This window comes from Paenarthrobacter sp. TE3676 (assembly GCF_056279165.1).
In genome coordinates this window covers 1-57,671 of sequence record NZ_JBWBQU010000005.1, presented here as the reverse complement: position 1 = coordinate 57,671, position 57,671 = coordinate 1, and the positions used below count along the sequence as shown (strand labels likewise).

Annotated in this window: 44 protein-coding genes, 1 tRNA gene and 1 pseudogene (1 of these 46 running past the window's edge); 23 read left to right on the top strand and 23 right to left on the bottom strand. The window is 63.3% G+C overall.

Going from position 1 to position 57,671, the window contains the following annotated elements:
* The 3 genes in view from ACZ881_RS13080 to ACZ881_RS13070 are tightly spaced (at most 13 nt apart) and all read right to left on the bottom strand, a layout consistent with a single transcriptional unit that may run on beyond the window.
* On the bottom strand, window positions 1-983 hold the 5' end (the start) of the coding sequence (locus ACZ881_RS13080) for a transglutaminase TgpA family protein (RefSeq protein WP_476116061.1). 1,513 nt of this gene lie to the left of the window's left edge; 983 of the gene's 2,496 nt are visible here — the first part of the coding sequence; the start codon lies at window positions 981-983; its stop codon lies off the left edge, out of view.
* Window positions 980-2,428, bottom strand: coding sequence for a DUF58 domain-containing protein (locus tag ACZ881_RS13075; RefSeq protein ID WP_476116059.1), 1,449 nt, complete (start codon window positions 2,426-2,428; stop codon window positions 980-982). The genes ACZ881_RS13080 and ACZ881_RS13075 overlap by 4 nt, the downstream gene beginning before the upstream one ends.
* A 13-nt stretch (window positions 2,429-2,441) precedes the next feature.
* On the bottom strand, window positions 2,442-3,530 hold the full coding sequence (locus ACZ881_RS13070; protein WP_178997928.1) for an AAA family ATPase: 1,089 nt from the start codon (window positions 3,528-3,530) through the stop codon (window positions 2,442-2,444).
* Between the two features lie 196 nt (window positions 3,531-3,726).
* Here ACZ881_RS13070 and ACZ881_RS13065 point away from each other — a divergent pair, with 196 nt between their 5' ends.
* The 5 genes from ACZ881_RS13065 (at window position 3,727) to ACZ881_RS13045 (ending at window position 9,848) form a co-directional block, all read left to right on the top strand.
* Window positions 3,727-4,623, top strand: a complete 897-nt coding sequence (locus tag ACZ881_RS13065) for a TatD family hydrolase (RefSeq protein ID WP_364308312.1) — start codon at window positions 3,727-3,729, stop codon at window positions 4,621-4,623.
* A 290-nt stretch (window positions 4,624-4,913) separates the two neighbouring features.
* Window positions 4,914-6,083, top strand: a complete 1,170-nt coding sequence (locus ACZ881_RS13060) for a transglycosylase family protein (protein WP_476116057.1) — start codon at window positions 4,914-4,916, stop codon at window positions 6,081-6,083.
* Between the two features lie 26 nt (window positions 6,084-6,109).
* Window positions 6,110-6,991 (top strand): 16S rRNA (adenine(1518)-N(6)/adenine(1519)-N(6))-dimethyltransferase RsmA, encoded by an 882-nt coding sequence (gene rsmA, locus ACZ881_RS13055; RefSeq protein WP_091466175.1) that lies wholly within the window; start codon window positions 6,110-6,112, stop codon window positions 6,989-6,991.
* Window positions 6,988-7,980 carry a 4-(cytidine 5'-diphospho)-2-C-methyl-D-erythritol kinase gene (locus tag ACZ881_RS13050; protein ID WP_476116055.1) on the top strand — a complete coding sequence of 331 codons (993 nt, stop codon included), beginning with the start codon at window positions 6,988-6,990 and terminating at the stop codon, window positions 7,978-7,980. Before rsmA ends, ACZ881_RS13050 begins: the two co-directional genes overlap by 4 nt.
* A 35-nt stretch (window positions 7,981-8,015) precedes the next feature.
* Window positions 8,016-9,848: an ABC-F family ATP-binding cassette domain-containing protein gene (locus tag ACZ881_RS13045; protein WP_476116053.1), complete on the top strand. Its 1,833-nt coding sequence runs from the start codon at window positions 8,016-8,018 to the stop codon at window positions 9,846-9,848.
* A 362-nt stretch (window positions 9,849-10,210) separates the two neighbouring features.
* Here the strand turns inward: ACZ881_RS13045 and ACZ881_RS13040 are convergent.
* Both ACZ881_RS13040 and ACZ881_RS13035 read right to left on the bottom strand, forming a co-directional pair.
* Window positions 10,211-10,619: pseudogene (locus tag ACZ881_RS13040) on the bottom strand (VOC family protein).
* Between the two features lie 244 nt (window positions 10,620-10,863).
* Window positions 10,864-11,463 carry a TetR/AcrR family transcriptional regulator gene (locus ACZ881_RS13035; RefSeq protein WP_091467603.1) on the bottom strand — a complete coding sequence of 200 codons (600 nt, stop codon included), beginning with the start codon at window positions 11,461-11,463 and terminating at the stop codon, window positions 10,864-10,866.
* 288 nt (window positions 11,464-11,751) lie between these two features.
* Between ACZ881_RS13035 and ACZ881_RS13030 the strand changes: the two genes are divergently transcribed.
* From ACZ881_RS13030 to sufU, 10 genes are all read left to right on the top strand, one after another.
* Window positions 11,752-11,823, top strand: a tRNA-Gln gene (locus ACZ881_RS13030).
* A 123-nt stretch (window positions 11,824-11,946) separates the two neighbouring features.
* Entirely contained in the window at window positions 11,947-13,446 is a 1,500-nt protein-coding gene (gene glmU, locus ACZ881_RS13025) for a bifunctional UDP-N-acetylglucosamine diphosphorylase/glucosamine-1-phosphate N-acetyltransferase GlmU (protein ID WP_476116051.1), read from the top strand.
* Window positions 13,443-14,423, top strand: a complete 981-nt coding sequence (locus ACZ881_RS13020; protein WP_011774071.1) for a ribose-phosphate diphosphokinase — start codon at window positions 13,443-13,445, stop codon at window positions 14,421-14,423. Before glmU ends, ACZ881_RS13020 begins: the two co-directional genes overlap by 4 nt.
* Window positions 14,424-14,742: 319 nt before the next feature.
* Window positions 14,743-15,318 (top strand): 50S ribosomal protein L25/general stress protein Ctc, encoded by a 576-nt coding sequence (locus ACZ881_RS13015; protein ID WP_091466180.1) that lies wholly within the window; start codon window positions 14,743-14,745, stop codon window positions 15,316-15,318.
* A 119-nt stretch (window positions 15,319-15,437) separates the two neighbouring features.
* Complete coding sequence (gene pth / locus ACZ881_RS13010; protein WP_476116047.1) at window positions 15,438-16,022, top strand: aminoacyl-tRNA hydrolase; 585 nt, start codon at window positions 15,438-15,440, stop codon at window positions 16,020-16,022.
* Window positions 16,023-16,163: 141 nt separating this feature from the next.
* The gene (locus ACZ881_RS13005; protein ID WP_476116045.1) at window positions 16,164-18,896 is read left to right on the top strand and encodes a helix-turn-helix transcriptional regulator; all 2,733 of its coding nucleotides are present in this window, start codon (window positions 16,164-16,166) and stop codon (window positions 18,894-18,896) included.
* 41 nt (window positions 18,897-18,937) lie between these two features.
* Window positions 18,938-21,595, top strand: a complete 2,658-nt coding sequence (locus tag ACZ881_RS13000) for an AAA family ATPase (protein WP_476116043.1) — start codon at window positions 18,938-18,940, stop codon at window positions 21,593-21,595.
* Window positions 21,596-22,066: 471 nt separating this feature from the next.
* Window positions 22,067-24,550: an ATP-binding protein gene (locus ACZ881_RS12995; RefSeq protein ID WP_476116041.1), complete on the top strand. Its 2,484-nt coding sequence runs from the start codon at window positions 22,067-22,069 to the stop codon at window positions 24,548-24,550.
* A gap of 79 nt (window positions 24,551-24,629) precedes the next feature.
* Window positions 24,630-25,955 (top strand): cysteine desulfurase, encoded by a 1,326-nt coding sequence (locus ACZ881_RS12990; RefSeq protein WP_476116038.1) that lies wholly within the window; start codon window positions 24,630-24,632, stop codon window positions 25,953-25,955.
* A 69-nt stretch (window positions 25,956-26,024) separates the two neighbouring features.
* Complete coding sequence (gene sufU, locus ACZ881_RS12985; RefSeq protein ID WP_091466188.1) at window positions 26,025-26,477, top strand: Fe-S cluster assembly sulfur transfer protein SufU; 453 nt, start codon at window positions 26,025-26,027, stop codon at window positions 26,475-26,477.
* A gap of 16 nt (window positions 26,478-26,493) precedes the next feature.
* On the opposite strand, the gene nhaA is transcribed toward sufU, so the two are convergent.
* The 4 genes from nhaA to ACZ881_RS12965 all read right to left on the bottom strand — a co-directional run bounded on the left by nhaA (window position 26,494) and on the right by ACZ881_RS12965 (window position 30,281).
* On the bottom strand, window positions 26,494-27,828 hold the full coding sequence (nhaA, locus tag ACZ881_RS12980; RefSeq protein WP_476116036.1) for a Na+/H+ antiporter NhaA: 1,335 nt from the start codon (window positions 27,826-27,828) through the stop codon (window positions 26,494-26,496).
* Window positions 27,829-27,986: 158 nt separating this feature from the next.
* Complete coding sequence (locus ACZ881_RS12975; RefSeq protein WP_089594213.1) at window positions 27,987-28,208, bottom strand: SCO4848 family membrane protein; 222 nt, start codon at window positions 28,206-28,208, stop codon at window positions 27,987-27,989.
* A gap of 1 nt (window position 28,209) precedes the next feature.
* Window positions 28,210-28,707 carry a DUF2505 domain-containing protein gene (locus ACZ881_RS12970; protein ID WP_054808943.1) on the bottom strand — a complete coding sequence of 166 codons (498 nt, stop codon included), beginning with the start codon at window positions 28,705-28,707 and terminating at the stop codon, window positions 28,210-28,212.
* Between the two features lie 47 nt (window positions 28,708-28,754).
* Window positions 28,755-30,281, bottom strand: a complete 1,527-nt coding sequence (locus ACZ881_RS12965) for an SDR family oxidoreductase (protein WP_476116034.1) — start codon at window positions 30,279-30,281, stop codon at window positions 28,755-28,757.
* Window positions 30,282-30,390: 109 nt separating this feature from the next.
* Here ACZ881_RS12965 and mfd point away from each other — a divergent pair, with 109 nt between their 5' ends.
* Together mfd and ACZ881_RS12955 are read left to right on the top strand one after the other, a co-directional pair.
* The gene (gene mfd, locus ACZ881_RS12960; RefSeq protein WP_420180544.1) at window positions 30,391-34,023 is read left to right on the top strand and encodes a transcription-repair coupling factor; all 3,633 of its coding nucleotides are present in this window, start codon (window positions 30,391-30,393) and stop codon (window positions 34,021-34,023) included.
* Window positions 34,024-34,027: 4 nt separating this feature from the next.
* On the top strand, window positions 34,028-34,837 hold the full coding sequence (locus ACZ881_RS12955; RefSeq protein ID WP_014921147.1) for a metal-dependent hydrolase: 810 nt from the start codon (window positions 34,028-34,030) through the stop codon (window positions 34,835-34,837).
* 12 nt (window positions 34,838-34,849) lie between these two features.
* Here the strand turns inward: ACZ881_RS12955 and ACZ881_RS12950 are convergent, their stop codons facing one another.
* The 5 genes from ACZ881_RS12950 to ACZ881_RS12930 form a co-directional block, all read right to left on the bottom strand.
* Entirely contained in the window at window positions 34,850-35,260 is a 411-nt protein-coding gene (locus ACZ881_RS12950; RefSeq protein WP_476116031.1) for a hypothetical protein, read from the bottom strand.
* Window positions 35,238-35,456, bottom strand: coding sequence for a hypothetical protein (locus tag ACZ881_RS12945; protein WP_476116029.1), 219 nt, complete (start codon window positions 35,454-35,456; stop codon window positions 35,238-35,240). The genes ACZ881_RS12950 and ACZ881_RS12945 overlap by 23 nt, the downstream gene beginning before the upstream one ends.
* Before the next feature lie 175 nt (window positions 35,457-35,631).
* A complete protein-coding gene (locus ACZ881_RS12940; RefSeq protein ID WP_091466197.1) occupies window positions 35,632-35,859 on the bottom strand; it encodes a hypothetical protein in 228 nt (75 codons plus the stop codon).
* Window positions 35,860-35,911: 52 nt separating this feature from the next.
* Entirely contained in the window at window positions 35,912-36,604 is a 693-nt protein-coding gene (gene deoC / locus ACZ881_RS12935) for a deoxyribose-phosphate aldolase (RefSeq protein ID WP_091466199.1), read from the bottom strand.
* A gap of 115 nt (window positions 36,605-36,719) precedes the next feature.
* Window positions 36,720-37,607, bottom strand: a complete 888-nt coding sequence (locus tag ACZ881_RS12930; protein ID WP_476116025.1) for an FAD-dependent oxidoreductase — start codon at window positions 37,605-37,607, stop codon at window positions 36,720-36,722.
* A 189-nt stretch (window positions 37,608-37,796) separates the two neighbouring features.
* On the opposite strand from ACZ881_RS12930, the gene ACZ881_RS12925 reads away from it, so the two are divergent.
* Both ACZ881_RS12925 and ACZ881_RS12920 read left to right on the top strand, forming a co-directional pair.
* Window positions 37,797-38,393, top strand: coding sequence for a dihydrofolate reductase family protein (locus ACZ881_RS12925; RefSeq protein WP_476116023.1), 597 nt, complete (start codon window positions 37,797-37,799; stop codon window positions 38,391-38,393).
* A gap of 64 nt (window positions 38,394-38,457) precedes the next feature.
* Entirely contained in the window at window positions 38,458-38,889 is a 432-nt protein-coding gene (locus ACZ881_RS12920) for a LexA family protein (protein ID WP_476116021.1), read from the top strand.
* Here ACZ881_RS12920 and ACZ881_RS12915 read toward each other — a convergent pair.
* Window positions 38,880-39,902, bottom strand: a complete 1,023-nt coding sequence (locus ACZ881_RS12915; protein WP_476116019.1) for a LacI family DNA-binding transcriptional regulator — start codon at window positions 39,900-39,902, stop codon at window positions 38,880-38,882. The genes ACZ881_RS12920 and ACZ881_RS12915 overlap by 10 nt on opposite strands.
* A 135-nt stretch (window positions 39,903-40,037) precedes the next feature.
* Here ACZ881_RS12915 and ACZ881_RS12910 point away from each other — a divergent pair, with 135 nt between their 5' ends.
* Together ACZ881_RS12910 and ACZ881_RS12905 are read left to right on the top strand one after the other, a co-directional pair.
* Window positions 40,038-41,504 carry a sugar porter family MFS transporter gene (locus ACZ881_RS12910; RefSeq protein WP_091466208.1) on the top strand — a complete coding sequence of 489 codons (1,467 nt, stop codon included), beginning with the start codon at window positions 40,038-40,040 and terminating at the stop codon, window positions 41,502-41,504.
* Window positions 41,505-41,675: 171 nt separating this feature from the next.
* Window positions 41,676-42,974 (top strand): Y-family DNA polymerase, encoded by a 1,299-nt coding sequence (locus ACZ881_RS12905; protein ID WP_420180562.1) that lies wholly within the window; start codon window positions 41,676-41,678, stop codon window positions 42,972-42,974.
* A gap of 37 nt (window positions 42,975-43,011) precedes the next feature.
* Here ACZ881_RS12905 and ACZ881_RS12900 read toward each other — a convergent pair whose 3' ends face one another.
* The 4 genes from ACZ881_RS12900 to nirB form a co-directional block, all read right to left on the bottom strand.
* On the bottom strand, window positions 43,012-43,800 hold the full coding sequence (locus tag ACZ881_RS12900; protein WP_476116016.1) for a hypothetical protein: 789 nt from the start codon (window positions 43,798-43,800) through the stop codon (window positions 43,012-43,014).
* Window positions 43,801-44,060: 260 nt separating this feature from the next.
* Window positions 44,061-45,218, bottom strand: a complete 1,158-nt coding sequence (locus ACZ881_RS12895; protein ID WP_476116014.1) for a uroporphyrinogen-III synthase — start codon at window positions 45,216-45,218, stop codon at window positions 44,061-44,063.
* A gap of 12 nt (window positions 45,219-45,230) precedes the next feature.
* Entirely contained in the window at window positions 45,231-46,265 is a 1,035-nt protein-coding gene (cobA, locus tag ACZ881_RS12890; RefSeq protein WP_091466215.1) for a uroporphyrinogen-III C-methyltransferase, read from the bottom strand.
* Window positions 46,266-46,274: 9 nt separating this feature from the next.
* Window positions 46,275-48,905 carry a nitrite reductase large subunit NirB gene (nirB, locus tag ACZ881_RS12885; RefSeq protein ID WP_476116011.1) on the bottom strand — a complete coding sequence of 877 codons (2,631 nt, stop codon included), beginning with the start codon at window positions 48,903-48,905 and terminating at the stop codon, window positions 46,275-46,277.
* A gap of 281 nt (window positions 48,906-49,186) precedes the next feature.
* On the opposite strand from nirB, the gene nirD reads away from it, so the two are divergent.
* Window positions 49,187-49,549: a nitrite reductase small subunit NirD gene (gene nirD, locus ACZ881_RS12880; protein ID WP_476116009.1), complete on the top strand. Its 363-nt coding sequence runs from the start codon at window positions 49,187-49,189 to the stop codon at window positions 49,547-49,549.
* 5 nt (window positions 49,550-49,554) lie between these two features.
* On the opposite strand, the gene ACZ881_RS12875 is transcribed toward nirD, so the two are convergent.
* The 4 genes from ACZ881_RS12875 to ACZ881_RS12860 all read right to left on the bottom strand — a co-directional run bounded on the left by ACZ881_RS12875 (window position 49,555) and on the right by ACZ881_RS12860 (window position 55,978).
* Window positions 49,555-51,300 carry a phospho-sugar mutase gene (locus tag ACZ881_RS12875; protein ID WP_476116007.1) on the bottom strand — a complete coding sequence of 582 codons (1,746 nt, stop codon included), beginning with the start codon at window positions 51,298-51,300 and terminating at the stop codon, window positions 49,555-49,557.
* Between the two features lie 103 nt (window positions 51,301-51,403).
* The gene (locus tag ACZ881_RS12870) at window positions 51,404-53,026 is read right to left on the bottom strand and encodes a glycoside hydrolase family 32 protein (RefSeq protein ID WP_476116005.1); all 1,623 of its coding nucleotides are present in this window, start codon (window positions 53,024-53,026) and stop codon (window positions 51,404-51,406) included.
* Between the two features lie 90 nt (window positions 53,027-53,116).
* Window positions 53,117-54,715: a glycoside hydrolase family 68 protein gene (locus ACZ881_RS12865; RefSeq protein WP_476116003.1), complete on the bottom strand. Its 1,599-nt coding sequence runs from the start codon at window positions 54,713-54,715 to the stop codon at window positions 53,117-53,119.
* A 462-nt stretch (window positions 54,716-55,177) separates the two neighbouring features.
* Complete coding sequence (locus ACZ881_RS12860; protein WP_476116482.1) at window positions 55,178-55,978, bottom strand: purine-nucleoside phosphorylase; 801 nt, start codon at window positions 55,976-55,978, stop codon at window positions 55,178-55,180.
* Between the two features lie 121 nt (window positions 55,979-56,099).
* Here ACZ881_RS12860 and ACZ881_RS12855 point away from each other — a divergent pair, with 121 nt between their 5' ends.
* Window positions 56,100-57,509, top strand: coding sequence for an NAD(P)H-quinone dehydrogenase (locus ACZ881_RS12855; RefSeq protein WP_091466225.1), 1,410 nt, complete (start codon window positions 56,100-56,102; stop codon window positions 57,507-57,509).
* The last annotated feature ends 162 nt before the right edge of the window (window positions 57,510-57,671 follow it).

The window sequence follows — 57,671 nt, the reverse complement described above, 5'->3', positions numbered from 1 at the left end:
CAGGTTTCGCCGTCGAAGTGGTCAACGGTGACCGACCTCAAATACAGGGGCGCGTCGGCGCTAGTGGCATACGTGATGCGGCCCGAACCGGTAGGACTCCTGAGGCTGTTGCCCAAGGTGATCATGGGATTGAGCCCATTGGAGGTGCCCCACGGGCTGAGACGCGAGCCCTGCGGAAAAGTGCCGGTCTCGAAACCGGGGATGGCCAAGGGGACGGTCATGGTCAATGCCAGCGCCAGGCCACCGGTGACAACTGAGCGCTTGAACTGGCCGGCACCGCGCCCCGAGCCCGACTGGAGCCTGGCATCAGGGGCGAACCAGTGGCTGCACCCCAGGATGAGCAGGTAACCCACGGCCGCGCCGATGAATCCGGCTACTCCCACGCTCTGCGGTTTGATAGTGGCAGGCACCACCATGACCGCCAGCAGGCCAATGCCGCTGGCCGCAGGCATGGAAAGTGGAACGGCCAGGGCATCGATGAGGATCACCAGGAGCCCAAGGCAGGCACACATGACGAAAACGATCCCGGCGTTGGGTGCCACCGGCGCGCTTTCGGACACCACTGTATCGGCGGCCCGCTTAATGTGTCGTCCGACGGCGGTAAAGGTCTCGGTGGTGGGGATGAACCCCGCCAGGCTCTCCTGGCGGCAGAAGATGAAGCTGAGCACAGCCGCCAAGGCGGCAAAGGAGCCCAGGGTCGCGATCAGCGGCTGGGCCCGGAGTGCCCGGAGGGCAGCAAGCGTCAGCGCGACCACTACCACCGTGGTGATCAGCGGCATGAACCAGGCCCAGCCCCTGAGGACACCGTTCAAGGACAACGCCGCCCCTAGGACAGCCACCGCCACTGATCCTGCCATGGCCCATGGATAGGGCCCTGGACCCGGGACCTGCGGCCGGGGCCGCTTGCCGGACGAAGCCGTGCTGGCTGTTCCACCCGGTTGCGTCGGAGCGCTGGGGGAGCCCTGGTGGGATGTGGCGGTCATCGTGGCACCGCCGCTCCACGCCGGACATCCATGGCCGCATCTGCGGCAGCTACGATGCCACCGGCATCGAAGGCTGACCAGGCAGCCGTCAACTGGGTTTTCGATGTCACAGCTGCTGCCCTCCAACCGGCAACACGCAAGATCTCAAGTATTTCCTCGTTGTTCCGTGAGGCATCGGTGATCAGTAAGGCAAAGGCGTTGGCACCATAGCCGGCCGCTGGGGCAAGTGTCCTTGCCTCGGCGGGCGTCAGGTTGCCCACCAAGGCAAGCAGCGGACCGCGCAACCGGTGCGCTGAGAGTTTGTCCATCAGGCGATCGTTGAAAGGAGAATCGGCATTCTCCGTGCCCGCCGAGCCGGGGGAGCCCTCCTTGTGTTCGGAGATTTGCTCGGTCCTGTGGTGCTCCGGCCTGGTGTGCCTCGGGCCGCTTAGCTCCACTGCCGCAAGACTCTCTGCGATGGCCTGAAGGCCGCCCACGCCCGCGAACTCCTCCGCCTCCGCGTCCGGCGCTGACCGCGAACGATGGAACGCCGGGCTGCCAAATGCATCAAGGAGCCGTAACGAATAGTTCCGTTCTGCCAGATGCGCGGTAATGGACATCGCCGCCGTGACCATCCACTCGAAGTTTGTACTGGTTACAAGGTCAGAGTTCTCGTCATGGCTCCCGAAGACAGAACCGGTTCCGGCGGCAAAGGCGGTGAATCTCTGGTCCAGGATGAGGGTGGCCTCGGGGGTGGTCACCGACTCCTCTTGGCGCACCATGAGTTGGCCATGGCGGGCAGTAGCCGCCCAGTGAACGCGGCGCATGGGATCGCCGTGCCTGTACTCACGGGTCATGATGTCATCATCGCTGGGATTGGCCCGGATACGGGTCGCCGTCACGCCATCATTGCCACGCGCACCGGCGAGGCCCGTGACGGGAAGTTCGACGGCGGCAGGAGTCACGGTGAGGATGTCGCCGTCGTCAATTGCATGCCGCCGCAGCGATAAGCCGAAAGGGTCACTGAACTCTGCGGTGACCGGACCAATCCGGAACTGTCCCCGCTTGCCCGAGCGCAAGTGATATTCGTAACGGCTGGTGCCTCCGGATGCTGATCGGGCAGGAAAGCGGAAAGCGGGTGGCTCACCGAAGCGGGGAGGCAGTTGCTCCTCCATGATCACGTGCCCTGTGGAATATGACGACCGGGCAACAGCGAGGCGAACGGTTGTGGTGCCGGACGTCTCCACCGTGGACGGATTGAACTCCCGGTACACCTGGAACTTGGGTTTGAGCACGCGGACGCCGGCGAGCGCCACCAAGGGAAGGAGAATCAACAGGACAGCCAGAGTCAGGAGATCACGCCTGCCCATGACATACGCGCACCCCAGGGAAAGGGCCCCGGCGGCCAGAAGCCCCCAGCCGCGGTTGGTGAATAAGTGCTTGGGAAGCCGATCCATGAGCGCCATACCGGCATCTCTCCTAAACGCTGTGCCTGTCCCTGCGCCACGCGCCAGGCGGTTCCTGGGCCACGGGCAAGGAAGCGAAGATGCCCCGGAGAATGCTCTGCGGCGTGTCGCCCGAACTCGCAGCCTTGCGGTCCAGGATGATCCGGTGGGCGAGCACTGATTCGGCCACGTCCACCACGTCATCCGGAAGGACGAAATCGCGGCCATCCAGGGCCGCCGTGGCCTTGGCCGCACGGAGCAGTTGCAGCAAAGATCGCGGGCTGGCACCAAGGCGGAGCCGGGCACTGTCACGGGTTGCCCGTCCAATGGCCACCGTGTACTCCTTGATGGCAGTGGAGACATAAACCTGCTGGACGGTGGCGATCATGGCAGCCACATCGGCCGCCGTGACCACGGGAGTCACCTTAATCAGGGGTGAGGACGCCTGATGTGTCTCCAACATCTCGATCTCGGCCTCCCTGTCCGGGTAGCCCATGGAAATCCTGGCCATAAAGCGGTCACGCTGTGCTTCCGGCAGCGGGTACGTGCCTTCCATCTCGATGGGGTTCTGCGTGGCCACCACCATGAAGGGCAATCCCAGCTGATACGAATGGCCGTCCACAGTCACCTGGTGCTCTTCCATGCATTCAAGCAAGGCGGATTGGGTTTTGGCCGAAGCGCGGTTTATTTCGTCGCCGATCACGATGTTCGCGAACACGGCACCGGGCCGGAACTCGAACTGCCGGGACGACTGGTTGTAGATGGACACTCCTGTGACGTCGGAAGGGAGCAGGTCCGGGGTGAATTGAATGCGGGACACCGTACAGTCCACAGTGCGGGCCAGCGTCTTTGCGAGCAAGGTCTTGCCGACCCCCGGCACATCCTCCAGCAGAAGATGACCTTGGGCCAGCAGCACAGTAAGGGCGAGCTTGGCGGCGTCGGCTTTTCCATCGATGACCTTATTGATGGAACCAAGGATGCGCTCGCTGGCATCGTGGAACCGTTCCGCGTCCATGACATGCGGCCTGTGCCCATTGAGCCCTGCGCCGTCACGGGGCAGGGGACTGTAAGCCTCGCCCTGAACAGGAGAAGGTTCAACGGTGACTTGTCGCTTGGACTCCATGAATTGCCCTTCAGCCGTGGCCTCCGCAGCAGCTGTCTTCGCTGAGCGCTGCTGGTGTTGGCCGCTTGTCCGTTCCAGACTACCCAGACATTGGCCTGCGCTAACATAGTGCCCCGGAATTTATGTGGCAAACGGAATTTATGGCTCGCTCCTCCCGGGCGCCCGGGGAGGACCGCGGTCCGAATAAGGTGGAAGCATGTGCAATTCCCTCGCTCCCGCACCTTACCGGGCGCCTTCCGACGCAGCAGACGAAAAAGACTCACGCCGGGAGTACCCGCCAGCGCCCGAACCCCTGCCTGTACCTGTGATGGACAATCACACGCATCTGGACTTCAGGCACGGCTTGATTGAGGTCTCGGTCCGGGACGCGATGGACTCCGCGGAAGCCGTTGGTGTGCAGGGCGCCATCCAAGTGGGCTGCGACCTCGAGTCCTCCAGGTTCACAGTGCAGGCGGTGGAAGCTGACCCCCGGCTACTCGGTGCCGTAGCAATCCACCCCAACGACGCCCCCGAATACGCGGCCCGCGGTGAACTGGAATCGGCGCTCGCCGAGATCGAGGCGCTGGCCGGTCATCCGCGGATCCGGGCCATCGGGGAGACCGGGCTGGACTTCTTCCGAACCCACGGTGAGGGGCTGGCCCATCAGCGGTACTCCTTCCGGCGACATATTGACATCGCCAAGAGGCTCGGGCTGACACTGCAGATTCACGACCGCGACGCCCACGACGACGTAGTGCAGGTCCTGCGGGAGGAAGGCGCTCCGGATCGCGTGGTGTTTCACTGCTTCTCCGGAGATGAGGAACTAGCCAGGATCTGTAACGGGAACGGCTGGTACATGTCCTTCGCCGGCACCATGACGTTCAAGAACGCCGGGAATCTCCGCGCTGCCCTGGCCATTGCCGAACCTGGCAGGATTCTGGTGGAAACCGACTCTCCGTTCCTCACACCGCATCCCCACCGCGGGCGGCCGAATGCGAGCTACATGGTTCCCTACACAGTCCGGTCCATGGCTGACGTGACAGGAGATGACTTGGCCGAACTTTGTTCGCGCTTGGCCGAAAACACCCTGAATGCCTACGGTTCGTGGGCCTAAGCCGCCTTTTTTGTCGACAAGGCGACTCCGGGCCTGGATACCCGGTATGCACGATTCTTGGTTCGTTTATAACGGATCGGTTACTGTGTTAAACAAGTAGCCGGGGTCGGGGAAGGCCTTCGGACAACTGCACCGGTTGATTCCGGAGCAATCAGTTGAATGTTTTTTGGCGGCGCAGATGCCGGCAGCAAGTGTAGGACCAGGTTTATTGCCTGGCCCTCCGTTTTTGCGGTCGGCATTACTTTTGCGCTTTTCCCCGTGCCCGGATGGTCTGAGAGTAATGGGCGATCGTGATCAAGTTCTTCACAACGGATGGCAAGTTCAGTTTCCTCAAGGTAGGTACCCAGCTGCTGGTGGTTGCAGCGCTGGTGGTTGGCGTCGTCGCCTTCGTCGGCAACAACAAGACCGTCACCCTCAACGTGGACGGCAAAGTGAGCTCCATCCAGACCTTCGGCGGCACTGTTGACCAAGTGGTCAAAGCAGCCAAGGTCGAGTTGAAGGACGCAGACCGCGTATCCCCGGCTCTTGACGCGCGGGTCGAAAACGGATCCGTAGTGAACGTCAACCTGGCCAAAGCCGTGTCCATTGAACTGGACGGCGCTCGGAAGACCGTGAACACCACTGCCCCTGACGTTGCAGGCCTGGTGAGCGAACTCGGTGTAGCAAGCTCCTCCGAAATCTCCCAGCCCAAAGAAGCGTCCTTGGAAGTCACCGGATCCTTCGTTTCCATCTCCACTCCCAAGACCATCAGCGTCGTAGCTGACGGCAAGGACACCAGCACCACCACGACGGCGGACGACGTCGCCACCGTGCTCAAGGACGCCGGCATCACCCTCGGTGCCAACGACCGCATCTCCCAGCCCGGCAATGCCCCCATCGTCCAGGACATGGTGATTAAGGTCTCCCGGGTGGACACGAGCAAGACCGCCGAAGCCACCGAAGAAGTACCGTTCGAAAGCGTGAAGAGTGATAGTGCTGAACTCTTCAAAGGCGAAGAGAAAGTGACTCAGGAAGGCGTGGCAGGGTCCCTGGTCAAGACGTTCAAGCTGGTCCTCGTGGACGGCCGTGAAGCGTCCCGCACCCTGGTCTCCAGCAACGTAGCCACCAAGCCGGTGACCGAAAAGATCAGCGTCGGCACCAAGGCCCGCCCCGTTCCCACCCCTGCCCCGCAGGCAGCAGCCGCAACTGCAGCACCCGCAGCCAGCGGCCCCACGGGCGCACCGAACGAAGCCATGTGGGACAGGATCGCCCAGTGTGAATCGGGCGGAAACTGGTCAATCAACACCGGCAACGGCTACTACGGTGGCCTGCAGTTCTCCAGCCCCACCTGGCTTGCCAACGGTGGTGGAGCCTACGCTCCCAACGCCAGCCTTGCCACCAAGGCTCAGCAGATTGACATCGCCAACCGCCTCTACGCCAAGAACGGCCTCAGCGACTGGGGCTGCGCCCACGCAGCCTGACCCCGCACAGGCGATACGATACCTAGGTGACTGAACCGAATTCCGAACCCGCCGCCGTCGCGCCCTTGATGGGAGCCACAGATATCCGACGGCTCGCCGAGGAGATCGGTGTACGCCCCACGAAAACCCTGGGGCAGAACTTTGTGATCGACGGCAACACCATCCGCAGGATTGTGGCCGCAGCCAACATTGGCGACGACGAAACCGTGCTGGAGGTAGGCCCTGGCCTTGGCTCCCTGACACTCGGTTTGCTGGACGCGGCCAAGGCCGTGGTCGCCGTCGAAATCGACCCCGTGTTGGCGGAAAAGCTCCCAGCGACTGTGCGCGCTTGGCGGCCCGGTGCGGAGGACAACTTCCACTTGGTGTTGTCGGACGCCATGAAGGTCACCGAACTGCCTTTGCCACCCACCGCATTGGTGGCCAACCTGCCCTACAACGTGGCCGTTCCGGTGGTGCTTCACCTGCTGCAGCATTTCCCCAGCCTCCAGCATGGCCTGGTCATGGTTCAGGATGAGGTTGCGGATCGCCTGGCCGCCACGCCGGGTTCCAAGATCTACGGTGTCCCGTCGGTCAAGGCGGCCTGGTATGGGCATATGCGCAAGGCCGGCGTCATCGGGATGAACGTCTTCTGGCCTGCGCCGAAGATCCATTCAGGTCTGGTCGCCTTCACCCGGCATAACCCACCGGAAACGCATGCCACGCGTGAACAGGTATTCGCCGTCATTGATGCTGCCTTCGCGCAGCGGCGGAAAACGCTGCGCGCGGCACTCGCCGGTTGGGCCGGGAGCGCCTCCGAAGCGGAGCGGTGCCTCGTGGCCGCCGGAGTTGACCCCACAGCGCGCGGCGAGGTCCTGGACATCCATGCCTACGTCAAGATCGCCGAAGCCCGCCACCCCGTGGACGCATGAACCCGGGTAACCGCAAGCCAAGCAGCCTCCCGTTCGTGGGGGATCGCTTTCATGCCCGTACGGTTCGCGTCAAAGCCCCGGGCAAGATCAACGTCTCCCTGAGCGTAGGACCGTTGCGGCCCGACGGATACCATTCGGTGGCCAGCGTGTACCTTGCCGTCTCCCTCTACGAGGAAGTGGCGGCCACAAGTACCGAGACCGAAGGAATCACTGTCAGCATCAGCCCGGACAGCACACTGGACCTGGACGGCGTGGACATCCCCTTGGACGAGCGCAATCTCGCCTACAAGGCTGCGGCCATCATGGCTGAAATGTCCGAGAAACCAACCGGCGTGCACTTGGAAATCACCAAGCGTGTCCCCGTGGCTGGTGGAATGGGCGGTGGCTCTGCAGACGCCGCCGCCACGCTGCTGGCCTGCGATGCGCTCTGGAACAGCGGCCTTTCGCGCGAGGAACTTGCGCACCTTGCAGCCGAGTTGGGCGCAGACGTGCCGTTCTCGCTCCTGGGAGGCACCGCCGTCGGGCTTGGCGTGGGAGATAAACTCTCGCCCGCGCTGGCCAAGGCGCAAATGGATTGGGTGCTGGTTTTTGCCGATTACGGGTTGTCCACTCCTGACGTGTTCCGAACCCTCGACGGGCTTCGGGACTCAGAAGGCGTGGAGATTCCCGAGCCCGTTGACGTGGACCCCACCATCCTCCAAGCCCTGCGGAACGGTGACCCCGAAACCCTCAGCCGCGTGCTGATCAACGACCTCCAGCGGGCCTCCATTACGCTCGCACCCCAGCTTCGCGACACCATCGGGCTCGGTGAAGCGCGCGGTGCCCTTGCCGGCATGGTGTCCGGCTCGGGACCCACCATCGCCCTGCTTGCCAGGGATTCTGTCTCAGCTAAGGTCCTTGCCGAAGAGTTGACCCACCGCGGACACACTGCCTTGGCGGTCCACGGCCCGGTGCCCGGCGCCCGGATTATCTCCGATACCCTCCTTTAGTACCTCCGCATTCCAGCAGTAGAAAGTAGTACCCATTGGCCCACCTGCTTGGCGGCGAAAACCTCACCGTTTCGTTCGCGACCCGCACTGTCCTCGACGGCGTCACCCTCGGTTTGGACGATGGCGACCGCATCGGCATGGTGGGCCGCAACGGTGACGGTAAATCGACACTCATGCGCCTGCTCGCCTTGCGTTCGACGCCCGACTCGGGCCGCGTCACCAAGCGCGGAGACGTCAACGTCGGCTACCTGGACCAAGGCGACGTGCTCGACGGCGACCTGACAGTAGGCGCTGCGATCGTCGGTGACCGCGCGGATCACGAATGGGCGGCCAACGCCAAGATCCGCGAAGTCATGGGCGGACTGGTGGGCGACGTCGACTGGCACGCCAACGTCCATGCTCTATCCGGCGGCCAGAAGCGCCGTGTTGCGCTGGCCAAACTCCTCATCGAAGACCACGACGTCATCATGCTTGACGAACCCACCAACCACCTCGACGTCGAAGGCGTGGCGTGGCTGGCCCGGCACCTCAAGACACGTTGGCGCGCCAACCAGGGCGCCTTCCTGGTGGTCACCCACGACCGCTGGTTCCTCGACGAAGTCTGCAACTACACCTGGGAAGTCCACGACGCCATGGTGGATATGTTCGACGGCGGGTACGCAGCCTACGTTTTGGCGCGCGCCGAGCGCGACCGTATGGCCGCCGTCGTCGAAGGTAAACGCCAGCAGCTCGTCAAAAAGGAACTGGCGTGGCTTCGGCGTGGTGCACCTGCACGAACCGCGAAGCCCAAGTTCCGCATCGAAGCTGCCAACGACCTCATCGCCGACGTACCCGATCCCCGCGACTCCGTGGCCCTCAGCAAAATGGCCACCGCACGCTTGGGCAAGGACGTGCTGGACCTCGAGAACGTCACCCTTGACCTCCTCGACGGCGAGGACGGACAGAAGCTCTTCGACAACATCACTCTCCGGCTTGCGCCGGGCGAACGTCTTGGGCTGGTGGGAGTCAACGGGGCAGGCAAGTCCACGCTCCTGAGGCTGCTGAACGGTGAAATCCAGCCGAGCTCGGGCAAGGTCAAGCGTGGCAAGACTGTGGTCACTGCCGTGCTGACCCAGGACGTCAAAGAGCTCGATGAAGTCTCGGACCTGCGCGTCATTGAGGTCATCGAACGCGAGAAGCGGTCGTTCAGTGTGGGCGGCAAGGAATTTACCGCCGGACAGCTCGTGGAACAGCTCGGGTTCACCAAGGAAAAGCAGTGGACACCCGTGAGCGACCTCTCCGGCGGTGAGCGTCGTCGACTTCAGCTCCTGCGCCTGCTGGTAGGGGAGCCCAACGTCCTTATGCTCGACGAACCCACCAACGACCTCGACACCGACACCCTTGCCGCCGTCGAAGACGTCCTGGACGGCTGGCCCGGCACCCTGGTTGTGGTGAGCCACGACCGCTACCTCCTGGAACGCGTCACCGACAACCAGATGGCGTTGCTGGGCGATGGCAAACTTCGTGGCCTGCCCGGCGGTGTGGACCAGTACCTCGAATTGCGCGAAGCTGCACTGGCCTCGGGCGCAGTTGGCGGCGGCTCAGGTGCTCCCACTTCCGCAAGTGGCGGCTCTTCGGGTGCGGCCGCTCCATCCGGTGCCAGCGAAGCCGAAAAACGCGAAGCCCGCAAGGACCTCAACAGGATCGACCGCCAACTCGGCAAGATCTCCCAGCAGGAAGAAAAGCTCCACACCCAGATGGCAGCCAAGTCCGAATCCGGTGACTTCGACGCCTTGGGGGAGCTCAACGCAAAGCTCCAGGAATTGCTCGAGGAGAAAGAGGGCCTGGAACTGGAGTGGCTCGAGGCCGCCGAAATCCTGGGCGAGTAGATTGAGCGGTGAGCGCCGTCTCGCCGTTGCTTAGCTACGTCCCAGGGGCACGCATCCTCCGCTTAGCAGCGGCACGCATCCTCCGCTTAGCAGCAGCACAGCGGCACGCATCCTCCGCTTAGCAGCAGCACAGCGGCGCACATCCTCCGCGTGCTGCTCCTTCGTCGCTTTGACGCACGCTTCCGGATGCCTGCCGCTGCGCCGACGGCCGATTACCAACCCTCTATCACGTTCCTCGGGTTTGCGGCGGACCCTCTCTCACATCCCAAGGGTTTCGGGTCGATCGTCTCTCACGTCCCTAGGGTTTGGGGTGGATGGTCTCTCACGTCCCTAGGGTTTGGGGTGGATGGTCTCTCACGTCCCTAGGGTTTTTGCGCTTGTTCGTAGCCTATGAGCCAGTGCAGGCCGTGGCGGTCCACTACCTGGCCGTCTGATGCGCCCCATGGTTTCGGCGCAAGTGGGTCCACGATTCGGCCCCCCGTCGGCGAGCTTGTTGAACCATTCGTGAAGGACTGCTGGTTCGGCTGCTCCCAGCAGTGAGAGCATGACTCCTTCGGTGCGGATGCTCTTTTCGCCGTTTGAAGTGTCAGATCCGCCCAATGAAACCACCCCGCTGAGGACTCCGTGGGCGATCGCATCAGAAGGACCGTCGGTGCGATTGAAATCCTCGAAGGTGTACAGGGAAAGCTCCCCGCCGAAGATCTCCGCGTAGAAACCAAGCGTGTCACGAGCCGTTCCCGGGAAACTCACATAGATCTGCGGTGCGGTCATGAGCACATCCTACAAAGTACCAAGCACCTGGGAGGTGAGAGAGGGTTGCCCGGGAGGCGCCGGGAGGTGAGAGATGGATGCCCGGGAGGCGCCGGGAGGTGAGAGAGGGTTGCCCGGGAGGCGCCGGGAGGTGAGAGAGCGTCGTGGCAGGCATCCGGCAGCGTGCGTCAAAGCGACGAACGAAGGAGCAGCACGCAGAGGATGGCTGCCCTAACGCGGGTGGCAGCCCCAACGCAGAATAAACCTAGTCCCCGCTGCGGAGCTCAGGCTCTTTTTGGAGCCCCGTGAGGCCGTTCCACGCCAGGTTCACCAAGTGAGCGGCGACAGCCCGTTTGTCGGGAGTGCGGCTGTCCAGCCACCACTGGCCTGTCATGGCCACCATTCCCACGAGCATCTGCGCATACATGGCTCCGTCCGCGGCGCTGAATCCGCGCCGCGCGAATTCGTCGGAGAGAAGGTGTTCCACCCTGGCCGTCACGTGGGTGAGCAGCGTGGAGAAGGCGCCCTCGGGCTGTGAGGGCGGGGCGTCGCGCACGAGGATCCGGAAGCCGTCGGTGCGGTCTTCGATGTAACCAAGGAGTGCCAACGCAGCACGTTCAACCAGTACGCGGGGCTTCGCTTCGGTGCTGAGGGCCTCGGTGATGGAGTCCAGGAGGATCCGGAATTCGGTCTCCACCACCTGCCGGTACAGGCCTTCCTTGGAGCCGAAATGCTCGTAGATCACGGGCTTGGAGACTCCGGCGGCGGCAGCGATTTCCTCGATGGTGGTGCCATCCAGTCCCCGGGCGGCGAAGAGGGCACGACCGATGCCGACGAGTTGTGATTTCCGCTGCTGTCCGGTCATCCGTATGCGCACTGCCGGGCCGCTGGTGACATGCTCTGCGGGCTCGGAGGCGGCCGCTGGCCGGGGGAGTTCAGTGCGGTTGCTCACGTGTCCATCATGCCCTAAGTGACCGCTGGAACGGGCGCAGGGCGGGTCCTCCGGGAGCGGAAGTGTGAATCCCGGAGCGTCCTCGGGGTGGTCAAGTCGCGAAGCATGCATTGGTCATGGCAAACTAGATTCTTGTGTGTGCATCCCGGTGATCCGGGAAACCCTCCGGGCCGCAAGATCCGGGGGACGAATCATGCACGGTCCGCTCTGGTGTAATGGCAGCACCCCGGCCTTTGGAGCCGTGGAGTATAGGTTCGAATCCTATGGGCGGAACGGTCGGAAAATGCTCTCCTTCTCTGTACCTGTAGCGGCTCTCACGGTGCCTGGGTCCATTGCTGGATGGCAGCATTCCGAAGCCGGGTTACCCGGGACATACCGAGCAAGGAGAGCCAGTACGTGAGCCCCGAAACCACCGGTCCCGCAGCGGTGATCGTTTTGGCCGCAGGTGCCGGAACGCGCATGAAGTCGCGGACTCCCAAGATCCTCCACGAAATCGGCGGCCGCTCCATGGTGGGCCACGCTCTCCTCGCCGCACGTGCCATCAACCCGTTGAAGCTGGCCCTGGTTGTCCGGCACGAGCGTGACCGCGTAGCAGAGCACGTTACCGGGCTGGATCCGGAAGCACTCATTGTTGACCAGGACGACGTTCCCGGCACAGGCCGAGCAGTGGAAGTGGCACTCAACGCGCTGGACGCCGACGGCGAACTTTCCGGCACCGTGGTGGTCACCTACGGCGACGTCCCGCTGCTGACCGGTCAACTGCTCGGTGAACTTGTGGCAACGCACGAGGCTGAGGGCAACGCCGTCACGGTCCTCACCGCGGTGCTGGACGATGCAACCGGCTACGGCCGGATCCTGCGCGCCGAAGATGGCACCGTCACCGGTATTCGTGAGCACAAGGATGCCAGCGAAACCGAGCGCACCATCCGCGAGGTCAACTCCGGTATCTACGCTTTCGACGCCGCCGTTTTGCGCACCGCACTGGCGAAGGTCACCACGGACAATGCCCAGGGCGAAATGTATCTGACCGACGTCCTCGGGTTGGCCCGTGACGCAGGTGGCCGGGTAGCCGCCGTCGTGACTGAGGACCGCTGGCAGGTTGAAGGTGCCAACGACCGCATCCAGCTGTCCGCGCTTGGTGCAGAGCACAACCGCCGCATCATCGAGTCCTGGATGCGTGCCGGCGTGACCGTGGTGGATCCCGCCACCACCTGGATCGATTCCACCGTCACGCTCGATGAAGACGTCCGGTTGCTGCCCAACACCCAACTTCACGGTTCCACCACGGTGGCGCGCGACGCCGTCGTTGGTCCTGACACAACCTTGACGGACGTCAGCGTTGGCGAAGGCGCAAAGGTGATCCGTACGCACGGTTCGGGTTCCACCATCGGTGCCAAGGCAAGTGTCGGACCGTTCACGTACCTCCGCCCCGGCACGGTCCTGGGCGAGACCGGCAAGATCGGCGCGTTCTACGAAACCAAGAACGTGACAATCGGCCGCGGTTCCAAACTGTCCCACCTGGGCTACGCCGGTGATGCTGAGATCGGCGAAGACACCAACATCGGTTGCGGCAACATCACGGCCAACTACGACGGCGAGAAGAAGCACCGCACGGTGATCGGCTCGGGCGTCCGCACAGGTTCAAACACGGTCTTCGTGGCACCTGTGACAGTTGGCGACGGCGCTTACAGTGGCGCCGGCGCGGTCATCCGTAAGGATGTTCCCGCGGGAGCCCTCGCGCTCAGCCTGGCCGCACAGCGGAACGCCGAAGGCTGGGTAGCGGCCAACCGGCCGGGCACCGCCTCCGCGAAGCTGGCCGAAGCCGCGCAGGAGCCGGCGTCCGCATCCACATCTTCACAATCCCCGGCAACCATAGAAGAAGGCAAACAGGCATGAGCGAAATTACCGCACACGGCGAGAAGAAACTGATTCTCGCCGCCGGAAGGGCGCATCCGGAGCTGGCGCAGGAAATCGCGAAGGAGCTGGAGACCGAGCTCCTGCCCATCGACGCCTACGACTTCGCCAACGGGGAAATCTACGTCCGTTCGGCCGAGAGCGTGCGAGGCACTGATGCCTTCGTCATCCAGGCCCACCCGGCTCCGCTGAACAACTGGCTCATGGAGCAGTTGATCATGATTGACTCGCTCAAGCGCGCCTCTGCCAAGAGGATCACGGTTGTTTCCCCGTTCTACCCGTACTCCCGCCAGGACAAGAAGGGCCGCGGCCGCGAGCCCATTTCCGCCCGACTGGTTGCCGACCTTTACAAGACCGCCGGCGCGGACCGCATCATGTCCGTTGACCTGCACACCTCGCAGATCCAGGGCTTCTTCGACGGTCCTGTGGACCACCTGATGGCAATCCCGCTGCTGGCCGACTACATCCGCACCAAGGTGGAAGCGGACAACATCACGGTTGTTTCGCCTGACACGGGCCGCGTCCGGGTAGCCGAGCAGTGGGCTGAGCGCCTGGGCGGTGCCCCGCTCGCGTTCGTTCACAAGAGCCGCGACCTCACCGTCCCCAACCAGGCAGTCTCCAAGACTGTTGTTGGCCAGGTTGAAGGCCGCACCTGCGTCCTCATCGACGACATGATCGACACTGGCGGAACCATCTCCGGCGCCGTCCAGGTCCTGAAGAACGCCGGCGCCAAGGACGTCATCATTGCCTGCACGCACGCGGTCTTCTCAGATCCCGCCGCGCAGCGCCTCGCTGATTCCGGTGCCCGCGAAGTCGTGGTCACCAACACGCTGCCCATCCCGGCGGAGAAGCGCTTCCCGTCGCTGACGGTGTTGTCGATCGCACCGTTGATTGCCCGCGCCATTCGTGAAGTGTTCGACGACGGTTCGGTCACGAGCCTGTTCGACGGCAAAGCATAGCGCCGGACTGCTGAATTTGAGCGGGCCATCCGCCGCCTTCGGGCGTGCGGGTGGCCCGTTTTCATTGCCCGTTTTCAGAAAGGGTGCGAACCGCTGCTAAACTCTTGGGGATACCTTGGCGAGGGAGAGCACATCCGGTCCGCATTTGTGGACCAGGGTTGCGGGTCTCCGTTATCGACTGGGTCTGCATCTCCTTCAACACAGGCGGAACGGCTGCTCGGCGGCCGATCTCAGCCGGGCGTAGAAGGTCTCCAGACCTCCGCCCTTGCTGATAGACCAGCCCGGACTTCCCGGGTGCCACAGTAATCAAGGAGTACACATGTCTGAGCAGAAGCTCACCGCAGAACTGCGCACCGAATTCGGCAAGGGTTTCGCCCGCCGTGCACGCATGGCCGGCCAGATCCCGGCTGTCATCTACGGTCACGGCGCAGAGCCCATCCACATCAACCTGCCGGGCCGCGCCACCACGCTGGCAGTTCGCGTTTCCAACGCCCTGCTTGCAATCGACGTCGACGGCGAGCAGCACCTTACGCTCGTCAAGGACATCCAGCGCGATCCCGTTAAGCAGATCATCGAGCACGTTGACCTCCAGACCGTGAAGGCCGGCGAGAAGGTTACCGTCGACATCGCCATCCACGTTTCCGGTGAAGTTGCTCCGGGTGCTGTCGCCAGCCTCGAAGCCACCACGGTTTCCCTCGAAGCTGAAGCAACCCACGTTCCCACCGCCGTCGAGGTCAACATCGACGGCCTCAAGGCCGGCGAGAGCATCCACGCTTCCGACCTGGTCCTTCCGAAGGGTTCCATCCTGCTCACCGAAGGCGACACCCTGGTGGTCCGCATCGCTGAAGCCGCTGGTGCTGAGGAAGAAGAGAGCACGGAAGCTGCCGCTGAGTAGTCTTCTGACTGCTTGAGGCTTACGCCGTTGAGTGGCCGGGCACCCTTGGGGTCCCGGCCACTTCTTCTTTGCCACCCACCATCCCTGCTGATCAACCGAACCCTCCCTAGGATGAGACCATGACTGACACCTGGCTGATTGTCGGCCTCGGCAACCCCGGCAGCGAGTACAGCAACAACCGGCACAATGTTGGCCAGATGGTGCTGGACGAACTGGCTTCCCGCATGGGTGGGAAGTTCAAGGTCCACAAGGCTCGCGCCCAGGTGGTGGAGGGCCGGCTGGGTATTGGAGGTCCCCGTGTGGTGCTGGCGAAGCCCATGACGTACATGAACGTCTCAGGCGGACCCGTAGCTGGGCTGTGCAACTTTTTCGACATCGCACCGGACCATGTCATAGCCGTCCACGACGAGATCGACATCCCTTTTAACACGGTCAAGCTAAAAATAGGCGGCGGTGAGGGCGGGCACAACGGTCTGCGGGACATCTCCAAAGCACTTGCCACCAAGGACTACCTGCGTGTCCGTGTAGGGGTGGGCCGACCGCCGGGCCGCATGGAGACGGCCGACTACGTCCTCCGGGATTTCGCCACCGCGGAGAAGAAGGAACTGCCGTTCCTCGTGGACGAAGCGGCTGACGCAGTGGAGCTGCTCATGGACCAGGGCCTGCTCGCCGCGCAACAGAAGCACCACCCTGCCAAAGCTTGAGCAAATCTTGAGGAAAGCCTGAGGAAAGCCTGACGGTCCCGAGGACCTTAAGGCCTACAAACTGTGGGCCCCCGGCGGTAGTGTGCATCTTACGCAAGTAAGCGGTGGGGGACTGTCGCGGATGTGTAGCTAAGGATGCGGATGTCGGCGGAGTTGCTAAACAGGAGCGGGGGAGGCGCAGCGAGAGCTGCGGCTCCCGATCTTGTGGGCGGCCCAACAGACCGTCAAACATGGTCGCTGTTGGCCCGGAGCCACGATTTGTCCAAGGCGGGCAAACACCTCGAATCGCCCGACTCCTACGGTGTGGTCCTAACAGGGGAACGGGGAATCGGTAAATCAGGCCTGGCAAGGGCAGTAGTGTCCTCTCTTGGTCCCAAAGTCCACAGCCTCCAGCTGCGCAACACCGTAGCAAGCGGCCAAACCCCCTATGGATGCCTTGGTTTCCTGCTGGCCCGGTTGCCCTCGGGTGCCGTGGGCTCGCCTACGGGCATCCTGCATGCGGTCACTAACCTGATCAGGACAGAAGCCGCGGGCCGCGAAACTGTCTTCATCGTGGACAACGCCGGCGGCATGGATCCCATGAGCACGGGCGTTCTGTTGAACCTCATGGCCACCGGCACCGCGAAGGTCATCGCCACCGTCCAACGCGCCAGCGACCTTCCAGCTGATTTCCATCGTCTGGTCCTTGAAGGAACGCTGGGTGAGGTACATCTGAATACCCTCAGCGAGGAACAGACCAAGCAGGTCCTGGGTTCGGTCCTGGGGCATTATGTCTCTTCAACATTGGTAGGTTCACTTCACTCCGCCGTGGGTGGTAACCCCATGCTCCTGCATGCGCTTCTCGAGGAGCAACGGCATACCGGCAACCTCGTTCTCAATGACTCCGTCTGGACTCTCCGTGACCGAATCAAACTTGAGGGCGCCACGGTTGTGGAGGACTTTGTCCGCTCCAGACTGGCGCGCGAACCGCAAGCCAGCAGGACCGTCGTCGAAATCCTGGCTTGTGCGCAGCGCGCAACACTGTTGGATCTGGCCGACATCTTCGGCACCGACGTTCTGGTGGAGATGGAAGAGTCCGCCCTGCTGACCATTGAAAAGGATGGGGACCACTGGGTTTCGCTCCGGGACCCGTACGTGGGCGAGGTAGTGCGCGGCTGGTTGAGTACCCGCCGCATGCGTGAGCTGCGGTTGATGCTGCACGGTCCCAAAGAGCCGGAACTCCAAGCCTTGGCACCGCAGGACCTCCTCAGCTATGCGGCATGGATGCATGCCTCCGAGGACGAGCCCGCGCCGTCACCCGCGCATGCACTTGCGGCCGGGCGGGCCGCGTTGGATGACTATGACCCCAACTTCGCCATTCAGTGCACGCTGTCACTGGACCCGAAGGACAGCGAATGGGTGCCCGGGCAGCGGCTCAAAGCTGCGGCCTACCTGTTGCTGGACCTGCCGTTGCACGCGGCCCAGGCCCTGGATGAGGTGTCCGACTCCCACATCGAGGCTTTGGAGCCATTGGAGTTCGCTGAAGTCATCGCAGCAAAATGCCAGGCGATGACGTGGATCGACGGTCGGTCAGCAATGGTGCCGGGGGTTATCGCCGCCGGTCTGGAGACACTCGAAGCCAAGGCCGGGGATTACCCGGCACGGGCAATGACGGCGGCGCGCAACCGACTCCGGCTCTGCAGCTACGAGTACCAAACCTACATGGGTGAGTACGCCGCCATGATTGACGCCTTGGAGGAGGAACAGGCCAAGGATCCCTCGGAGGACCGCGAACACTGGCTTAGGTCATCCTTCTTCCTGATCGAGGCCCGCTGCATGCTTGGCAGGGAGTTGGAGGCACAACACCTTGCGCGAACCGTTTCACGGCACTTGGGGGACACGGACCGCCCCGCACAGCTGGAGGAATCTTTCGCGAGGCACGCGTTCCTGGTCCTGTTGTTGTCCGGGCAATGGCGGAAGTGCATCGAACTCATGCGCCGCACACCCTCAGGGTCCTCACGCCTTCAATACCGGGGTGCGCTCACTGAACTGGGCGTTGGGCTTGCGTTCGCTTATGCGGGCAAGCCCGCCAGCGCAATCGAACCCCTCCGCTCGGCCGTTGCGCAATTGGAGCTCCGGCCCAGCATGAACATGAACAAGGTTGCCTATGCAGCCACCGCTTTTGCCTACGCTCAACTGGGCAATTCCGTGGAGGCAGGCCGGTACCTGGACCTCTACAGGACCTGCAGGGGGGTGGGCACGTATTTCTCCGAATCCGTCGCTGAGTTCTGTGCGGAGCTGGCCGGGCGGTGGATGGGTGACCCTGATGTGAAGCAGCGGCTCCTGGCCCGGGTGCGCACAGACATCGAGCAGCAGCGCTTCACCACGGCCGGCATCTACCTTTTTGGCGCCACCGTGGAAGGGACAGACGAGGAATACCGGTTGCTGGAGGATATTGCCGGCCGCCGCCAAGGGCCCTTGGCCAAGATTTCCGGCGATCTTGCGCGTGGCGCCCTGACCAAGAGCTCCCGCTCATTGCTGGCGGCCGCTGATGCTGCAGCATCCCTTGACCTGTTGGTGGTGGAAGCCCGGTGCGTGGCCATGGCACTTGATTACGCCAGGGACGCCGGGGAAACAACAGCGGCCCGAACGGCGCAGCTGAGGCTTGAACGGCTGGAACATTCGGTCCCGGCATTGCCGATCCAGCCACGCAGCGACGCGCCGGTGTTAACCGAACGGGAACGCCAGATTGCTAAACTCGCGGGAAAGGGTGTCAGCAACCGTGAAATCGCGATGGATATTGGGGTGTCTGTGCGAACTGTAGAAGGTCATCTGTACCAGGTGTTCACCAAGCTCGGCGTATCGTCTCGGGGCGAGCTCAATGGACTGCTGTGAGGCAAGCGGCGAAACTTCCGTAGACATGGTGTGGGTTGCCCATGCAGGCTGAGCACCTTGTAGGGCGGGACGCCGAACTGGAACTCGCCATGGAGATTCTGCGTCAGGAAGGCGCCGGGGCCGTGCTCCTGGTTGCGGATCCCGGCATCGGAAAGACCGCCCTGGCAGCCGAAATCGCAGCGCGCCTGGCTGGGGAAATGGTGGTGATGCGGGTTCATGGGAGTCCCGCTTTGTCCGCCGTGCCCTACGGCGTCCTTGCCCCGTACTTACTGGACCTTCCTGTTGAGCAAGCAACGTCGCCTGTGGCGATCCTGCGTGAGTTCTGGTCCCAATTCGAGAAACGGCGTGGCGGCGAAGGAGCGCGCCTGCTGTTGATCGTGGACGACGCACACGACCTCGATGAAGGCACTACGCAGATTCTCGCCGAGCTGGTCACTGCGGGATGGGCGCGGCTCGTAGCCACCAGCCGGCCCAGGCCGGGTTTGCCCGCGGCCCTGCTTCAACTCTGGTACGACGGACTGGCAGAACGGCTGGAGCTCCACCCGCTGGACAAGCAAACGGTCACGGAGCTGGCAGAAAAGACGCTCGGCGGGACCGTCATGTCCAGCGCGGTTGAGGTCCTGCACTCAGCGTCCGAAGGCAACCCATTGCTGCTTCACTGCCTCCTTGAGGACTCAAAGTCTGAGGGAAACCTGGTACGCCGGAACGGAGTCTGGCTCCTGACCCGGGCACTCTCCGGCAGCGGGGAAAGCCTGGCCGAGGTAGTCCGCAACAGGGTACTTCGGACCAGCGAAGCTGAAAGGGAGGCGATGTACATCATCGCCCTGTCCGAGCCCGTCCCTGCCGCTGTGCTGGATACGCAAGTGGGCAGGGACACTGTACGGGCATTGATGGACAGCCGGCTTGTACTGTCCGCCAATGGAGCCGGTGGGCCCCTCAAAATGTGGCACCCCATGTACAGTGAGGCGCTGCGCAAGATCGTTTCGCCTGCCCGCAGCCTCCAAATCCGCCAGCGCATGGAGCAGCAATTGCCCACGGAACCGTCCACAGCGGAGGGACTGCTCCGGATGGTGAGCTGGGCCCTGGACTGTGGCGCCGACGTCGAGGATGAACGGCTGCTGCAGGCAGCATTCCTGGCCGCCAAGCTGCTTCAGAATCCCTTGGCGGTAGCGGCAGCGGGAAAAGTTCGGTCGGAGGCGCTGCGTCCGCGGGCGAGCGCGGTCATGGCCATGGTCCACTACAACGACGGCGACTACCGCCGTGCCGCCGGGTTGTTGGAGGAAGGCTCCGGGTTCCTGGACGCTGATCCGTCGCGACCTTTGGGCGCAGGCCTTCTGTGGGCTGCAGCGCGCACTGCCGCGGGCGATCCGTCAGCTGACATCGTGGCTGATGTGCGGACCGCTGCCAAAGCCCTGATTGGTGACCGGGAGATCTCGGACCCTGTTGTCCGGCAAGTCGAAAGGCACGTGCGGGCGCTGGAATTGGCAGTGCTCGCCAATGACGGCCGCTATGAGGAACTCCGTGAGGGCCTGGACGGGTTCGCGGAAGCGCTCGGGGATGATGGGCCTGACCTTGCCATGAACCGGATTTTCCTGCTGGCGATGCAGTGTGAGCTCCTGACGGTGGAGGGACACCCCGGGCAGGCTTTGGAGGCTGGCCGCGAAGCCTTGCTACTGTTGGAAAACGATAATGACCTCCTGTACTTCAGCGACTTTGTCCTGCTGCGATACACCCTGGCCGCCTTGGAATCCGGAGATTGGGTAGCGGCCGCTACAGCCCTTGACCGCTACGCCGCCGGTTCGGCCATGGGACTTATCTATTTTGGTGGAGGCGTCGAAGCGCTCAAAGGCATGTCACTGTTGCGCCAGGGCCGCCTGGAACAGGCAACGGAGCTGCTGACGCCCGCCGTCGAAGCGCTGCGGGTCAGGGACCCGCTGCAGTTGCGAAGCCTTGGAAACGCCTTGGCGTTCTATGCCGCAGCCAAGTCCGGCAACACACTGCTTGCCCGGCGCCTGGAAAGGGAGCAGCGAGCGGCGGCAGGCGCAGGCGCCTTCGTGGAAGCACTCGCGGAAGTGTTCAGGCTCGCAGGCCAGGAACTTCTCAACAAAGGCACAGGCCTGCAGAAATTGAGCCGACTTCCGGAATCCGGGTATCTGCACCGGTTGCCCGGCATTTTGCTGCAGAACCTGGTCCTTAGGGCCGAGGTCGGGGACGTGCAGGCCATGGAGTCCATCCAGGAAACGGCGTCGCCGATGGACGGGGGCTGGGCAGCCGGCTGGCAGTCCATGGCGGCCGCACAGTTGCGCGGTGACGGCCAAGGGTTCGTGAATGCGGGCAATCTCTTGGCTGCTTCCGGAATGCCCGGGCCCGCCGCGGTGGCCTTCGACAGGGCTGCTGTGACCTTCGACGCTGAAGGCAAACGGCCCGAGGCGCGGCAAGCAGCTGTACTGCGCGATGTCAGCGAGGCCAGCCTGGGCGATGCCCTGGTTCATGACCCGCACACCGAGGCGGACCGGTCCGTGCCATTGACCCGACGTGAGCAGGACATCGTGGCATTGGCCGTCTCAGGACTGACCGATCGCCAGATCGCCGAGAAGCTCATGGTGTCGGTCCGGACCGTGGAAGGTCATTTGTACCGGAGCTACGCCAAACTGGGCATCCGGCGGCGTGAAGATCTGGGTGCGGCCGTCCGTCACTGACGCGCGCTGCTGAGTACCCGCTTCAGGGCCTCCCGGCCCACCTACCCCCGGAATCCCGCGGGATTTACCAAATCAATGGAGTAATGCGCGGGTATTCCGTGTCCAAACCAAGTAGTGCCCCGTCCTGGGACTGAGTACAACAGAGTATGGCGGCACCAAAAGCTGCCCGCTTTTCGAGTACCAACTACTGATGTACGCGATGTTGCGCCCCGGCAATATTGATCTTGGAAGAACGGTTCAGCCCCAAGCATCACCGGGATTCCGAAAGTCGCATCACCCGCATCGGAGGTCTCTTGAGCCGATGCTCCGGCCGCCGCAAGGTGGTCCGGCCCTGTACGAAGCCGGCGGCGACAGAGTCTTCTGAGACCGAGACTCTCCCCCCAGCCGCCGCCGGCTTCTAGGCCAGGGACCCCGCGTATCGCGGCCCCCCACCCCCTCCCGCATCATGGGACTGCTGCTATTGGAGTGTGCATGTTGCCGGACCCCTGGCTGGACGAAGACACCGTCACAGCAGGGCTGAGGCCATCAACACTCCCGGACAGGGCGCAGCTGCTCAACCTCATACTTTCCGCCGTTCCATCGGCTTCCACCAGTGGGATCGTGGTGGTGGGAGAGCGGGGCTCGGGAAAGAGCCACCTTTTGCTCTCCCTCAAAGAGGGGCTCCCCAAAACCGTGGATGTCCGCACCTTCACCGGAAAGCCTGAACTTAAGGCACTCCACTTCGGCGCATTGGGAGCCGTTTCCGCAGGCGAAGTGGAGGAGGCTGTAGCTCCGGGCCTCCACGTGCTGCGGGCCCTCACCAAAACTTTGGGACCAGCCGACTACTTGTATACACCCCCGCTTGGGCGACGCCGGAACAAGCGGCACGCTCAACCGACCCGGCCGCAGCTGGTCCTGTTGGTGGACGACATCCACTACATCGATCCAGCCTCACTGGCGGTCCTGTTGCAACTCATCCCGGGCTTCGGCGCAACCTTGGTGGCTACGGCGGAAAGCCGCTACCCGCTCCCGCAGGACCTCTACCAGCTCTGGGAAGACGGCTTCCTGGAGCAGTACTTCCTGCCGCCCTTCAGCTTCAAAGAGGCTCACGCTCTGTGCGAGACAGTCTTGGGCGGACACGTCCAGCGACGAGCAAGCAGCCTCCTCGCTGCCATGAGCGGCTTCAACGTTGGATTGCTTTGCCTCGCGGTGCATGACGCCCGCCGCTCCGGTTTCCTGGTGCAGATGGATGGTTTCTGGACCATCGATGTCCGGGCGCACTGCGACTGGCCCAGCGTGGTTGAGCATGTCCGGGCGGAGAACGTTTCCCGCCCGCCGGAAGAACGCCAGGCGCTGGAACTCATCGCGCTGGCTGAGCCCGTGGCGTTGGAGGTAGTGGAGCGCCATTTCGGGCAGAAGGCCATGGAGCATCTCTTCACGAACCATGACATCAGGTTGTTGCCGGGCCGGCCCCTGCTGGTCCGCACGAGCTCCTGGCTGCGCGGGGAAGGAACCCGTTTGTCCGTGCCGCGGTCCCGGAGCCTGGCACTCCGGCTGGGTGTGGAGGAGCCGGCGCTGACTGTGGAGACGGCACCCGCAATGCTGCGATGGATGACATGGACCCTCGACTGCGGACTCAGCCTCTCCGACGAGCTTCTCTTGGCCGCCGCTCCCGCCGCTGACAGGCCGTCCACGGCCGAACTCGCCCGGAGGTTTGCTTCAGCAGTGACGGGCGCGGATCACGCAGACGAGGCCCGACTGCTCAGCACGCGGGCGCTGATCGCCGAGGGCCAGCTGGCGGAAGCAGCTCCGGAACTTCGGCGCTTGGCGGCCGCGGGTGGGTCCCTTGGTGTGAAGGTCGACGCCGCACACAGACTCATGGCCCTCGGATTGCTGGGTGCCGCGCCTGGTGCCGTGCCTCTCGAAGCGGAGCATGCTGGGTTGGAGCATGTGGGGCAGGCGCCCGGCAGCCAGGGCTCCGGGGAGCCCGCTGACCCTGCCGCCCTGATCGTGTGGAATGTGCTGGAGGCGGAGCGCTTGCTGCTTTCCGGCGCGGCGCCGGAAGCGCTGCAGGGGTCCTCTGCTGCGATGGGAGCCATCAGTGCTGACCCGGCGATGGAGATGTTCCTGCCGGGGACGATGCTTCGGCATGTCGTGAGTCTCCGGTACAACCTGGCCTGGGGACTGGTGGACCCGCTTTTGGACTGTCCCGCCGAGTACGCCCTGCCTCTGCACCTTTCGGCATGCCTGGACGTCGCCCGCGGTTACGTCCAGCTCAGCCAGGGGCTTCCGCGCGCAGCCCGCGTCACCTTGGAGCCCGTCCTCGCTGAACTGCACGACGCCGGCCTACCGCCGGTACTCGCCCTGGCGGCGGCCATGCTTGCCTACTGCGAGGCGTGGTGCGGGAACTCACTCCAGGCCATGGCACGGGTCCAGCAGGGCAAGGCCGCGCAGGAAGCCGCTCGGAACACTGCGAGCCCTGATGGCCTCTTGCTACAGCTCAGCACCGTGTATATCGCGGCAGCGCAGGACCAAGCCTCCGTCACAGCAACTCATCTGTTGGCTTTGGCGGAAAGGTTGCACTCACAGGGGAGCACTTTGATGGAGGCTGAGGTGTTGTCGCTCCTGACACTTAACGCGGACAGTACCGCCGTCGACGATCTTGAGATCCTGCGCCGCCTGGGCGCTCTGGCCGCCACCCTCCACGGCGCGGGCGGTGCGGCGCTCGGGAGGTTCGCATCGGCCTTGACGGAGAACGACCCCAAGGCCCTGGAATCGGCTGGGCGGAGCTTGTCTGCAGACCGGCAGTTTGCCCACGCAGCACTTTGCTATTCGCGCGCGGCCAGCGGTTACGAGGCCAGGACGCGCGCTGCCGCGAGTCGTCGGGCCTCGGTGCTCGTCGAGCGGCTCAGGAGTGCCTTCGACAGCGGGATGGTCCCACCGCTGGGATGGGTGCCGGGGCGGGCCGGCAGCTGACGTGCTGTACGGCACACCGCCGGGTAGGGGCCAGCGTGGGATAATGAGGAGTCCCTGAAGGATTTCCAAGGAGCGCCCCTTGACTGCCGTATCAACTCCCGCCTCACTGCAGCGGTCCATGCATGCCATGGACAACGCGGAGGTGTTGCGGATCCGGAACGATTTCCCGGTGCTGGATCAGCTGGTCAACGGCAAACCCTTGATCTACCTCGATTCCGGCGCTACGTCGCAGAACCCGCTCAGCGTCATCGAGGCCGAGCAGGAGTACTACGAACAACGCAACGCCGCCGTTCACCGCGGTGCACACCATCTTGCGGTGGAAGCCACCGAGGTCTTTGAGGACGCACGCCATACCGTGGCGGACTTTATTGGCGCGCAGTACGAGGAAACCGTTTGGACCTCCAATGCCACGGAGGGACTCAACCTCATCAGCTACGCGCTATCCAACGCCGCTCTGTGGGCTGCCCAGGGGCGCGGTGGTTCCGGTCTGAAGGACCTGGCGATCGGTCCGGGCGACGAGATCGTCGTCACCGAAATGGAGCACCACGCCAACCTCATCCCCTGGCAGGAACTGGCCTTCCGGACGGGTGCCACACTGAAATACATCCCCGTTACGGACGACGGGATGCTCCGGCTCGATGCAGCGGGCGAAATCGTGGGGGAGCGGACCAAGCTCCTTGCCTTCACCCACGCATCGAACGTCCTGGGCACCATCAACCCGGTACCCGAACTGGTAGCCATGGCCCGACGTGTGGGTGCTTTGGTGGTCCTGGACGCTTGCCAGTCCGTTCCGCACATGGCCGTTGACGTCAAGGAACTGGACGTCGATTTCGCCGTTTTCTCCGGCCACAAAATGTTGGCCCCCACCGGCGTGGGCGTGCTGTACGGGAAGCAGGAGCTCCTGGATGTCCTGCCGCCTTTCCTGACTGGCGGGTCCATGATTACCACGGTCACCATGGAACGGGCAGAGTACTTGCCGGCACCCCAGCGGTTCGAGGCCGGAACCCAACGGATCTCCCAGGCTGTTGCGCTCGCAACTGCCGTGAACTATCTCACCGAGACGGGTATTGATCGCATCCACGCTTGGGAAGCGGAACTCGGCCAGCGTCTGGTGAAGGGGCTGGAAAGCATCGACTGCATTCGCGTGGTAGGGCCGGCGTCCGGTTCTGAACGAATCGGACTGGCAGCCTTCGACGTCGCCGGGGTCCACGCCCACGACGTCGGACAGTTCCTTGATGACCGCGGCATCGCCGTTCGCGTGGGCCACCACTGCGCCCAGCCGCTGCACCGCCGGCTCGGACTCACGGCAACCACCCGCGCTAGCACGTACCTCTACAACACCACGGATGACGTCGATGCTTTCCTCGACGCTGTTTCGGGTGTCCGGGCTTACTTCCAAGCCTGACCCGCGGCACGGGCCTTCGGCCGCACAGCCGTCACCCAACGATTTCCCCTAGAAGAGGCAACAAGCATCATGAGTCTTGACCAGCTGTACCAGCAGATCATCCTGGACCATTCCAAGCAGCGGCACGGCAGCGGCCTGGCGGGAACGGACGCCCCGGACGGTACTTCCACCGGTCAGTCGCACCAGCTGAACCCCGTGTGCGGTGATGAGGTGACCTTGCGGCTTGCAGTTTCCGACGGAACCGTCCAGCAGATCAGCTGGGACGGCGCGGGCTGTTCCATCTCCATGGCCTCGGCCTCGGTGCTCAGCGAGCTGGGTGAGGGGATGTCCGTGGAGGAACTCCACTCCGTCATTGATAACTTCCGCGAGGTTCTGCGTTCCCGTGGAAAGGTCCAGGCGGACCCGGAGATTCTGGGCGATGCAGCTGCCTTCGAAGGGGTGGCCCGCTATGCCGCCCGCGTGAAATGCGCCATGATTTCCTGGGTTGCCGCCGAGGACGCGCTCAACCAAGCCACCGCCTAACAGCAGTACCTCCGCGTTAGGCGCGCGCAAACACGTCAGGGACGCCGTCGCCGTCGTCGTCCCGTTCTTCATCTGCCTGGACCTGGCAGTAGCGCCGGTTGCGGGCCTTGAGCACGACGGCGGCCAGCAGCGCCGAGATCAGGGAACCTGCCAGGATGGCTACCTTGGCGTGATCGTTATGGGCAGAGCCGGCGCCGAAGCTCAACTCGCCGATCAGCAACGAGACAGTAAATCCGATGCCGGCCAGCAGTGCCAGCCCGAAGAGGTCGATCCAGGCGATGCTGGAATCCAGGCTTGCGCGGGTGGTTTTGGTGACCAGGAACGTGGTGCCGAAGACACCCAAGGCCTTGCCTATCACCAACGCTGCCACGATGCCCAAGGCCACCGGATCCCGGAGGGCGGCCCCCATGCCGTCCAACCCTCCCAAGGCCACGCCTGCGGAGAAGAACGCGAAGACAGGCACGGCGAAGCCTGCTGAGAACGGGCGTAGTTTGTGTTCGAGGTGCTCGGCCAGGCCCTCGGCCGGTTCTCCCTTTTTGCCGCTGGCCAGGACCGGAACGGCGAAGCCCAACAGCACTCCGGCCACGGTGGCGTGAATGCCGGACGCATGGACAAAGCCCCACGTGGCCAGGGCGAGCGGCAGCAAAAGATACCAGCTGCGGATCCGCTTTTGGACAAGGAACGTGAAGAGCGCCAGTGGAACCAGGGCAGCCAAAAGCATGAGGGGCTGGAGCCCGGTGGAGTAGAAGAAGGCGATGATGCCGATAGCGATGAGGTCATCCACCACTGCAAGGGTCAGCAGGAAAGTCCGGAGCGCGGCGGGCAAATGTGTGTTGATGACGGCCAGCACTGCAAGGGCGAAGGCGATGTCCGTGGCAGTGGGGATCGCCCAGCCTTTGAGGGTTTCTCCGGCTGTTCCGAGGTTGAAGAGAACGTAGATCAGGGCTGGAACCACCACGCCGCCAACGGCAGCGGCTACCGGGACAACTGCCCGGGCAGGTTTGCGGAGTTCCCCGGCGACGAATTCGCGTTTGAGTTCGAGTCCCGCGAGGAAGAAGAACACCGCCAGCAAGCCATCCGAAGCCCAATGGCCCAAGCTCAGGTCAAGATGCCAGGGTTCGTAGCCGATCTTGACGTCGCGGAGTGCGAAATAGCCGTCTGCTGCAGGGGAGTTCGCCCAAATGAGGGCAACCACGGTGGCTGCCAGGAGGAGGGCGCCGCCAACTGTCTCGGCGCGGAGGATCGAGAGGATCCTGCGGTACTCGGGGTAGCTGGAGCGTGAGAAAACTTTGCCGGTCTGGCTCGATGCGCCGGGCTCGGGTGCTGCGGGCTGGTTCGATGGCTGGGGCACAGGGGCTCCTCAAAAGTGGGCGGGCATTTGCGGGTACTGCAAAAGAACCGCCGACCAGACTTCCCGGCACACCACTATCCATCTTACCCAACTGAGTAGCAGCAGACGTTCCAATGAGGGCTCAGTGGAGCGTTTGCTGTTACTCAGTTGGGTGAAACTTAGGCGACCAGGCCCGCGATTCCGATGGCCGCCGTCGCGAGTCCGAGCACCATGGAGATGGTGACCAGCACAACGTGGACCGTGAGGAACTTGGTGGCCTTCCCGGCGGCGTCGCGGGCTCGCGGGTCCTTCATGACGCGCTTAAGGAACTGCGGCCACACCACCAAGGACCAGACACCGGCAACGATCAGGACGACCGCCAGGATTGCGGGGATCTCCACGCTAGTGGCTTTCGAGCCAGGCCTGCGCCTGCTGCGACTGAATGCCCAAAGCCTTGCCCACCATGGGCTCGGCAGCATCAGCGATCTTGCCACCGAGGAACGGAACCGAGGAGGTCACATTGCCTTCGAGCTCGATCCGGGTGCTGCTGCCCTCGGCCACCAGGCGCTGGACCGCGGTGACATCAAGCGGAGCGCCGGAGATCTTCAAGGCAATCGTGCTGGACCGTGAACCGTCGGCAGCCGGGGCTTCCCACTTCTCGGTCTGGGTCACCTTGAGGGTTTCGCCAACGAACTTGCGGGCGATATCCGGCAGGCGCGTGGTGGGCAGCGTGCGAACCGTGGTGGTGGTGAAAGCGCCGGCAGTGTCGCCGTCGACGGTGAACGATTCCAAGGAGCCGCCCACGTATTCGCTGGTGTGACGCAGGAAATCTTCGTTGACGAAGACGGCAGCTACGCGGTCAACGCTGTGGGGCAGGGTGGTGGATGCACTCAGGGCCATGGGTCCTCCGTGGATGGTTGTGGTGAAGCTTTTTAGCTCCCAACATCCTACGGGGTCTCGGTGGACACGCTTGAACCGGCCTCCTGGAGGGTAGTGGCCGCGGCAGAAATGTTGCGGGCCATTGAGGGAAAAATGAACCCGTGGAAGGGGTACACGCCAAGCCAGTAGAGCCTTCCAGCCAGGCCGCGCGGGAAGAAAATGGCGCGTTGCTTATAGAGGCTGCCGTCACCATCGGGCTCTACTGCCAACTCCAGCCAGGCGCCGCCGGGAGCCCGCATCTCGGCGCGCAATCGCAGCAGGTGCCCGCGGTCAATGGCCTCCACACGCCACCAGTCCACCACTTCACCTGTGTTCAGGGTCTTCGGGTGCCGGCGACCCCTCAAGAGCCCTGCACCACCCTGCAACTTGTCCAGCCAACCCCGCACCCGCCAAGCCAGTGGAAGGGAGTACCAGCCGTTCTTGCCGCCGATGCCCTCAATGATGGTCCATACGTACTCCGGCTTGGCCTCGCTGTGGAAGGTCCGTTCGTCAAGGAATACCTTGTAGCCGGCCCAGTCGGGGTCGCTCGGCAGGGGGTCGGCGTCAATGCCCGCGTTCGCCCACGTCGTCTCAACCTGTCCGTCCCGTTCCTTGCCCAGCGCCAAGGCGACGGCGCGCCGGTAAGGAGTCAGGCCGCCGTCGGGCTGTGGAATGTAATCGTCTACGTCGTGCTCCCGCGACACGGCGTCGTGTTGCAGGGACTGCACCAGGGGGAGGGACATGGACAACGGAATGGGAGTCACCAGGGCTACCCACAAACCCGCGAGCTTGGGAGCAGGCACCGGAAGCGCGACCACCAGCCGCCGGGGGAGCCCGCGCTCCACGGCGTACTCGTTCATCATGTCCTTGTACTTCAGGACGTCCCTGGAACCGACGTCGAAGGAACGGTTCAGCTTTTCCGGGAGTGCGGCGGCGGCCACAAGGTAGTGGAGGACGTCGCGGACGGCGATGGCCTCCACACGGTTATTAACCCAGCTTGGCGCAGGCATGACCGGCAGGGTCTCAGCAAGGTGGCGGATCATCTCGAAAGACGCCGAACCCGAACCGATCACCACACCGGCCTGGAACACGATGGAGTCAACCGCAGACTCGAGGAACACCCGGCCCACGGTCTCGCGGGAGCGCATATGGATGGAAAGTTCCGCGTTTTCGGGGTGCAGGCCGCCAAGGTAGACGATCCTGTCCACGCCCGCATCCGTGGCTGCACGTGCCACGAGCCTGGCCATCGATTCTTCCTTGGCTTCAAATCCGCTGCCCGAGGCCATGGAGTGGACCAGATAGTAGAGGACATCCACGCCGGTCAGGGCGGTCGCCAGGCTGCCGGCATCGGACAGGCTGTCCTGGATGATCTCAACCTGATCGTGCCAGGGAACATCGGCAATCTTCTGTGGTGTGCGGACCAGGACCTTGACCCTGTGACCGGCTTCGAGGAGCCGGGGGACCAACCGCCCGCCGATGTAGCCCGTGGCACCGGTGACCAGCACCGTCTTGGTGTCCTGCGGGGTATTGGAATGCGTAGCTTCCGAAGGCTGCAAAGGAACTCCTGTGGCTGGGGGTAGAGGTAGGCTGGAATGACCCGGCATTCATCTGAATTTCCGGGCATTTGTGTTGCCTGCCCTTGGACCCACCCTAGGAGTTTCTGCCATGAGCCTCAACGGTCTGCGCCGCGCACTGGCGGAGGACAAGACTTTTGCGCGCGTTCGTACGGAGGCACAGCGGTCCTTCAGCGACCGGAACGCCGACTACCAGATCAGCGCTCCCACTGGCATGCGTGCCGTGTTGCTCGCCGAAATGGCCGATGCGCTGACTGACGCTGCTGCCGATGGCGCGGGCGCTCCCGTGGTCCTCGCCGTCACCGCCACCGGCCGTGAAGCCGAGGACCTCACCGCGGCGCTCGCCTCCTACCTCCCCGCGGAGTCCGTGGCCACTTTCCCCAGCTGGGAGACCCTCCCGCATGAGCGGCTTTCGCCCCGCTCCGACACTGTGGGCCGCCGACTCTCCGTCCTGCGCCGCCTGACACACCCTGAAAGCTCGACGGCGGCCCCCTTGCGCGTGGTGGTGGCCCCGGTCCGCGCCGTGGTCCAGCCTATTGTGGCCGGCTTGGGCGACCTGGTTCCGGTGACTCTACAGGTAGGGCAGGAGCGTTCGTTCACGGAAGTTGTCAGGGCCCTGTCCGACGCCGCGTATGCCCGCGTGGACATGGTGACCCACCGTGGTGAGTTCGCGGTGCGCGGCGGCATCCTTGACGTCTTCCCACCCACCGAAGACCATCCCATCCGAGTGGAGTTCTTCGGAGACGAAGTGGACCAGATGCGCTGGTTCGCCGTGGCCGACCAGCGCTCGCTGTCCGCACCCGGAATCCACCACCCCACAGAACTGCACGCACCGCCGTGCCGGGAAATCCTGATCACCGCTTCCGTGATGTCCCGGGCGGCCAAGCTCAAAGCCGACATGCCTGCCGCGGCTGACATGCTGGAGAAGATCGCGGGCGGCATCGCTGTTGAAGGCATGGAATCACTGGCCCCCGTCCTGGTTGATGCCATGGTCCCGTTTGTGGACCAGCTCCCGGCCGGCTCGCTTTCGGTGGTCATCGAACCGGAGAAAGTGCGCACCCGCGCGCACGACCTGGCAGCGACCAACGAGGAGTTCCTGGAAGCTGCTTGGTCAACGGCGTCCGACGGCGGTGCGGCGCCCCTTGACCTTTCGTCCCAGGCATCCGCCGACCTGCATGCCGCCAGTTTCCGTTCGCTCACCGACACCCGCTCGGCCGCCTTGGAACATGGCGTGTCCTGGTGGTCCATCACCTCACTCGCCTCGGATGAAGACCTGGTCCTGGACATCGATGTGCTCAACATGCGCGCCCGCGAACCTCGTGGCTACCAGGGTGATGTGGCCGAGATGCTGGAGTTCATTGGCTCCCGCGTCCGCGAGCAGTGGCGTGTGGTGGTGGTGACCGACGGTCCCGGTCCCGCCCAGCGCCTGGCCGAACTGTTCCATGACGCAGACATTCCTTGTTCCCGCGTGGAGTCCCTGGATAAGGAGCCCCAGCCGGGCATCATCGAGGTGACCACTGCCGCCGTCGGACGTGGTTTCGTCCTGGACGGACTGAAACTTGGCCTGCTGACTGAAGCCGATTTGCTGGGCCGTGCCACAGCGAGCTCCACCAAGGACATGCGGCGCATGCCGTCCAAGCGACGCAATGCCGTGGACCCGTTGCAACTGCATGCGGGCGACTTCGTGGTGCACGAACAACACGGTATCGGCCGGTTCGTGGAGCTGATCCAGCGCAAGGTAACCGGAACGTCGTCTTCCGATGCCGGGCTGCGCGAGTATTTGGTGTTGGAGTACGCGCCGTCCAAGCGTGGCGCGCCGGGGGACCGGCTCTTCGTACCAACCGACCAACTGGACCAGGTGACGCGCTACGTGGGCGGAGACGCGCCGGCGCTGAGCAAGATGGGCGGCGCGGACTGGGCCAGCACCAAGTCCAAGGCACGCAGGGCCGTCAAGGAGATCGCCGGTGAGCTGATCCGGTTGTATTCCGCCCGCATGGCCTCCCGGGGTCACGCTTTTGCGCCCGACACCCCGTGGCAGCGTGAGCTGGAGGAAGCGTTCCCCTATGTGGAGACGCCGGACCAGTTGACCACCATCAACGAGGTCAAAGCGGACATGGAGCGGGAGATCCCCATGGACCGGCTGGTCTCGGGCGACGTGGGCTACGGCAAAACCGAAATCGCCGTCCGCGCTGCCTTCAAAGCCGTCCAGGACGGCAAACAGGTGGCGGTTCTGGTGCCCACCACGCTCCTTGCGCAACAGCACTACGAAACGTTCACCGAGCGCTTCTCCGGCTTCCCCCTGCGAGTGAAGCCGCTGTCCCGGTTCCAAAGCGGCAAGGAAGCCAAGGAGACGGCTGAAGGCGTTAAGAGCGGCGCCGTGGACGTGGTGATCGGTACGCACCGGCTGCTGTCCAAGGACTTCGAGTTCAAAGACCTGGGCCTGGTGATCGTTGACGAGGAGCAGCGCTTCGGCGTGGAGCACAAGGAAGCGCTCAAAAAGATGCGCACCAACGTGGACGTGCTGGCCATGAGTGCCACGCCGATTCCGCGAACCCTGGAAATGTCACTGACCGGCATCCGCGAAACGTCCACCTTGGCTACGCCCCCGGAGGAACGCCACCCTGTGCTGACCTACGTGGGCCCGTACACGAACAAGCAGACGTCGGCCGCGATCCGACGCGAACTCATGCGCGAGGGACAGGTGTTCTTCGTTCACAACCGCGTCTCGTCCATCGAACGCATCGCTGCGCAGATCCGCGAGCTGGTCCCCGAAGCCCGGGTTGAAGTAGCTCACGGGCAAATGTCGGAGAGCCGCCTGGAGAAGATCATCGTGGACTTCTGGGAGAAGCGTTTCGATGTGTTGGTCTGTACCACCATCATCGAGACCGGTCTGGATATCTCCAATGCGAACACGTTGATTGTGGACGGGGCCGACAAATACGGTCTCTCGCAGCTCCACCAGCTCCGCGGCCGCGTTGGCCGTGGCCGGGAGCGGGCCTACGCCTACTTCCTCTACCCCTCGGAGAAACCCTTGGGTGAAGTGGCGTTGGAGCGGCTCAAGGCCGTGGCGGCCCACAACGAGTTGGGTGCCGGCATGCAGCTGGCCATGAAGGACCTGGAAATCCGTGGCGCCGGCAACTTGCTGGGCGGTGAGCAGTCCGGCCATATCCAAGGTGTCGGCTTCGACCTCTACATCCGGCTCGTGGGCGAGGCTGTTGCGGAATACCGTGGCGAGGCCGAGGAGAAGGCCGCCGAGATGAAGATCGAGCTGCCAGTCAACGCCCACCTTCCCCACGACTACGTGCCCGGCGAACGGCTGCGCCTGGAAGCGTACCGGAAGCTGGCTTCAGCCATCACCTACGAGGCTATCGATGAAGTCCTGGCCGAACTCGTGGACCGCTACGGCGAACCGCCGCTGCCCGCCCAAAACCTCATCGCCGTGGCCCGCTTCCGGGTGGGTGCCCGCGAAGCCGGCCTGTCCGACGTCGCACTCCAGGGCAACTTCATCCGCTTCTCGCCGGCGCAACTGCCCGAGTCCAAAACCATGCGCCTGAACCGCATGTATCCGGGTTCCCAAGTTAAGCCAGCCTTGGATGCGGTGCTGATTCCCAAGCCCAAGACGGCCAGGATCGGCGGACGCGATCTTCAGGACGCCGAGATCCTGCAATGGGCCAATAACGTCATTGAAGCGATTTTCGCTGAAGTACCTGTAAAGGCTGGCTAACTGCATGATGGGAGGACATCACGCCGCGTCGGGAGCCGCGGCGTGGATTGCTATTGCCTCGACAGGCCCGTACGCCCTGGGTTGGTACCCGTTGGACTCCACCGGAATCCTGATCGGCGCCATGGCGACGGCGGGAACTGCTTTGGTGGTCGACTGGGACCACCGCCACAGCACCATCGCGAATTCGCTGCCGCCGCTGTCCAATGTGATTGCCGTGGGGATCGAAAAAGCCAGCGGAGGGCACCGCCAAGGGACGCACTCGCTGTTGGGGGCTTCCGCGTTTGTGGTGCTCGCAGCCATGGCGGCCCAGTTCCAAATGGTGACGCCGGTAGGCAAGCTCTCCATAGGAGCCGGGCTGCTGTGCATGTTCATGATCAACCTGGCGGCCAAGGCGTTGAACCTGTTTCCAAAGTCCGGCTGGATTACCAACTGGCTGTTCGCTTTGGTGATGGCCGGCCTGGTGACGTGGTTTGCGCCGGATCAATGGGGTTGGTTGCCGCTGTCCATGCTCACCGGGGTAGTGGTGCACATAGTGGGGGACATGATTACCGTCGGCGGGGTGCCGCTTCTCTGGCCCATCGTCATCAAACCCCCGAAGTTCCTGCGAAAATCCATGATCCGGGGAATCTGGCGTCCCAATGGTGCTTTCTCCATCCCGTTGCTGGGGCGGGCCGGTTCCCGCCGTGAATGGCTGGTCCTTATCCCTGTCAGCGGTTACGCCATGGTGGGCATGGGTGCCGCCGCGTGGACGTTGGCGCAACAGCATTGGCCCGGCGTTCTGGCGGCCTTGGGCGGGGTAGTGCAACTGCCCTGATGGGAGTCCAGGTCAGCAGTTCGTGCCGTTGTTGGCCACAATGTTTCCGGGTGCGTCCTCGATCATGATGGTGCCGGCCTGGCAGGTTACGTTATTCGTCACAACGATGTTGCCCAGGTCGCCGTGGAAATTGAGCCACGGGCCTTGAAGATTGGAAAATTCGTTGTTTATGACCGCTACGTCGTGAACCGCCGGGGTGCCGCCGTCGTAGTATCCGATCTTGACGCCATCAGGAGAACCCCGGAAGCGGTTGCCATCCACGCTGATGTTGTAGATTTCATGCCCGCCAACGGCCAGCTGCAATCCCGAACCGTGGGATCCGCCCCGCACGTCATTGTTTCGGTAGGACACGTCATGAACTGACGCGCCGAGGGCTTGGGCCACGAGGCCGTCGTCTCCGTCAGCTCCCTGGCAGGTACTCATGCAGGCGTCCTGGAAGGTTCCCATCCAGCTCTTCACCGTTTTGGTCCGCCGTGAGCTGTGAGATGGTGACGTTTTGTGCGCCGTTGGTGGTGATCAAGGGGTGGCCGCCGAATGGCTGCTCAAACTCAAGGAAGTCCGGACCTGCTTTCAGCACGGTGGTTGGCCCGACTCCCCTGAGGGATACATTGCTCTTCATAACCAAAGGGCGTTCCAGGGTGAAGACGCCCTCGCAGGAGGCTGCTTCCACGCGTTGGGGTGCATCCGGCTTGCTGAGGGCACCCAGTGAGAAACAGCGTGGTCGCCAAGGAAACGCCCAACATAAAGGAATGGCCCAGGCGGGAGCCCGGGCCATTCAACGTCATCAGCGGGGTTTAGCTTTCGCCGGCAGAATCAGAGCGGCCAAAAATGGTCTGCGGGATCCAAAATGCCAGGGCGAACAGGCCGAGGCAGACGGCCATCGGCCACGGGTTATCGAGCGTGAGGAAGGACAGCGAGTAGATGGCACCCAGGAAGAGCACGATCATGACAAGGAACAGCACAATGCTGGTGCCCAGGCTGTTCTCTTTTTCAATGGGGGCGCTTGTGGCGTTCTTGGACATTCATTCCTCCTCGCCCCGCAGGGCTCAAAAATCTCTGACGGCAGCGGAAGCCTTAGTAAGCGGATGAACCCTGTTCACCCTTGACAATGGCAATTCCGGAGCTCGCTCCGATACGTGTTGCACCAGCAGCAATCATAGCCTGTGCATCGGCCAGGGAGCGCACTCCACCTGAGGCCTTCACCCCCAGCTCCGGCCCCACGGTCTTGCGCATCAAGGCAACGTCCTCGACGGTGGCACCGCCGCCATTGAATCCGGTGGACGTCTTGACGAAGTCCGCCCCGGCTTCCACGGCCGCTTCGCAGGCAATGACCTTCTGCTCATCGGTCAGCATGGAGGTCTCGATGATCACCTTCAGGATGGCCTCCCCGGCGTGGACTGCCTCGGACACGGCCCTGATGTCGTCCACCAGTGCGCCCTTGTCGTTGGCGCGGGCGGAGGCCATGTTGATCACCATGTCGATTTCATCCGCGCCGTCCAGTACGGCTCCGCGGGCCTCGAAAGCCTTGACGTCGCTGGGGGTGGCACCCAGGGGGAAGCCGATGACCGAGCACGTGAGCACGCCCGAACCTTTGAGGGCCTTGGTGACGGTCTTGACCCAAACCGGGTTCACGCACACCGACTTGAACTTGTACTCGACTGCCTCGGCGCACACCTTGAGGACGTCGGCCTGGCTGGCCTCAGGCTTCAACAATGTGTGGTCAATGTAGGAGGCGATATTTTCAGGTGCGACGGCTTCGTTGCTCATGGGATCCTTCCGTGCAGGGCGTGGCCGGCCCGGTGGCCGCAGGGTTGTCACTGCCCGTCAAAGGACCATCTTGCCACATGCGCCGGCGGTCACTGGGGCCGCCGCCAAGGGGGCGTCAAGCCGCGATCAACGCCTGCTGATCGTCTCTGCCCGCACTCAAGAGCAGGCCTGAGGCGCACAGCATCGCAGAGGACTCGGCGGACAGAAGCAGGCCCAGCCGTAGTCCGTCGCAGGACGCGGCATCGCCGATCGCCCAGATGCCTGGTACGGACGTGGCGAGGTCGCGACTTACCGAAATGCCGCCGTCGGGAGCGGTTGTGAGCCCGGCGCTTTCGGCGAGGTCGTTGCGGGCAGTGCGCTCCTCGGCCAGTACCACCAGGTCGCCTTTCATGCTGCTGCCGTCTTCGAAGAGGATGCCGGTGGCCGGCAGCATGGAACCCTGCGCACCCGTGCCGGTGCTGGCGGAAGGCACGACGGCGGTGGGGCGGAGGGTTGTGCGGACGGGGCGGACCCCGCGTGCACGCAGCACAGCCTCGGCCTGGCCCGCCGCCGGTCCATTCCCAACGAGGATTCCCAGGGGACGGCGGCCCACCAGGCGGGTGACGTCCTTGACCGCTTCGCCGATGTTCGCGGCGTCGTCGATGGTGGAGTAACTCAGGCTGGATTCGGCGCCTGGCACCGGCGGAAGGGCCGGGGCCGAGCCGGTCGCAATGACCAACTGGTCGTATGAGAATTCCATGCCATCCACGGTGGTGACAATCCTTGCATCGGCGTCAATGAAGCTGGCCGCCTGCCCGAAGCGGACCGAGACCTGGGGGAGTTCGGCGAGTTCCAACAGGGCGTCCGGGCACTCGTCGCGGTTACTGAGCACAGTGATGGTTCCGTGGAAAGCGCGCTGCCGGGATTCGGACGCTCCGGCTAGTCGCCGCACCAAAGCCTGGGCCGCGGGGCCTGCCCCTGCAATGACGATGTGGAGGGAAGGTGCGGACGGGATGGCGGACATGTTTGGCCCTTTCGCTCATGTGACCTGCTGTTGATCATCAGCGTAGGGGGCCGGTTTTTCGCGGGTGTTTCGCCGCTGTTGCCATCTATGGCCGATCCGTAGCGTGCTGTTTACCGGCCGGTAATAACGTGGATCACATTGTGCGCGCGGACCGTTCTGCCCCGGCCGCCGTGGTGGCATGATGGGCGCATGAGCCAAGTCACGTGCGATCTGACTGTTTCACTGGATGGATTTGTTGCTGGCCCCAACCAGCGCGTGGAGGAGCCGTTGGGCGACGGCGGCGAGCTCCTGCACAGATGGATGTTCGAAGAGCCGGAGACGAATGCGCCGGAGATCGCAGGGATTCTCGCGGCTGGTGCGTTCATCATGGGACGCAACATGTTTGCGGGGCCCGGACCGGCGGCGTGGGACACGGAATGGCGGGGCTGGTGGGGCGAGGAACCGCCATATCATGCACCCGTTTTCGTGCTCACCCACCATCGCCGTGAGTCGTTGGAGATGGAAGGCGGGACGACCTTCAACTTCGTCGCCGACGGCATCGAATCGGCATTGGCGCAGGCCCGCGAAGCTGCCGGGGACAAAGACGTAGCCATTGCCGGCGGAGCGCAGACCGCCCGCCAGTATCTATCGGCCGGGCTCATGGACGAGCTGCGGCTCCACATTTCACCCATGGTCCTGGGTGGTGGCGAGCGGTTGCTCGACGGCGTGGGGGACCTGAAGCTTGAACAGGAAGAAGTGCGCGGGACTGGCCTGGTGACGCATGTGCGGTATCGGGTGGTCCGCTAGCCCAAATGTCAGCCGCTGGCTGTACACTGAACTATCGAACATATATTCGAATAAAAGGTGTGTTGTGGGCGCGATAGTCGGCCCCCGCGTGATAGATGCGGGCTTTTCCCTTATGTCAGTGCTGCTGGCGCCTATCCCGGTGGCTGCGGGCTATCCGTCGCCCGCCCAGGACTACTTTGATGGTCGAATCGATCTCAACGAGCATCTGATCAAGGATGTCACCAGCACTTTCGTAGTGAGGGTGACCGGCGAGTCCATGGAGGGCGCCGGCATAAGCGACGGTGACGAGTTGATCGTCAACCGCGCGCTGGAGCCCAAGGACGGGTCCGTCGTCGTGGCTGTCCTCGATGGCGAGCTGACCATCAAAAGGCTACGGGTCACGTCCTCGGGCGTAGTCCTGCAGGCCGATAATCCCAAGTATCCGGACATTCGCGTCCCTGCAATGTCAGAGTTGACCATTTGGGGTGTCGCCACCACGTGCCTGCATCACATTTGACTGTTTCCAACTGGCGGGGCTGTCGAGTTTCGCACCACGAGCTGCGGTGTAAGGCGCTTGTCTGCGGCGGGCCCATCGGGATTGCTGAGGCGTTCCAGGGCAACGGTTCCCGCAATCCGCCCGAGTTCAACAGCGTGGAGGTCAACGGATGTGAGGTCGATGCCGTGAAGTCCGGAGGTCCTCGAGTTGTCGTATCCCACCAGGGAAAGCTCCGACGGCAACGAAAGGCCCAGCGCGTACGCAGCCTCGCGGGCGCCCAGGGCGAGAGGGTCGTTGTGGGTGAATATTGCCGTTGGCCGGTCAGTCATAGCGAGCAATCTGGCGGCCGCCCGCTGTCCGGCGTCCTGCGTAAAGTCATCGGCCTCGAGCAATAGTGGCTTCAGTCCGGCGTCGCGCATGGTCTGTGCGTAACTCTGCCTGCGGACCGTATGGCCGTCGTAGACGGGGCCCGCCAGGTGGGCGATTCTCGTGTGGCCCAGCCTGATGAGGTGTTCGGTGGCTGCGCGGGCGCCGGCGGCATCGTCTGAATAGACGCTGTCCACGCCATCCACGGGACGCGTCACGCTGACCAGTGGAACGATCTTGGCCAATTCATGGACCCGTTCGTCGGAATCCAGCAGGGTGGCGGCAATGATTATCCCCACTCGCGCCTCAATCAGTGATTCCAGCGCGCCGTGGTCCTCGCCGTCAACAGACCGGGAGACACTCAGGATGAGCCGGTTGCCGTCCTGGGGCAGTGCCATGCGGACGCCGCTGAGGATGTCAGCGTAGACCTCGTTGCGGATGTCCAGGAGATGGAGCCCGACGGCGGACCGATGCTTTCGTGCGAGATCGGCAGCTACTGCGTTGGGTCGGTAGCCCAGACGCTTTGCGGCATCGAAGATCGCCTGCTTGGTTTCCTCACTGACGCCCGGCGCACCGCGGAAAGCAAAAGACACGAGGGTCCGGGAGACGCCGACTTCCTTGGCGACGTCGCTTTGAGTGGCCGAACGATGGCGGTGGTCGATAACCATGCCCTCATCCTCCCATGGCGGTAAGTCACGAATCCAGACATTTGTTAGTTTGACCTTACATTTAAGCCTTTCGCGCGTTAGTCTGTATCCAGAGCGGGTGAATATGACCCGCACCACACTGACAAAGGAGTCTTGATGTCTGCCACACAAACGCAGCGGGGAGCCGCCGATGGCGCCTCACTCCCTCCGCTGACTAATGGTCCGCACAGAAAGCGCCTCGGCCTCGTTGCCTTGGTAGCCACCTTCGGCGGTCTCCTCTTCGGCTACGACACTGGAGTTATCAACGGCGCACTGAGGCCTATGACCGTGGACCTCGCATTGACGCCGCTGACAGAAGGAATCGTCACCAGCTCCCTTTTGTTCGGAGCGGCTGCCGGAGCGGTTGGCGGTGGGCGCTTGTCGGATGGTTGGGGTCGCCGCAAAACGATCATCCTGTTGGCCGTCCTGTTCTTTGCCGGGACCATTGCCTGCGTCTTCGCACCGAGCTTCGAAGTAATGGTGCTGGGGCGGGTCATCCTCGGCTTGGCTGTCGGTGGCGCCTCTACCGTGGTCCCGGTGTTCCTTGCCGAGCTGGCGCCGTATGAAATCCGTGGCTCCCTTGCGGGACGGAACGAACTCATGATCGTCATTGGGCAGCTCGCGGCTTTCGTAGTCAACGCCATCATCGGCAATGTCTGGGGTGAATTCGGGGGAGTCTGGCGCATCATGCTTGCGGTCGCAGCCCTGCCCGCCATAGCTCTGTTCTTCGGTATGCTGCGCATGCCTGAGTCGCCGCGTTGGCTCATTTCCAAGGGGAGGTCGCAAGAAGCGCTGGAAGTGCTGAAGACCATTCGATCCGTGGAGCGAGCCGAGGCTGAAATGGCCGATGTGAAGCACTTGGCTGACGAGGAACGGGCTTCAAAGGCAACCTCTTGGGGAGCACTCAAGGACAAATGGATCCTGCGCATTGTGCTGGTAGGTATCGGTTTGGGCGTGGCTCAGCAGCTAACCGGCATCAACTCGATCATGTATTACGGGCAGTCCGTGCTGGTTGAAGCCGGCTTCGACTCAAGTGGAGCCCTCATTGCCAACATTGCCCCCGGTGTCATTGCGGTGGTCGGTGGCGTCATTGCCTTGACGCTCATGCAACGGATTAATCGACGCACCACCCTGCTCCTTGGATTCACGCTGACCACCGTTTGCCACTTCCTCATCGGAATCGCCTCGATCGTCCTGCCCGTCGGCAATGCCGCACGCCCCTTCGTTATCTTGTTCCTGGTGGTGGCGTTTGTAGGATCCATGCAGACATTCCTCAACATCGCCGTGTGGGTGATGCTGTCCGAGATCTTCCCGCTGCATGTTCGCGGCTTCGCGATCGGCCTGTCGGTTTTCTGCCTCTGGATCGCCAATGCCCTCCTCGGCCTCTTCTTCCCCACGTTGGTGGCGGGCGTGGGGATTACGGGAACGTTCTTCCTCTTTGGGATTGTTGGAATCCTGGCCCTCGTCTTCATCTACACGCAGGTTCCCGAAACCCGCGGACGCACCTTGGAGGCACTCGAAGAAGATGTGACCACCGGTGCCATCTACCTGGTGCACAAGAAGGAACCGGCAGCAACCTCTTAGAACTCCGCAGCGTTGGCATCCCGCCCGCCGGACTCCCGTAGTCCTGCGGGCGGGATGTCTTCTTGTCAGGGGCTGGCGGTACAGTGAAGGTAATCGAATATATATTCGAATGCATGGCGTGGCGCGCACTCGGATGCGGGCCACGCGTGCTAGTGCGAGCCAAGGAGCGGAATGTCCAAGCCAGCGCTCATGCATCGCATGCAGGAGATCGCCCACGTGGATATCAACTGCTTCTATGCGTCGGCAGAACGTGCCTTCAATCCTGCGTTGGAGGGCAAGCCGCTGATCGTCCTGTCCAACAACGACGGCTGCGCTGTGACCAGGTCGCCGGAGGCCAAAAGACTGGGAATCGGACTCGGCGAGCCTTGGTTCAAGCTCGCTCCACGCGCCAAGGAATGGGGACTCATTGCACTCTCAAGCAACTATGAACTGTATGGAGACATCAGCTCTCGGGTGATGGAGCTCCTGGCCCGGTACTCAGCATGGCAGGAGGTGTACTCCATTGATGAAGCGTTCCTCGGAGTCAAAGGGCAACCCGAGGATCTGCTGGAGCTAGGGCGCACCATCAAAGCTGCCTGCCAACGACACGTGGGGGTTCCCGTTTGCGTAGGAATCGCGCGCACCAAGACGCTTGCCAAGCTGGCCAACAAGTGGGCAAAGCACAACCCGGCCTTCAATGGCGTGTGCCGGTGGGACTCCATCCCGGAGCCCCAACGCGAAGCACTCATGGCACGGCTCTCCGTGATCGAAATCTGGGGCGTCGCCACCAGGCTCACGAAACGCCTGAACGCGATGGGGATCTTCTCCATCCTGGACCTGGTCCGTGCCGATCCCGTGGCATTGCGGGACAAGTTCTCCATCGTCATGATGCGGACTGTGCTGGAACTGCAAGGCACCCCCTGCATCCCCATGGAGGAGGAACGGATAGGACGGGATCAACTGATCTTCTCCCGGTCCTTCTCCACACCAATAACCTCAGCAGCCGAGCTGCGGCAGGTACTGAGTGTCTATGGCCAGATGGCCAGTGCCAGGCTGGCCAAGCATGACCTGCAAGCCAAGCTGCTGACTGCCTTTGCCGCAACATCGGTCTACAACCCCAACGACAAATCGTTCCCCACTGTCAACGTCAAGCTGCCAATGCCCACCTCGGATCCGGTGTTGCTGACCAAGGCCGCGCATGCGCTGGTTCCAAAAATCCAGGAAGGCGTGAGGTACGCCAAAGCTGGAATCATGGTCACGGACCTCCGACCCAGCGGCAACCAGAAACCGCTGGAAATCTTCGAGAACCGGCATGAAGAACGGGGCATAGGCCCCTTGCTCGAGCAGGTCAGCAAGCGCTATGGCCGTGGCTCCATCGGTTTGGGCCATGCGGGCATCAAAGGCGGCCCGGACTGGTCCATGAAACGCGACATGCTCAGCCCCCGCTACACCACCAACTGGGACGAGCTTCCCCTGGTGAAGGCGGCCTAGCGTGTCAGCGAGCGGGATTGCCCATCGGATCAGCTGATCACTTGTAGGACTCGAACACGATCGAGTCGAAGACAGTGCGTGCCTCTCTCATCAGCTCCGGATTGATCGATTCGTCGATATGGCCCACAGCGATGACAACCCGCTTACCGTTCAGGTCGACCACCCGGTAGGTCTCGTGTTCATTCTGAGTCGAGTACCAGTGTGTGCAGTGGTACATCATTTCTGAGTGGATGCAGAACTTGCCGCTGTCGCAGGCCGTGGTGTCCACGTCGCCCTCGACGGAGTGGTCGAACTCGAAGCCGGGGTAATCGCCCACCATGACCTTGACAGGAGGAGTGCTTGCCGTTGACGACTGCGCCGCCATAGCCCTAGTGAAGGCCTCGACCGCAGGACCGACATCGGCAAGGGCACCCCTCCAGTTGCATGCGTCCTGCGACACATAGAACGCGGACCCAAGAGTCAGGTAGACGGCCCCTTCAGCCGGGTGATCCGGGTCATCCTTTCCCAGGCTATTGCCGTCGAGAGCAGACCAGCCGCCTGGGACGGTGATCTGGAAAGGCTCCTTGTAGCCGGCGACGGGGACTAGATATGTGCCGGCGTCGATATCGCCACTCTCCGGCAGCGGCGGGACCGTGCGATTGTCGCGACTCTCCGGCAGCGGTGGGTCCGTGCGAGCCTCCGTAATCGGAGAACTGGCAGACGGCAGGGATGCGTCGTAAGACTCATACTCGCACCCACCGAGACATCCAATCAGTGCGATAGTCACCAAGGGCAAGAGATGGCGCGACCGCCGAGCGGCCTTTTCGGGGGGTGTCATGGAACTCATTGATCCACCAGGCCGCTACAAGGTGCTGTGAGGCCCCGCAGCCGGGTGGCCCCGCGGGCGGTCCAAGATGGAATGCCGTCGCCTCAAGTCTCCTACGACAGAGAACCCGTGACAATGAAGAGTTCGACGGAGAAAAGTTCGACTCCGCCTGATCCCGAGGTGTCCCGAGCGACGTTCTACAGGCGGTCAGGAGTGCTTGGGGACCAGCAGGGCGACATTTAGCTCCGCAAAAGACCGCCGTTTATCGCCAACATTCACACCTAAGCCCGCAGCCGGTAGCCGCGCTTCACTACGGTTTCCACAAGTTTGCCATCAGGAAGGGAAGACCTGAGCCTGCTGACCGTCATGTCCAAAGCGTGTACGGAACCGCGCAGGTCCAGCAGGTCGGAGAGAGCTTCCCTGGACAGGACAGCCCCACCCGCGCCGAGCAGCGCCCGCAGCAGCAGGAGGGGAGCCGGCGCAAGGTCCACCACCTCACCGTTGATCCGCAGGCAGCGTCCACGGAGCTCGATAGTGGCGCTCTTGGTTTCCAAGCGCCGCACGTGGTTCAGCGAAAGATGTTCGGTGACCAGTCTGATGAGCGCACCCATGCGGTAACGATCAGGGATCAACGGGGTGAGGCCGGCGTCGACCAGCGGTTGAGCGGTGACCGGACCGACGGCCGCAACAGTTACCGGGCCCTTGAGAGCTTCGATGAGCTGGCGGTACAGGCCCATTTCGTGTGCGGTGCTCCACATGGCGTCCACTGCCGGGGCACTGGTGAACGTCAGGACATCGAGGTTTCCGCTGACCACGGCTTCGATCAGGCGCGGCAGTTTGTCTTCGCCGTCGGGCTTCACCCAACGGTACGGAGTCACCGTCAAGACAGTAGCTCCGGACATACGCAGCCGTTCCAGCTGGCGGACGTCCGTGTAGCCGTGCAACTGGACGGCCACGGTCTTGCCGCGCACGCCTTCGACCAGGAGCATGTCCACCAGTGTGGCGGTGGTTTCGTCACTGCTGATTCCGACGTCGGCAAGGCCGGCCGCCCGAACGGCACCGCGGGCTTTGGGGCCACGGACGAACATGCGGCAGGCGGACAGCGTGTCCAGCAGTTGCTCGCCGATGCCAAAGGAATCAGCGGCCTCACACCAGCGGCGCATGCCGTAGGCGGTGGTGGCGATGCAGATGTCCGGCTTGGCCTCGATGATGGTGCGGGTGTCCTCGATGAGGACCATGTCCTCCTGCACCGGGGCGATCTTCAGGGCGGGCGCGTGCAACACGCTCGCACCGCGGCGCTCCAGTGCCTCAATGAGGTCCCGGGAGCGGCGGTGCGAGGTGACGCCAATGCGGAATCCGTCCAACGGCGCTTCTACGGCTTCGGCAATTTCCGGCGCGGCAGTAGCGTCCTGGACTTCGAGGGCACGTGCAACAGTCATGTGTTCTTACCTTCAGGCTTCAAGGAGCGAAGCCGCGAGTCGGCTCAGTTCAGCGGATGCTTCGGCATGATTCCGGTTGGCTTCAGCAACCCGGACCACCTCGCCGATGACCAAGACGGCCGGGTTGCTACAGCCGGTGGCTGCCGTTTCGATGGTACCGAGGTCAGCGATGGTGGTGCGCTGTCCCGGGCGGTACCCACGTTCCACCACGGCCATTGGCATGTCCGAGTTCATCCCCGCTCGGCGGAGCCCGGCCGCCAGCTGGGGCAGGGTGCCGATGCCCATGAGGACCACGATAGTCCCGCCAAGTCCGGCAAGGTGGGTGTGTTCCTTCTCCGTCAACGGGGCATGGCCGGATACCACGGTGAACATGTGGCTGACCTCGCGGTGCGTCACCGGGATTCCGGCTGCAGCGGGAACGGAAATGGCACTGGTGACACCGGAGATGACCCTCACCGGGACGCCGGCAGCAACACACGCAGCCACTTCTTCGCCGCCGCGGCCAAACACGTACGGATCGCCGCCCTTGAGCCTGACCACATTCTTGCCCAGCAGCGCAGCCTCCACCATCAACTTCTCGATGTCCCTCTGAGTCACCTTGTGAAGCCCGGGCTGCTTTCCAACGTCCACGAGCTCCGCAGAGGTCAGATCAGCCAGTTCCTGATAGGGCGCAAGCCGATCGTAAAACACCACATCGGCATCGCGCAGGGCGTCCACAGCACCCACCGTGAGCAGATCCAGGGCTCCCGGGCCTCCACCCACCAGGGTCACGTGGCCTTCGGCACCGGGTGCAGGCTCGAAGGCAACGGGAATCCCGGCGTCGCGGCAGCGTTCCACCAGCGGCAGCCAGCCGGACCCGCCGTCGTCCACTACCGCCACCAGGAACGGGCGCTCGGGAAGCTGGCCGTCGCCCGGCACACCTTCCGGGGCGCTGAGCCGGTACACGTTGGCACCGGCGCTCTGGTAGCGGCGGACCGCTTGGCGGGCAGACTTTTCAGATCCCGTGACAAGGACGTCACGGCCGGTGAGATCAATGGTGAGCTGCATGGTGAACCCCTAGTTTTCTACGCCGACGGTTTCGCTGCGGACCGGGATAGTGGAAGCGATGAGCACGCCGCCCTTTTCCTCGTTGGTGGCCGGACGGATCTGGCCGCGCTCGGGAACAAAGGAAATGGATTCGTCCTTCTGGTTGGGAGCGTTGACGAACGAACGGAAACGGCGGAGGCGCTCCGGGTCCTTCAGGGTCTCGGCCCACTCGTCCTCGTAAGTGTCGATGTGCTTGGCCATGGCGGCTTCAAGCTCGTCGGCAATGCCCAAGGAGTCGTTGACCACTACTTCCTCGACGTGCTTGATTCCGCCGTCGAGCTCTTCCTGCCAGCGCGCGGTGCGCTGAAGGCGGTCAGCAGTGCGGATGTAGTACATGAGGTAACGGTCGATGTACTTCAGGAGGGTTTCGTCGTCCAGGTCCTTGGCCAGCAGCTGGGCGTGCGCCGGGGTGGCGCCGCCGTTACCGCCTACGTACAGGTTCCAACCGTCGGCCGTGGCGATCACGCCAACATCCTTGCCACGGGCTTCGGCACATTCACGGGCGCAACCGGAGACACCCATTTTCAGCTTGTGGGGGCTGCGGAGGCCGCGGTAGCGCAGCTCCAAGGCGATGGCCATTGCCACGGAGTCCTGCACACCGAAGCGGCACCATGTAGAACCAACGCAGGACTTCACGGTACGAAGGCTCTTGCCGTAGGCCTGTCCGGATTCGAAGCCGGCGTCCACCAGTTCCTTCCAGATGTCCGGCAGCTGCTCCAGGCGGGCACCGAACATATCGATGCGCTGTCCGCCGGTGATCTTCGTGTACAGGTTGTACTTCTCAGCTACGGCCGCGATGACGCCGAGACCCTTCGGCGTGATCTCGCCACCAGCGATGCGGGGGACCACCGAATAGGTGCCGTCCTTCTGCATGTTCGCCAAGGCGCGGTCGTTGGTGTCCTGCAGCGCACCGCGACCGGCATCCAGAACGTAGGCGGAGTGCTGGCTGGCCAGGATGGAGGCAATGGTCGGCTTGCAGATATCGCAGCCCGCTCCGGTGCCGTACTTGGCCATGATGTCTTCGAAGGACGTGAGCTCAAGGACACGGATGGCATCGAAGAGTTCCTGCCGGGAAAGGCTGATGTGCTCACACAGTGCCTTGGAGACCTCAATGCCGGACTTCTTCAGTTCGCCTTCAAGGAGCTTCTTGAGCATGGGAACGCACGAACCACACTGGGTGCCGGCCCTGGTGCAGCCCTTTAGCTCGCCGAGCTCCTGCACCGGGGAGTTGCCCTCGCAGGCACCGCAGCCGTTGATGGTGTCACGGATAGTTCCGGCGGCTACGTTGTTGCAGGAGCACAGGATGGCATCGTCCGGAAGTTCGGTTTCAGGGGCCTCGCCACCTCCGGCAGCGCTCAGGTATGCACCCGGTTCGGCAGACAGTTCGCGGCCCAGAAGCGGGCGGAGGCTCATGTACGGGGAAGCATCGCCCACGAAGATGCCACCCAGGAGGGTCTTGGCATCATCTGTGGTGACAATTTTCTGGTAAACGCCACGCGCGGGGTCGGCGTAGACGATCTCCAGGGAGTGCTCCGTGCGGGCAAACGCGTCGCCGAAGCTGGCAACGTCAACGCCGGACAACTTGAGCTTGGTGGCAGTGTCAAAGCCCGGGAAGGTTGCTTCCCCACCATGCAGGCGGTCAGCAACGATCTCGGCCATGGTGTTGGCAGGAGCTACGAGGCCCAGGCACATGCCCTCGAAGTTGGCCACCTCGCCGATGGCCCAGATGCCCTCGACTTCCGTGGCACAGAAATCATTGATGACAACGCCGCCGCGCTGGCCCAGGCTAAACAGCTGCTCTTCGCCTTCTGCCGCGCGGAAGAGGTCGTCCCGGGGCTTCACGCCGATAGCCACGATTACGAGGTCCGCGTCGATGGTGCGGCCATCAGCCATCAGGACACCGGTGACGTTGCCGTCGTCGTCCGTGACTACCTCGGAGGGGAAGACGCCACCGTGGACTTCGAAGCCCTTGGCCTCAATCAGGCGGCCGAGGGCCTGGCCGGCACCCTCATCCAGCTGGGTGTTCATCAGCCACGGTGCGCCGTTGATGACGATCGGTGTGGCGCCCAGCTGTTCCGTGCCGGCAGCGGACTCAAGTCCAAGCAAGCCACCACCAATGGTGACCGCGTTGACTTTGCGGCCAAGCTTCTCGCGCAGCTCGGCGATGGCCTTGTTAATGGCCCAGACGTCCTCGAGGGTGCGGTAAACGTGGGTGTGCTCGGAACCGGGGATGGGGAGCCGGGCCGCGTCGGACCCCGAAGCCACCACCAGGTGGTCGTATTCGTACTTGTTGCCGGCGGCGGTGAGGACGCTCTTGGCAACGGAGTCGATCTTTACGGCGCGCTCGCCGGTGACCAAAGTCAGGGCTTCGTGGTCCCACATGGATGCATCGCCCAAGGTGAGGTCCACGCCGGTTTCCGTGAGCGCCTTGCTCAGCGCAACGCGGTCGTACGGGAGGTGTGCCTCTTCGGTCAGCACCGTAACCTGCCAACCTTCAAGTCCGCGATTGAACATGGCGTCGGCGAAACGGTGGGCAGCGGGGCCGCCGCCGACGACGACGATGCGGCGCGGGTTCTCTGTACTTGAAGTGTGTCCGGTCACTGGTGGGCCTTTCGCAGATGTTGCAGACGGATCTCCGCAACTTGTGGTTCCAGCCTAGGGACGGGCAGTTTCGCTTCAGTTTCCCTTTTGTTTCGTGATCTTAACTTCTGCATCACGAACGCATTTCGTGAGGTGTGAGGTCTCTTTTACGCGTTCGACACAAACGCGGACAACCGATGAAACACCCGGGTCCTAGCTTGGAGTAGTGGCCGCAAGTGTGGCCCGGTCCGGGGGAGTGACGGTGGAAAAGCCAACACCCGGACACAGTGAGAGGGGCTGAAATGACCGTAATTCTGGACCGTGCCGAGGACCTGACCACAACCGCCACATGGCACCGTGTTTGCCCGGTGGGCGAACTCGAACTGGCTTGGGGCGAGGCTGCGTTGATCGCCGGCCGTCAGGTTGCGCTGTTCCGCACAGCGCCCACCGAGGTCTTCGCTGTGGCACAGCAGGACCCGGCGACGCTCGCCAACGTTATGGCCCGCGGGATCATTGGATCCCGCGGAAGCCGGCCGACCATCGCGTCGCCGCTGCACAAAGAGGTCTACGACCTCGAAACCGGTGAATGCTTCACCAACCCGGAACTCAAGCTCGACGCGTTCGCCACCCGTTTGGTGGACGGCTTCATCGAGGTTGAACTCTAAGAGTCCTATAAGCCCAAGGCTTCGCGGACGTCCCTGAGAACATCATCCAGGGACGTCCGCGCTGCCTGGCGTGCTGCGGGAAGTTCCGCCGCGGTTTCCACGGCCTGGATGACTTCCAGGTAGCACTTGAGCTTGGGCTCGGTGCCACTGGGACGGATGATGACACGACTCTGGTCCCGGGTCAGGTACAGCAGGCCGTCCGTGGGAGGCAGGGCTTCGCTTCCTTCCGCGAGATCGGTTGAAACCTCGACGGCGGAGCCTCCGAACGCTTCCGGCGGGTTGACCCGCAGGCGGTTCATCATGGCATCGAGCAGTCCCAAATCGGCCACCCGGATACTGAGTTGGTCGCTCGCATGCAGTCCGTGCACCAGATACAGGTCATCGAGGGTGTCGAAGATCGTCTTGCCTTCGGCCTTGGCAGTTGCGGCGAGTTCCGCGATCAGCACAGCCGCTGAAATGCCGTCCTTGTCGCGCACCAGCTCAGGTGCCACACAGTATCCCAGTGCTTCCTCGTACCCATAGGTGAGGCCGGGAACCCGTGAAATCCATTTGAAGCCGGTGAGTGTTTCCTCGTGGGCGTAACCCGCTGCGGCAGCGATGCGTGAGAGCAGCCGGGAGGACACGATCGAGTTGGCGAACACTCCGGTCTGCGGCTCATCCCCGGCACCGGCAGCCATTCGCGCTACTACGTGCGCACCAAGCAGCGCCCCCACTTCGTCACCGCGAAGCATCCGCCAGCTTCCCGTGGCGGGATCCAACGCGGCAACCGCAGCCCGATCGGCGTCGGGGTCGTTGGCCAAAACGATGTCCGCATCCGAGTCCGCAGCAGCGGCAAGGGCCAGGTCCAGCGCCCCGGGCTCTTCCGGATTAGGGAAAGCGACGGTGGGGAAGTCCGGATCCGGCTCGGCCTGTTCGGCCACGAGCGTGACATCGGCGAAACCGGCGGCGTTCAGGACGGAGACGGCCGTTTCACCGCCGACACCGTGCATGGGCGTCAGGACGATCTTGAGGTCCCGTGCCGGGAAGTGTTCCCTATCCACCAGTCCCGCCATCGCAGCTTCATATTCTGCGGCGACGGACGTGGGCAGCACTGTCCAGCCGTTTTCTGCGAGTTCAATGGAATCCAGCGCCCCCACGGCCTCGATCTTCGCGGCGATCTCAGCGTCGTACGGCGCCACGATCTGAGACCCGCGCCCGCTCTCAGATACTGCATGGCGTCCCAGGTAGACCTTGTAACCGTTGTCCTGCGGCGGGTTGTGGCTCGCTGTGACCATGACACCGCCGTCGCAATCGAGTGACCTGACCGCATAGGCAAGCAACGGCGTCGGAAGCGCTGCCGGCATCAGGAAGGTTTCAATGCCCGCTGCCGTAAAGATTGCAGCGGTTTCCTGGGCGAAGATGTCCGAGTTATACCGGGCATCGAAGCCGACGACGGCGCGCGGCCGGGTTCCCGGCGCAACTGCGGCTACCGATTCGGCGAGGAAGGCCGCCAGGCCTGCAGCTGCACGGCGGACAACAACGCGGTTCATTCGGTTGGGGCCCGGGCCGAGCGCTGCGCGGAGGCCGGCAGTGCCGAATTGCAGGGTGCCGTTGAAGCTGTCGCCCAGTTCCTGGGCTGCTCCCGCATCACCGCCGCTGGCAAGCCCGGCCAACTCAATGAGAGCAGCCGACGTCGCCGGGTCCGGGTCTTGGGAAGCCCATTGGCGGGCGTCGGTGAGCAGCTGTTCAAATGCGGCATCGCTGGATGTCATAGGGACAAAACTATCCTCAATGGGCGCTTCCCGGGCAACGAGGAGTTGGATCTCGTCCTCAAGAGCGGTTGTAAAGGGTGAGATCCCGCCCTAGGGCGGGCCTTTAAAGACCGCGTGTCGTGACGGTGAAGTCCGTGTCGCCTTCCATGCTGAACGCCGAGGACCCTGTGTTGTCCCAGTCCGGGAAGAACGTATCCGAAATCACCGCAGTTCCACCCGCCGCGAAGACTTCCACCGAGGAAGAATCGAGGAGGATCGTGAGATTGACCTTGCTGCCTGGGGACGGCAGGGCTACTTCATGGAATGGGCTGAACTTTCCGGAGAAGTTGCTGGTTCCGGCCTGTGACCGGTCCACCCTGACACTGCCTGTTTCCTTGTTATAGGAGATCCGCAATCCTGTCTCGGAAGCGGAGGATGAGCGGCGGAGGAAAACACCGGCTTCACGCGCCGACTTCAGGTCCATGTCCAGTTCGATCAGCTGGGTACGTCCCCGGAACTCATGGCCAAGGTCCTGGGGCGAGGAGCCAACGGTGAGGTTTTTGCTCTTCACTTCACCGGAGCGGTCCAGCGTTTCCCGCGCCGCGCCGGCTATGGCAGACCGGAGCTCAAGCCGTTTCGCCCCCCGAACCAAAGTCAGTTCCCGGGGAATAGCCATGGAGCCGCGCCACGGGGTGGTGGGCACATCCTGGGCGTAGTCCCAGTTGCCCATCCATCCCAGGAGAACGGGCTTGTCCCCGGGCGCGCCGGAGATGGAGTTGGCGGCATAGTAGTCTGCGCCGTGGTCCAGCCATTGGGATTCAGTGAGCGGGGCGCGGGGGGCTGCCGCGTTTTCCGCCGTAAAGCGCCTTCCATCGAATTCGCCCACGAAGTACTGCATACCCGAGCCGCCCGCAATGCCGCCGGGGTTGATGCTCAGCAGCATGACCCACTTCTTTGCCGTGGAGTCCTCCACGTCCATGTGGAGGAGTTCCGGCACCTCCCACAGGCCTCCTTGGGCGCCGACACCGGAGAAATCACTTAGGTATTCCCAGCGGAGGAGGTCTGTGGACTTGAACAGCTTGACTACCTGGGCGTCGGCAACCACGGTGGTCATCACCCAGTAGCGGCCGGGTTCGTACCAGGTGATCTTCGGGTCGCGGAAGTTGTTGTTGGTGGGTGCAAGGTTCAGGACCGGATTGCCCTGATACTTCTGCCACGTGGTCCCGTTGTCCAGGCTGAACGCGACGGATTGTGCCTGGGATCCTTGAGGCAGAGCGCCGTTCTTGCCATAGGCACTGGTGTAGAGGGCCACCATGGGTGGGGTTTCCGCCGAGCCAAGACCGGAGGCATTGTTCTTATCCATCACAATGCAGCCGGAGAAGATTTCCTCTTCGGGGCTCGCCTCCATGGCTACGGGCTGCTGCTCCCAATGCACCAGATCCTTGCTGGTGGAGTGCCCCCAGGACATGTTGCCCCACGAGTTGCCCTGCGGGTTGTACTGGTAAAAGGCGTGGTAGGTGCCGTCGTGGTAGACGAGGCCGTTGGGATCGTTGAGCCAGTTCTTCTCAGCGGTGAGGTGCGCAACGGGCCGCCACGGATCTGAAGGGGTAGGTGCCGGACCCGCCGGGGTGGGAACCGGCGTCGGGCTTTCCGCTTGAGTGCAGGATGCGGCGGAGAAGGCGACCACGACGGCGGCACTTGCGGCCAGCATTTGGCGGCGGGACAGGTGGGGGCTGGGAAATGTCATGGGGAAGATCCTGGGGTTGGGGGTAGCAGGGGTGCCGGTCCTCGTGGGTCCGGCACCCCTGCCGTGGCCTGTCGGCCGGGGTGTTACTGCTTACTTATAGAGGCCCTCGCCGCCAACGCGAACGTTGGTGGGAAGGTAACCGAACGGGCCGAGCCCGTTCTGGCCGAAGCTGCGGTCAACCTGCGTCACGCCGTTCTTGAAGTTCATCTTCACGGTGGGGGACAGGGAACCGCCGCGGACGCCGTCCACGTTGTCGATGAAGGACTGGACCAGGCCGCCCGGCTGCACGTAGTGCGAGTAGGCCTGGAACTGACGGCCGTTCTGCCGCGGGTCCGGACCCTCCGGCGCGTTGGCCGGCATGTTCAGGTCCGTGGGGGAGCCCAGGGCCAGGCCGCTGTTGTTGACCGGCTGGTAGTCGGAGCGGACACCGTTGCCGACGAAGCCGTACACGCCGTCAGGGCCGCGCATTCCATCCGCGTACGTGAACTGGTGGCTGATGGTGAACAGGTAGTACTTGTTCTTGCCGTTCTCGTTCTGGATGAAGATCTGCGGACGTTCGGTCTGGTCGTTGACGCAGTTGGCCGAGAGGATCGGCGGCAGGAAGCTCCACTTGGTGAGGTCCTTGTTATCCGCCACGGCGAGGCCAACGTTGGCAGTCTGGTACCAGGCGCCGGTGCTGTTGACCTGTGCCACAGTCTCGGCGTTGGGGTCGCCCGGCTGGTAGCCGAGGTCTTCCTGCTTGCACTTGTAGGAGCCGCGGGTGCCGCCGGTGTTGCCTTCGAAGACCATGAAGGTTTTGCCCGGGTGGGCGGGATCCGCGAAGGTGTACGGGTCACGGAACGCGAAGCCGGGGTTCTGGGCTTTGTTCTGGTACATCTTTCCGTCCGGCTCCAGCAGTTTGGTGTGCTGGAAGCCGTCGAAGGTCACGCCGTCCTTGTTGGCGTGGATGTTACCCAATGCCTTGGCGATCGCAGCGTCCGGAGCGATTCCGCCGCCGCCTGCATTCCGCTCGGCGACGTCGTAGAACGTGGTGGCCGTGTAGAAGACGTTGATCTTGTTGCCCTGCATGAGGCGCGTGGAGCCGGACCACTCCGTGTTGCCGATGGACGTGTTGTCCAGGAACAGGTGTCCGCCGTAGTTCCATTTGTCCTTGGCGGGATCAGCGTTGGTCTTGCGGAAGAAGTAGCCGATCCTTGCGTTCCAGTGGCGCTGGTCGAAGCCGTAGCCCGCGTGCCTGTCAGCAACCAGGGAGAAGATGACATCCCAGCCCTTGTAACTGATCTGGTTGGCGTTTTCGTCTGTCAGTGACCAGGTGTCCCAAACCCAGACGTCGTCGTTCATGGCCGGGAAGTCCTTGGGGATTTCGGGCATGGTGACGTTGGGGCTCATGGAGTTCTCGCCCGGGGCAACGCCGGGGTTGCTCTGGGCCATGATCTGCTTGGCGTCGGCTCGCGTCCACTTGGACGTGAAGTCTGCTGCCGGATCGTACGCCTGCTGGGTGTGCGTGGTTGGCAGCGGGAAGCCGGGCGTGGGCGCCGGCATGGTGCTCGACGGCGGGTCGGCCGGCAGGTTGGCTTGCGCAGCCGGCGTCACCAGCAGGATGCTGCCGGCCACGCCGGCCGCAGCTGCGAGGGCTACTGCCTGTCGCAGCCGGCGGCGCTGCCGTGGAGGGGTTGAGTGCGTGTTCATGCTTGCTCTTCTCGCGGAGTGTTGGACTTCGTGGAGTGGGGCGCATGCCCTGACCCCCTGTTGGGGGTTCTCTACTCAGGCGTCCGTCGATCCGCTGTAGGCGTCATCGAGGGACGCCATCGTTTCGAGGTGCGGGGGAGCTTTGTAGCTATCCGCCGCGGTGGCTCCGGCACGTCGACTTACCGGGGCACTCTCCACGCTAGACACGTGTTAGGTCTGAGGGCAAAGGGCATTTCGCGGGCTTTTTCGGTTACTCGTCAGTACTTGCGCAAGCGCTTACATTGGCAACGTGCGCGCGTGACACATCCCGGCAGCTTCAATCAAATGTTTCGCCACAAATCAGATTTATCCTGAGAATTTACTGTGCGTTTACTTCTCCTCCGGAATTGTTAGCGCAAACCCTTAAATAGCGATGCGGGGCCACCTTTGGTGGTGACCCCGCATTCTGTAGACGTTTCGCCCCTAGAGCTTGGCGATGATCTCCGCCAGAAGCTTCGAGATCCGCTTACCCGCTGCATGACCGGCTTCAAGGACTTCCGCGTGGCTCAAGGGAACAGGGCTGATGCCGGCTGCAAGGTTGGTGACAAGGGAGATGCCAAAAACTTCCATCCCTGCGTGGCGGCCGGCGATTGCTTCCAGCGCGGTGGACATGCCCACCAAGTCTGCGCCGATTCGCTTGGCGTACTGGACTTCTGCCGGCGTCTCGTAGTGAGGGCCCGTGAACTGTGCGTACACCCCTTCCTGCAGGGAGGAATCAACTTCACGAGAGAGGTCGCGGATCCGTGAGGAATAGAGGTCCGTAAGGTCGACGAACGTTGCGCCCTCAAGCGGTGAGGTTGCGGTGAGGTTGATGTGGTCGCTTATCAGCACCGGAGTTCCGGGGGTCCAATCTTCATTGAGCCCGCCACAACCGTTGGTGAGCACCAGCGTCTTGCACCCGGCTGCTGCGGCCGTGCGTACACCGTGGACTACGGACCGCACGCCGCGGCCTTCGTAGTAATGCGTCCGGGCACCCAGGACCAGGGCTCGTTTGCCCTCCTTGGTGAGGACGGACCGGATGGTGCCAACATGGCCCACCACCGCTGGTTTGTGGAAACCGGGAACCTCGGACGCGTTCAGGGTGGCGGTGGTTTCGCCGATCAGGTCGGCGGCCTCCGCCCATCCGGATCCGAGCACCAGGGCTACGTCATGGGACTCGACGCCGGTCTCCGCGGCGATGAAGTCCGCGGCGGCCTTCGCGGCCTCAAAGGGGTCAGTGTTCATCAGCTCAGTGTTACTCACTGGTACAAGCTACCCTGCGGCTACAGGACTTTGGTAGGGATCGGAGCGGAGTGAGGTTGGGCTGGGTGGCAACCGGCGTGGCAATGAGCGAGAATTGAGCATTGTGACCACCCAAGTTGACTTCAGTGCCCCCCGTATCGCGATCCTTGGAGGTGGTCCCGGCGGATATGAAGCTGCCATGGTGGCCGCCTCGCTCGGCGCGCACGTCACCATCGTCGAACGGGCAGGCCTCGGCGGCTCCGCGGTGCTGACCGACGTCGTGCCTTCCAAAACCCTTATTGCCACCGCCGACCTCATGACGCGCGTCGGTGAGGCGGACGAACTCGGAGTGAAGTTCGACGGCGACGGCACGGCCTCCAAGCCGCGTGCCGACCTCAAACACATCAACGATCGCGTCTTGACCTTGGCTCATGGCCAGTCTGACGACATCCGCGCAGGCCTCGAGCGCCTGGGCGTGGAGATCGTCATCGGCTCCGGCAAGCTGCTGGACAACAACACCATCGAGGTCCTCACCCTCGAAGGAACACGCACCATCGACGCCGACGCGATCCTGCTGGCTGTTGGTGCTCACCCGCGTGAACTTCCCACGGCAAAGCCCGACGGCGAACGCATCCTCAACTGGGCCCAGATCTACAACCTGGACGAGCTTCCCGAAGAACTCATTGTTGTGGGTTCGGGTGTTACTGGCGCCGAGTTCGCATCCGCCTACAACGGTCTGGGCTCCAAGGTCACCCTGATCTCCAGCCGTGACCAGGTTCTGCCCGGCGAGGACACAGATGCCGCCAAGCTGCTGGAGGGCGTTTTCGAACGCCGTGGCGTACGCGTCCTGTCGAAGTCCCGCGCCAACGCAGTAGAGCGAACCGACGACGGCGTGAAGGTCACCTTGGGTGACGGATCGGTGGTGACAGGTTCGCACTGCCTGGTGTGCGTTGGCTCCATCCCCAACACCGCGGGCATCGGCCTTGAAGAAGCAGGCGTCACCCTGACCGAGTCCGGGCACATCAAGGTGGACGGCGTTTCCCGCACCACTGCCCCCAACATTTACGCCGCCGGCGACTGCACCGGCGTCTTTGCGCTCGCATCCGTTGCAGCCATGCAGGGCCGCATTGCGATCGCCCACTTCATGGGTGATGCCGTCAAGCCGCTGAAGCTCAACCAGGTGGCGTCCAACATCTTCACGTCCCCTGAAATCGCCTCCGTGGGCGTCTCAGAGGCCGACCTCGCGTCCGGCAAGTACCAGGGCGACGTGGTGATGTTGTCCCTGCTCAGCAATGCCCGCGCCAAGATGCGGAACACCAAGGACGGCTTCGTCAAGATCATCGCGCGCAAGGGATCCGGCACCGTGATCGGTGGCGTGGTGGTTGGGCCGAACGCTTCGGAGCTCATTTTCCCGATCTCCGTCGCGGTGACCCAGAAGCTTCACGTTGATGACGTAGCCAGCGCTTTCACGGTGTACCCGTCGCTGACCGGCTCCATCTCGGAGGCTGCGCGGCGCTTGCACGTGCACATGTAGCGCCACGCTGACCAGCGTAGCGCCCGTTTCGATGGCCCGCTGCGGATCGTGCCGGGCGCCCCGCCCGCAACCCCCGGGACCCCCCCCAAGGGGCGCGGAAAAAAACGGATGACGGGGGCGCCCCCGGGGAATGTTTTTTGGAGATAGCCCAGGATTTAGCAT

Coding starts and splice junctions, on each gene's coding strand:
- ACZ881_RS13075 (WP_476116059.1), bottom strand. CDS start 2,428: ATGGCGCTCATGGATCGGCTTCCCAAGCACTTATTCACCAACCGCGGC.
- ACZ881_RS13070 (WP_178997928.1), bottom strand. CDS start 3,530: ATGGAGTCCAAGCGACAAGTCACCGTTGAACCTTCTCCTGTTCAGGGC.
- ACZ881_RS13065 (WP_364308312.1), top strand. CDS start 3,727: ATGTGCAATTCCCTCGCTCCCGCACCTTACCGGGCGCCTTCCGACGCA.
- ACZ881_RS13050 (WP_476116055.1), top strand. CDS start 6,988: ATGAACCCGGGTAACCGCAAGCCAAGCAGCCTCCCGTTCGTGGGGGAT.
- ACZ881_RS13035 (WP_091467603.1), bottom strand. CDS start 11,463: ATGACCGGACAGCAGCGGAAATCACAACTCGTCGGCATCGGTCGTGCC.
- ACZ881_RS13020 (WP_011774071.1), top strand. CDS start 13,443: ATGAGCGAAATTACCGCACACGGCGAGAAGAAACTGATTCTCGCCGCC.
- ACZ881_RS13015 (WP_091466180.1), top strand. CDS start 14,743: ATGTCTGAGCAGAAGCTCACCGCAGAACTGCGCACCGAATTCGGCAAG.
- pth (WP_476116047.1), top strand. CDS start 15,438: ATGACTGACACCTGGCTGATTGTCGGCCTCGGCAACCCCGGCAGCGAG.
- ACZ881_RS13005 (WP_476116045.1), top strand. CDS start 16,164: ATGTCGGCGGAGTTGCTAAACAGGAGCGGGGGAGGCGCAGCGAGAGCT.
- ACZ881_RS13000 (WP_476116043.1), top strand. CDS start 18,938: ATGCAGGCTGAGCACCTTGTAGGGCGGGACGCCGAACTGGAACTCGCC.
- ACZ881_RS12995 (WP_476116041.1), top strand. CDS start 22,067: ATGTTGCCGGACCCCTGGCTGGACGAAGACACCGTCACAGCAGGGCTG.
- sufU (WP_091466188.1), top strand. CDS start 26,025: ATGAGTCTTGACCAGCTGTACCAGCAGATCATCCTGGACCATTCCAAG.
- ACZ881_RS12970 (WP_054808943.1), bottom strand. CDS start 28,707: ATGGCCCTGAGTGCATCCACCACCCTGCCCCACAGCGTTGACCGCGTA.
- mfd (WP_420180544.1), top strand. CDS start 30,391: ATGAGCCTCAACGGTCTGCGCCGCGCACTGGCGGAGGACAAGACTTTT.
- ACZ881_RS12955 (WP_014921147.1), top strand. CDS start 34,028: ATGATGGGAGGACATCACGCCGCGTCGGGAGCCGCGGCGTGGATTGCT.
- ACZ881_RS12950 (WP_476116031.1), bottom strand. CDS start 35,260: ATGAGTACCTGCCAGGGAGCTGACGGAGACGACGGCCTCGTGGCCCAA.
- ACZ881_RS12945 (WP_476116029.1), bottom strand. CDS start 35,456: ATGAAGAGCAATGTATCCCTCAGGGGAGTCGGGCCAACCACCGTGCTG.
- ACZ881_RS12940 (WP_091466197.1), bottom strand. CDS start 35,859: ATGTCCAAGAACGCCACAAGCGCCCCCATTGAAAAAGAGAACAGCCTG.
- deoC (WP_091466199.1), bottom strand. CDS start 36,604: ATGAGCAACGAAGCCGTCGCACCTGAAAATATCGCCTCCTACATTGAC.
- ACZ881_RS12930 (WP_476116025.1), bottom strand. CDS start 37,607: ATGTCCGCCATCCCGTCCGCACCTTCCCTCCACATCGTCATTGCAGGG.
- ACZ881_RS12925 (WP_476116023.1), top strand. CDS start 37,797: ATGAGCCAAGTCACGTGCGATCTGACTGTTTCACTGGATGGATTTGTT.
- ACZ881_RS12915 (WP_476116019.1), bottom strand. CDS start 39,902: ATGGTTATCGACCACCGCCATCGTTCGGCCACTCAAAGCGACGTCGCC.
- ACZ881_RS12910 (WP_091466208.1), top strand. CDS start 40,038: ATGTCTGCCACACAAACGCAGCGGGGAGCCGCCGATGGCGCCTCACTC.
- ACZ881_RS12905 (WP_420180562.1), top strand. CDS start 41,676: ATGTCCAAGCCAGCGCTCATGCATCGCATGCAGGAGATCGCCCACGTG.
- ACZ881_RS12900 (WP_476116016.1), bottom strand. CDS start 43,800: ATGAGTTCCATGACACCCCCCGAAAAGGCCGCTCGGCGGTCGCGCCAT.
- ACZ881_RS12895 (WP_476116014.1), bottom strand. CDS start 45,218: ATGACTGTTGCACGTGCCCTCGAAGTCCAGGACGCTACTGCCGCGCCG.
- cobA (WP_091466215.1), bottom strand. CDS start 46,265: ATGCAGCTCACCATTGATCTCACCGGCCGTGACGTCCTTGTCACGGGA.
- nirD (WP_476116009.1), top strand. CDS start 49,187: ATGACCGTAATTCTGGACCGTGCCGAGGACCTGACCACAACCGCCACA.
- ACZ881_RS12875 (WP_476116007.1), bottom strand. CDS start 51,300: ATGACATCCAGCGATGCCGCATTTGAACAGCTGCTCACCGACGCCCGC.
- ACZ881_RS12870 (WP_476116005.1), bottom strand. CDS start 53,026: ATGACATTTCCCAGCCCCCACCTGTCCCGCCGCCAAATGCTGGCCGCA.
- ACZ881_RS12865 (WP_476116003.1), bottom strand. CDS start 54,715: ATGAACACGCACTCAACCCCTCCACGGCAGCGCCGCCGGCTGCGACAG.
- ACZ881_RS12860 (WP_476116482.1), bottom strand. CDS start 55,978: ATGAACACTGACCCCTTTGAGGCCGCGAAGGCCGCCGCGGACTTCATC.